This window comes from Hydrogenobaculum sp. 3684, assembly GCF_000213785.1.
Classification (GTDB): domain Bacteria; phylum Aquificota; class Aquificia; order Aquificales; family Aquificaceae; genus Hydrogenobaculum.
The window spans coordinates 170257-226792 of the sequence record NC_015557.1 but is presented as its reverse complement, the minus strand read 5'-3'; the positions used below and the strand labels follow the sequence as shown (position 1 = coordinate 226792).

General features: G+C 35.2%; 66 protein-coding genes and 5 tRNA genes (2 of these 71 running past the window's edge). 31 read left to right on the top strand and 40 right to left on the bottom strand.

The window, feature by feature from the left end:
* The 13 genes from HYD3684_RS01315 to HYD3684_RS01260 form a co-directional block, all read right to left on the bottom strand.
* Positions 1-2290 carry the 5' portion of a DNA-directed RNA polymerase subunit beta gene (locus tag HYD3684_RS01315; RefSeq protein ID WP_015418895.1) on the bottom strand. 2123 nt of this gene lie to the left of the window's left edge, so 2290 of the gene's 4413 nt are visible here — the first part of the coding sequence; its start codon is at positions 2288-2290; its stop codon lies beyond the left edge, outside the window.
* Positions 2291-2399: 109 nt separating this feature from the next.
* Positions 2400-2783 carry a 50S ribosomal protein L7/L12 gene (gene rplL, locus HYD3684_RS01310; RefSeq protein WP_015418894.1) on the bottom strand — a complete coding sequence of 128 codons (384 nt, stop codon included), beginning with the start codon at positions 2781-2783 and terminating at the stop codon, positions 2400-2402.
* Between the two features lie 26 nt (positions 2784-2809).
* On the bottom strand, positions 2810-3346 hold the full coding sequence (gene rplJ / locus HYD3684_RS01305; RefSeq protein WP_015418893.1) for a 50S ribosomal protein L10: 537 nt from the start codon (positions 3344-3346) through the stop codon (positions 2810-2812).
* A gap of 13 nt (positions 3347-3359) precedes the next feature.
* Positions 3360-4085 (bottom strand): 50S ribosomal protein L1, encoded by a 726-nt coding sequence (gene rplA, locus HYD3684_RS01300; protein ID WP_015418892.1) that lies wholly within the window; start codon positions 4083-4085, stop codon positions 3360-3362.
* A gap of 5 nt (positions 4086-4090) precedes the next feature.
* Positions 4091-4528 (bottom strand): 50S ribosomal protein L11, encoded by a 438-nt coding sequence (gene rplK, locus HYD3684_RS01295; protein ID WP_015418891.1) that lies wholly within the window; start codon positions 4526-4528, stop codon positions 4091-4093.
* 10 nt (positions 4529-4538) lie between these two features.
* Positions 4539-5276 carry a transcription termination/antitermination protein NusG gene (nusG, locus tag HYD3684_RS01290; RefSeq protein WP_015418890.1) on the bottom strand — a complete coding sequence of 246 codons (738 nt, stop codon included), beginning with the start codon at positions 5274-5276 and terminating at the stop codon, positions 4539-4541.
* A complete protein-coding gene (gene secE / locus HYD3684_RS01285) occupies positions 5273-5473 on the bottom strand; it encodes a preprotein translocase subunit SecE (RefSeq protein ID WP_015418889.1) in 201 nt (66 codons plus the stop codon). The genes nusG and secE overlap by 4 nt, the downstream gene beginning before the upstream one ends.
* Before the next feature lie 27 nt (positions 5474-5500).
* A tRNA-Trp gene (locus HYD3684_RS01280) sits at positions 5501-5573 on the bottom strand.
* Entirely contained in the window at positions 5573-5722 is a 150-nt protein-coding gene (gene rpmG, locus HYD3684_RS08250) for a 50S ribosomal protein L33 (RefSeq protein WP_012513298.1), read from the bottom strand. Before rpmG ends, HYD3684_RS01280 begins: the two co-directional genes overlap by 1 nt.
* Positions 5723-5732: 10 nt before the next feature.
* Positions 5733-6950: an elongation factor Tu gene (gene tuf / locus HYD3684_RS01275; protein WP_015418888.1), complete on the bottom strand. Its 1218-nt coding sequence runs from the start codon at positions 6948-6950 to the stop codon at positions 5733-5735.
* A 31-nt stretch (positions 6951-6981) separates the two neighbouring features.
* Positions 6982-7054: transfer RNA gene (locus tag HYD3684_RS01270), tRNA-Thr, on the bottom strand.
* Positions 7055-7076: 22 nt separating this feature from the next.
* Positions 7077-7148: transfer RNA gene (locus HYD3684_RS01265), tRNA-Gly, on the bottom strand.
* A gap of 5 nt (positions 7149-7153) precedes the next feature.
* Positions 7154-7240, bottom strand: a tRNA-Tyr gene (locus tag HYD3684_RS01260).
* Between the two features lie 136 nt (positions 7241-7376).
* Between HYD3684_RS01260 and hpt the strand changes: the two genes are divergently transcribed.
* Genes hpt through HYD3684_RS01240 form a run of 4 tightly spaced genes read left to right on the top strand, consistent with a single transcriptional unit; the run spans position 7377 to position 14174 of the window.
* Positions 7377-7880 carry a hypoxanthine phosphoribosyltransferase gene (hpt, locus tag HYD3684_RS01255; RefSeq protein WP_015418887.1) on the top strand — a complete coding sequence of 168 codons (504 nt, stop codon included), beginning with the start codon at positions 7377-7379 and terminating at the stop codon, positions 7878-7880.
* Complete coding sequence (rgy, locus tag HYD3684_RS01250) at positions 7881-11396, top strand: reverse gyrase (protein WP_015418886.1); 3516 nt, start codon at positions 7881-7883, stop codon at positions 11394-11396.
* Between the two features lie 3 nt (positions 11397-11399).
* Positions 11400-13079, top strand: coding sequence for a GspE/PulE family protein (locus tag HYD3684_RS01245; protein ID WP_015418885.1), 1680 nt, complete (start codon positions 11400-11402; stop codon positions 13077-13079).
* Between the two features lie 15 nt (positions 13080-13094).
* Positions 13095-14174, top strand: a complete 1080-nt coding sequence (locus HYD3684_RS01240; protein WP_015418884.1) for a type IV pilus twitching motility protein PilT — start codon at positions 13095-13097, stop codon at positions 14172-14174.
* A 308-nt stretch (positions 14175-14482) separates the two neighbouring features.
* On the opposite strand, the gene recR is transcribed toward HYD3684_RS01240, so the two are convergent.
* Together recR and HYD3684_RS01230 are read right to left on the bottom strand one after the other, a co-directional pair.
* Complete coding sequence (gene recR / locus HYD3684_RS01235; protein WP_015418883.1) at positions 14483-15082, bottom strand: recombination mediator RecR; 600 nt, start codon at positions 15080-15082, stop codon at positions 14483-14485.
* Positions 15072-15368, bottom strand: a complete 297-nt coding sequence (locus HYD3684_RS01230) for a hypothetical protein (protein ID WP_237698614.1) — start codon at positions 15366-15368, stop codon at positions 15072-15074. The genes recR and HYD3684_RS01230 overlap by 11 nt, the downstream gene beginning before the upstream one ends.
* 294 nt (positions 15369-15662) lie before the next feature.
* On the opposite strand from HYD3684_RS01230, the gene HYD3684_RS01225 reads away from it, so the two are divergent.
* From HYD3684_RS01225 to HYD3684_RS01210, 4 genes are read left to right on the top strand one after another with little or no spacing between them, the layout of a single operon-like run.
* Positions 15663-17585, top strand: coding sequence for a GGDEF domain-containing protein (locus tag HYD3684_RS01225; protein WP_015418880.1), 1923 nt, complete (start codon positions 15663-15665; stop codon positions 17583-17585).
* A 20-nt stretch (positions 17586-17605) separates the two neighbouring features.
* A complete protein-coding gene (locus tag HYD3684_RS01220; RefSeq protein WP_015418879.1) occupies positions 17606-18517 on the top strand; it encodes a MoxR family ATPase in 912 nt (303 codons plus the stop codon).
* Complete coding sequence (locus HYD3684_RS01215; RefSeq protein ID WP_015418878.1) at positions 18514-18729, top strand: hypothetical protein; 216 nt, start codon at positions 18514-18516, stop codon at positions 18727-18729. The genes HYD3684_RS01220 and HYD3684_RS01215 overlap by 4 nt, the downstream gene beginning before the upstream one ends.
* A gap of 2 nt (positions 18730-18731) precedes the next feature.
* Entirely contained in the window at positions 18732-19634 is a 903-nt protein-coding gene (locus HYD3684_RS01210; protein ID WP_015418877.1) for a Ppx/GppA phosphatase family protein, read from the top strand.
* A gap of 2 nt (positions 19635-19636) precedes the next feature.
* On the opposite strand, the gene HYD3684_RS01205 is transcribed toward HYD3684_RS01210, so the two are convergent.
* The 8 genes from HYD3684_RS01205 to rfaD all read right to left on the bottom strand — a co-directional run bounded on the left by HYD3684_RS01205 (position 19637) and on the right by rfaD (position 25204).
* Entirely contained in the window at positions 19637-20206 is a 570-nt protein-coding gene (locus HYD3684_RS01205) for a sulfite oxidase-like oxidoreductase (protein WP_015418876.1), read from the bottom strand.
* Between the two features lie 66 nt (positions 20207-20272).
* Entirely contained in the window at positions 20273-20686 is a 414-nt protein-coding gene (locus HYD3684_RS01200; RefSeq protein ID WP_015418875.1) for a hypothetical protein, read from the bottom strand.
* Between the two features lies 1 nt (position 20687).
* Complete coding sequence (locus HYD3684_RS01195) at positions 20688-21599, bottom strand: beta-ketoacyl-ACP synthase III (protein ID WP_015418874.1); 912 nt, start codon at positions 21597-21599, stop codon at positions 20688-20690.
* Positions 21599-22618, bottom strand: coding sequence for a phosphate acyltransferase PlsX (plsX, locus tag HYD3684_RS01190; protein ID WP_015418873.1), 1020 nt, complete (start codon positions 22616-22618; stop codon positions 21599-21601). The genes HYD3684_RS01195 and plsX overlap by 1 nt, the downstream gene beginning before the upstream one ends.
* An 11-nt stretch (positions 22619-22629) precedes the next feature.
* On the bottom strand, positions 22630-22812 hold the full coding sequence (gene rpmF, locus HYD3684_RS01185; protein ID WP_015418872.1) for a 50S ribosomal protein L32: 183 nt from the start codon (positions 22810-22812) through the stop codon (positions 22630-22632).
* Positions 22793-23308, bottom strand: a complete 516-nt coding sequence (locus HYD3684_RS01180; RefSeq protein WP_015418871.1) for a DUF177 domain-containing protein — start codon at positions 23306-23308, stop codon at positions 22793-22795. The genes rpmF and HYD3684_RS01180 overlap by 20 nt, the downstream gene beginning before the upstream one ends.
* Position 23309: 1 nt before the next feature.
* Positions 23310-24275: a cysteine synthase B gene (gene cysM, locus HYD3684_RS01175; protein WP_015418870.1), complete on the bottom strand. Its 966-nt coding sequence runs from the start codon at positions 24273-24275 to the stop codon at positions 23310-23312.
* Entirely contained in the window at positions 24272-25204 is a 933-nt protein-coding gene (rfaD, locus tag HYD3684_RS01170) for an ADP-glyceromanno-heptose 6-epimerase (protein ID WP_015418869.1), read from the bottom strand. Before rfaD ends, cysM begins: the two co-directional genes overlap by 4 nt.
* Before the next feature lie 294 nt (positions 25205-25498).
* On the opposite strand from rfaD, the gene HYD3684_RS01165 reads away from it, so the two are divergent.
* The 7 genes from HYD3684_RS01165 to HYD3684_RS01140 all read left to right on the top strand — a co-directional run bounded on the left by HYD3684_RS01165 (position 25499) and on the right by HYD3684_RS01140 (position 28930).
* A complete protein-coding gene (locus HYD3684_RS01165; protein WP_015418868.1) occupies positions 25499-26077 on the top strand; it encodes a hypothetical protein in 579 nt (192 codons plus the stop codon).
* A 45-nt stretch (positions 26078-26122) separates the two neighbouring features.
* A complete protein-coding gene (locus HYD3684_RS01160; RefSeq protein ID WP_015418867.1) occupies positions 26123-26317 on the top strand; it encodes a hypothetical protein in 195 nt (64 codons plus the stop codon).
* 11 nt (positions 26318-26328) lie between these two features.
* The gene (locus HYD3684_RS01155; RefSeq protein WP_015418866.1) at positions 26329-26949 is read left to right on the top strand and encodes a hypothetical protein; all 621 of its coding nucleotides are present in this window, start codon (positions 26329-26331) and stop codon (positions 26947-26949) included.
* Between the two features lie 113 nt (positions 26950-27062).
* Positions 27063-27197 (top strand): hypothetical protein, encoded by a 135-nt coding sequence (locus HYD3684_RS08480; protein WP_015418865.1) that lies wholly within the window; start codon positions 27063-27065, stop codon positions 27195-27197.
* A gap of 434 nt (positions 27198-27631) precedes the next feature.
* Positions 27632-27859, top strand: a complete 228-nt coding sequence (locus HYD3684_RS01150; protein WP_015418864.1) for a hypothetical protein — start codon at positions 27632-27634, stop codon at positions 27857-27859.
* Positions 27860-27945: 86 nt separating this feature from the next.
* Complete coding sequence (locus HYD3684_RS01145; protein ID WP_015418863.1) at positions 27946-28392, top strand: NifB/NifX family molybdenum-iron cluster-binding protein; 447 nt, start codon at positions 27946-27948, stop codon at positions 28390-28392.
* Between the two features lie 25 nt (positions 28393-28417).
* Positions 28418-28930, top strand: a complete 513-nt coding sequence (locus HYD3684_RS01140) for a gamma carbonic anhydrase family protein (protein WP_015418862.1) — start codon at positions 28418-28420, stop codon at positions 28928-28930.
* Position 28931: 1 nt separating this feature from the next.
* Here the strand turns inward: HYD3684_RS01140 and HYD3684_RS01135 are convergent.
* A tRNA-Arg gene (locus tag HYD3684_RS01135) sits at positions 28932-29004 on the bottom strand.
* 262 nt (positions 29005-29266) lie between these two features.
* Between HYD3684_RS01135 and aroC the strand changes: the two genes are divergently transcribed.
* Together aroC and aroD are read left to right on the top strand one after the other, a co-directional pair.
* Positions 29267-30424 carry a chorismate synthase gene (gene aroC / locus HYD3684_RS01130; RefSeq protein ID WP_015418861.1) on the top strand — a complete coding sequence of 386 codons (1158 nt, stop codon included), beginning with the start codon at positions 29267-29269 and terminating at the stop codon, positions 30422-30424.
* On the top strand, positions 30424-31077 hold the full coding sequence (gene aroD / locus HYD3684_RS01125) for a type I 3-dehydroquinate dehydratase (protein WP_015418860.1): 654 nt from the start codon (positions 30424-30426) through the stop codon (positions 31075-31077). The genes aroC and aroD overlap by 1 nt, the downstream gene beginning before the upstream one ends.
* A gap of 75 nt (positions 31078-31152) precedes the next feature.
* On the opposite strand, the gene HYD3684_RS01120 is transcribed toward aroD, so the two are convergent.
* From HYD3684_RS01120 to HYD3684_RS01075, 10 genes are read right to left on the bottom strand one after another with little or no spacing between them, the layout of a single operon-like run.
* Complete coding sequence (locus HYD3684_RS01120; RefSeq protein ID WP_015418859.1) at positions 31153-31608, bottom strand: hypothetical protein; 456 nt, start codon at positions 31606-31608, stop codon at positions 31153-31155.
* Positions 31609-31624: 16 nt separating this feature from the next.
* Positions 31625-32755: a tRNA guanosine(34) transglycosylase Tgt gene (gene tgt / locus HYD3684_RS01115; RefSeq protein ID WP_015418858.1), complete on the bottom strand. Its 1131-nt coding sequence runs from the start codon at positions 32753-32755 to the stop codon at positions 31625-31627.
* 9 nt (positions 32756-32764) lie between these two features.
* Positions 32765-34429, bottom strand: coding sequence for a dihydroxy-acid dehydratase (gene ilvD, locus HYD3684_RS01110; RefSeq protein ID WP_015418857.1), 1665 nt, complete (start codon positions 34427-34429; stop codon positions 32765-32767).
* A gap of 16 nt (positions 34430-34445) precedes the next feature.
* Positions 34446-35723 (bottom strand): NADH-quinone oxidoreductase subunit F, encoded by a 1278-nt coding sequence (locus HYD3684_RS01105; RefSeq protein ID WP_015418856.1) that lies wholly within the window; start codon positions 35721-35723, stop codon positions 34446-34448.
* Entirely contained in the window at positions 35698-36162 is a 465-nt protein-coding gene (nuoE, locus tag HYD3684_RS01100; protein WP_015418855.1) for an NADH-quinone oxidoreductase subunit NuoE, read from the bottom strand. The genes HYD3684_RS01105 and nuoE overlap by 26 nt, the downstream gene beginning before the upstream one ends.
* Positions 36163-36203: 41 nt before the next feature.
* The gene (locus HYD3684_RS01095) at positions 36204-37292 is read right to left on the bottom strand and encodes a GGDEF domain-containing protein (RefSeq protein ID WP_015418854.1); all 1089 of its coding nucleotides are present in this window, start codon (positions 37290-37292) and stop codon (positions 36204-36206) included.
* A complete protein-coding gene (gene murG / locus HYD3684_RS01090; RefSeq protein ID WP_015418853.1) occupies positions 37289-38356 on the bottom strand; it encodes an undecaprenyldiphospho-muramoylpentapeptide beta-N-acetylglucosaminyltransferase in 1068 nt (355 codons plus the stop codon). The genes HYD3684_RS01095 and murG overlap by 4 nt, the downstream gene beginning before the upstream one ends.
* Positions 38338-39462: an FtsW/RodA/SpoVE family cell cycle protein gene (locus tag HYD3684_RS01085; protein WP_015418852.1), complete on the bottom strand. Its 1125-nt coding sequence runs from the start codon at positions 39460-39462 to the stop codon at positions 38338-38340. The genes murG and HYD3684_RS01085 overlap by 19 nt, the downstream gene beginning before the upstream one ends.
* 10 nt (positions 39463-39472) lie before the next feature.
* Positions 39473-40027 carry a transglycosylase SLT domain-containing protein gene (locus HYD3684_RS01080; protein WP_015418851.1) on the bottom strand — a complete coding sequence of 185 codons (555 nt, stop codon included), beginning with the start codon at positions 40025-40027 and terminating at the stop codon, positions 39473-39475.
* Positions 39996-40229, bottom strand: coding sequence for a hypothetical protein (locus HYD3684_RS01075; RefSeq protein WP_012513259.1), 234 nt, complete (start codon positions 40227-40229; stop codon positions 39996-39998). Before HYD3684_RS01075 ends, HYD3684_RS01080 begins: the two co-directional genes overlap by 32 nt.
* A 128-nt stretch (positions 40230-40357) precedes the next feature.
* Between HYD3684_RS01075 and HYD3684_RS01070 the strand changes: the two genes are divergently transcribed.
* The 8 genes from HYD3684_RS01070 (at position 40358) to HYD3684_RS01040 (ending at position 49659) form a co-directional block, all read left to right on the top strand.
* The gene (locus HYD3684_RS01070; RefSeq protein ID WP_015418850.1) at positions 40358-42580 is read left to right on the top strand and encodes an EAL domain-containing protein; all 2223 of its coding nucleotides are present in this window, start codon (positions 40358-40360) and stop codon (positions 42578-42580) included.
* Between the two features lie 98 nt (positions 42581-42678).
* The gene (locus HYD3684_RS01065) at positions 42679-45534 is read left to right on the top strand and encodes an EAL domain-containing protein (protein WP_015418849.1); all 2856 of its coding nucleotides are present in this window, start codon (positions 42679-42681) and stop codon (positions 45532-45534) included.
* A 140-nt stretch (positions 45535-45674) separates the two neighbouring features.
* The gene (ruvX, locus tag HYD3684_RS01060) at positions 45675-46046 is read left to right on the top strand and encodes a Holliday junction resolvase RuvX (RefSeq protein WP_015418847.1); all 372 of its coding nucleotides are present in this window, start codon (positions 45675-45677) and stop codon (positions 46044-46046) included.
* Positions 46030-46503, top strand: coding sequence for an endolytic transglycosylase MltG (locus HYD3684_RS08200; protein WP_051048515.1), 474 nt, complete (start codon positions 46030-46032; stop codon positions 46501-46503). The genes ruvX and HYD3684_RS08200 overlap by 17 nt, the downstream gene beginning before the upstream one ends.
* 31 nt (positions 46504-46534) lie before the next feature.
* Positions 46535-46975, top strand: a complete 441-nt coding sequence (mltG, locus tag HYD3684_RS08195) for an endolytic transglycosylase MltG (protein ID WP_051048514.1) — start codon at positions 46535-46537, stop codon at positions 46973-46975.
* A 1-nt stretch (position 46976) separates the two neighbouring features.
* The gene (locus HYD3684_RS01050) at positions 46977-47717 is read left to right on the top strand and encodes a hypothetical protein (protein WP_015418846.1); all 741 of its coding nucleotides are present in this window, start codon (positions 46977-46979) and stop codon (positions 47715-47717) included.
* A gap of 29 nt (positions 47718-47746) precedes the next feature.
* A complete protein-coding gene (locus HYD3684_RS01045) occupies positions 47747-48598 on the top strand; it encodes an ATP-dependent Clp protease proteolytic subunit (protein WP_015418845.1) in 852 nt (283 codons plus the stop codon).
* On the top strand, positions 48598-49659 hold the full coding sequence (locus tag HYD3684_RS01040; protein ID WP_015418844.1) for an LptF/LptG family permease: 1062 nt from the start codon (positions 48598-48600) through the stop codon (positions 49657-49659). The genes HYD3684_RS01045 and HYD3684_RS01040 overlap by 1 nt, the downstream gene beginning before the upstream one ends.
* On the opposite strand, the gene lpxD is transcribed toward HYD3684_RS01040, so the two are convergent.
* Genes lpxD through HYD3684_RS01010 form a run of 6 tightly spaced genes read right to left on the bottom strand, consistent with a single transcriptional unit; the run spans position 49656 to position 52743 of the window.
* Positions 49656-50630: a UDP-3-O-(3-hydroxymyristoyl)glucosamine N-acyltransferase gene (gene lpxD, locus HYD3684_RS01035; protein ID WP_015418843.1), complete on the bottom strand. Its 975-nt coding sequence runs from the start codon at positions 50628-50630 to the stop codon at positions 49656-49658. The genes HYD3684_RS01040 and lpxD overlap by 4 nt on opposite strands.
* Positions 50627-51139: an OmpH family outer membrane protein gene (locus tag HYD3684_RS01030; protein WP_015418842.1), complete on the bottom strand. Its 513-nt coding sequence runs from the start codon at positions 51137-51139 to the stop codon at positions 50627-50629. The genes lpxD and HYD3684_RS01030 overlap by 4 nt, the downstream gene beginning before the upstream one ends.
* A gap of 30 nt (positions 51140-51169) precedes the next feature.
* Positions 51170-51883: a biotin--[acetyl-CoA-carboxylase] ligase gene (locus HYD3684_RS01025; protein WP_015418841.1), complete on the bottom strand. Its 714-nt coding sequence runs from the start codon at positions 51881-51883 to the stop codon at positions 51170-51172.
* 6 nt (positions 51884-51889) lie between these two features.
* Positions 51890-52255, bottom strand: coding sequence for an Hpt domain-containing protein (locus HYD3684_RS01020; protein WP_015418840.1), 366 nt, complete (start codon positions 52253-52255; stop codon positions 51890-51892).
* A gap of 51 nt (positions 52256-52306) precedes the next feature.
* The gene (locus tag HYD3684_RS01015; protein WP_012513240.1) at positions 52307-52495 is read right to left on the bottom strand and encodes a twin-arginine translocase TatA/TatE family subunit; all 189 of its coding nucleotides are present in this window, start codon (positions 52493-52495) and stop codon (positions 52307-52309) included.
* Between the two features lie 56 nt (positions 52496-52551).
* Entirely contained in the window at positions 52552-52743 is a 192-nt protein-coding gene (locus tag HYD3684_RS01010) for a twin-arginine translocase TatA/TatE family subunit (protein WP_015418839.1), read from the bottom strand.
* 99 nt (positions 52744-52842) lie between these two features.
* Between HYD3684_RS01010 and guaB the strand changes: the two genes are divergently transcribed.
* The 6 genes in view from guaB to HYD3684_RS00980 are tightly spaced (at most 42 nt apart) and all read left to right on the top strand, a layout consistent with a single transcriptional unit that may run on beyond the window.
* Positions 52843-54312 carry an IMP dehydrogenase gene (guaB, locus tag HYD3684_RS01005; protein ID WP_015418838.1) on the top strand — a complete coding sequence of 490 codons (1470 nt, stop codon included), beginning with the start codon at positions 52843-52845 and terminating at the stop codon, positions 54310-54312.
* A complete protein-coding gene (locus tag HYD3684_RS01000; RefSeq protein WP_015418837.1) occupies positions 54309-54989 on the top strand; it encodes a type III pantothenate kinase in 681 nt (226 codons plus the stop codon). The genes guaB and HYD3684_RS01000 overlap by 4 nt, the downstream gene beginning before the upstream one ends.
* Before the next feature lie 19 nt (positions 54990-55008).
* On the top strand, positions 55009-55386 hold the full coding sequence (locus HYD3684_RS00995; protein WP_015418836.1) for a helix-turn-helix domain-containing protein: 378 nt from the start codon (positions 55009-55011) through the stop codon (positions 55384-55386).
* A 42-nt stretch (positions 55387-55428) separates the two neighbouring features.
* Positions 55429-55665, top strand: a complete 237-nt coding sequence (locus tag HYD3684_RS00990; protein WP_255348082.1) for a helix-turn-helix domain-containing protein — start codon at positions 55429-55431, stop codon at positions 55663-55665.
* A complete protein-coding gene (locus HYD3684_RS00985; protein WP_015418834.1) occupies positions 55662-56360 on the top strand; it encodes a sulfite exporter TauE/SafE family protein in 699 nt (232 codons plus the stop codon). The genes HYD3684_RS00990 and HYD3684_RS00985 overlap by 4 nt, the downstream gene beginning before the upstream one ends.
* Positions 56357-56536, top strand: the beginning of a protein-coding gene (locus HYD3684_RS00980) for a sulfite exporter TauE/SafE family protein (protein ID WP_015418833.1). It continues 708 nt past the right edge of the window; only the first 180 of its 888 coding nucleotides appear in the window; the start codon lies at positions 56357-56359; its stop codon lies beyond the right edge, outside the window. The genes HYD3684_RS00985 and HYD3684_RS00980 overlap by 4 nt, the downstream gene beginning before the upstream one ends.

Below are 56536 nucleotides of genomic sequence, written 5' to 3'. Positions count from 1 at the left end.
AACCCATCAAAGCTCTATTCGCATCGTCATGTTCTAGAAACGGAATAAGAGAAGCTGATACCGATATTATTTGTCTTGGAGATACGTCTATATAGTTTACGTCAGATGGTTTAACAATCTGTATATCGTTTTTATATCTGGCTATTACCCTATCGCCCAGTATTTTACCTTTTTGGTCTGTAGGGGTACTTTGTGCTATTACAAAGTTTTCTTCTTCGTAAGCGGCTAAAAACTCTATTTGATCTGTTACAACACCGTTCACAACTTTCCTATAAGGAGTTACCAAGAATCCATACTCGTTGGTTTGAGCGTAAGTGGTCATAGAAGTCACAAGACCTATGTTCTGGCCTTCTGGAGTTTCTATAGGACAAAGCCTACCGTAGTGAGAAGGATGAACGTCTCTTATTTCAAATTTAGCGCTCTCTCTGGTTAAACCACCAGGACCCAAAGCAGACAATCTTCTTCTGTGTGTTAACGAAGATAAAGGATTGGTATTATCAAGATATTGAGAAAGCTGACCACCTTTTAAAAATTCAAACATAGAAGATACAAGATACCTAGAGTTTACCAAGTCTTGAGCTTTTATTGTAGGATCTTCTGGATTTATCGTAGCAACTTTATCCCTAAAGGATTTCAACATCCTGGCTATACCGATACGAGCTTGGTTTTCCAAGAGTTCACCTATTGGTCTTACTCTTCTGTTGCCAAGGTGGGCAATATCGTCTTTCTTTTCCTTACCAAACCTTACCTTTAACAAATATTTAATTGCATTTACCAAATCTTTATAATTTAAAAATCTTGCTTCTAAGCCAGTATAATCTCTTACCTCTACAGTTTTATGAGATTTTAAGATATCCTCAAAAATATCCTTTGTTAGGATAGTACCTTCTTTATAGTTATCATAATCTTTAGCCAACTCTAAAACCGGAAGCTCATCAAAAATTTCCAAGTCTTTTTCTGTAAGCTCTCTTTTGTGTATATAGATTTTGGCGTTTATTTTAACTCTACCTACTTTAGACAGATCAAACCTTGCAATATCCTGGAAGTAAGCTTCAAAGTAGGCTCTAGAACGCTGTATGATATCAGCCATTTCCTGAACAAGACCTTCCATAGATCTAAGCTTTACGTATATATCTCTTAAACCTATGTCTCTTAAAGTAAATTGAGAATTGGTTCTTACCAAGCTCTTGCCATGCTGATCCTTTGCTTTCGTATCGTTTATGAGAGTTTCAAGAATTATCTTTCCATAAAAGCTTTTGGTGGTTTTCTCTGATTGTACTGCAGTCAATAGCTCTATCTTTACCCTTTCATCTTTTATCAACCTATTTAGTACATTCAAATCTTCAATATACCTTTCTTCTATAAACTCCTCTTCTTTCTCAGTGCCTTCTATCTTGGCGGTATATCTTAAAACTGCAAAAAGATAGTGAGATTCTAAATCCTCTGGCTTGTATACTTCTCCGGTGTTTTTATCAATTATAAGACCATCTTTTACGTTAAAAGCCTTAACATCTTCATAAAATTGAGACAATATATCGTAGGCGGTTTCTAAACCGAAAGCCCTCAATATTGAGATAGCGCTTATACGCTTTTTATCTATCCTTGCAGATATTATATCTGAATTGGTGGACAATTCAAACTCTATTCGGGAGCCTTTATCTGGATGTATGCTAGCTGTAAAGATTGTTCTTGATACAGTGCCTTCTTTTTGCCTATCTTCCTTATCAGAATAGAATATACCAGGAGATCTTATAAGTTGATTGACAACAACTCTTTCGCTTCCATTTATGACAAAAGTGCCTATAGGTGTCATCATTGGCATTTCACCAAAGTATATTTTCTTTGGTGTGTCTACAAACTCCCCTGATTTTGTCTTTTTTCTAAGTCTTAACATTATCCTTAGGGGGGCACTGTAGGTTATTCCTTTTTCTTTACATTCTTCTGGTGTATATTTTTCTTTATAAGAAAGTATTGTTTTGCATTTTGGACATTCTGTATCAGCACCAGCTAAAAAATCCGTCTCTGGTTTATAGCCACACTTGTTGCATTCCCAATTTCCAATCTCATACCCTATATATTCCACCGTAATATTTTTGTTGGTATCTTGAAATGGAAACGAAGTTCTTAGTATATATTCAAGACCCTGCTCTTTCCTTTTGGTTGGTGGCACATTGAATTGAATGAAGTTTTCAAAGGATTCTGTGGGGACCTTAACTAAAAATGGTAAATCTAAAAGCTCACTACGTCTACCAAAAAATTTTCTTGGTATAGCATGCTTTAATTTAAGCATAACTTCACCACCTTATAAAAATTTTTAAACATATTAAAAAAAACAAAATGCACCCCTCCTCTGGGGTGCACCACTTTCTTTTAACAAAACCCTTAAAGTTGCCAAAGCTTTATTTTACTTCTACTTTAGCACCAGCTTCTTCTAGCTTTTTCTTGATGTTTTCTGCTTCTTCTTTAGATACACCTTGCTTAATTGGTTTTGGAGCTCCGTCCACCAAGTCCTTAGCTTCTTTGAGTCCTAAGCCTGTTAGCTCTCTAACAACCTTTATAACGTTGAGCTTATTAGCGCCAGCATCTTGTAATATCACGTCAAACTCGGTCTTTTCCTCAGCTGCTGGTGCTGCTGCAGCTCCTCCGGCTGCTGGTGCTGCTGCTACCATAGCGGCCGCTGAAACACCAAATTTTTCTTCGAGCTTTTTTACAAGCTCTGCAACTTCCAATACTGTCATGCCGCTTATAGCGTCCACGATTTCATCGATTGTAAGTGTAGCCATCTTTACAAACCTCCAAAATAAATTTTTTAAGAATTCTTAGTTTCTATAGCTTTTAAAGTAAGCACAAGCTTTTGGGGAACGGCTTTTAAAGCCATTATAAAGCCAACCACAGGGGCCTGCAATACACCCATAAGCTTAGATACAAGCACTTCCATGCTTGGTAAATTGGCAAGAGCTTCAACATCTTTAGGTGTAAGATATTTGTTACCTAACATACCAGCCTTTATAAATCTTAGTGGGTCATCTTTATCGATGCTTTTACATGTATCAAAAACAATCTTGGCAGTTTTAGCCGGGTCTTTGTATGAAAAGACAACAGCCGTTGGTCCCACAAAGACTTCTCTGTGATCATGCATTATCGTATTCTCAAAAGCCCTAAAAAATAGCGTAGTCCTACCCACCAACATCTCAGAATCTGCAGATTTAAGCTCTCTTCTTAAAGAAGTAGCCACATCCGCAGGCAATCCATTGAAGTTGAAAAACAATACAAAATTGCTCTTGGCAAGCTTTTTCTTATAGCCTTCTACCGTTTCTATCTTCTTCTGAAGCGTCTCTTTGTTCATAACTTCACCTCACTTAAGCTACAGCTTCTTGCAATTGTTTTAGCGTCGTTTGTATATCAAGTTCAACAGAAGGGCTCATTGTTAGAGATATTGCTATGTTCTTCACATATTGGCCCTTGGCGCCTGGAGGTTTAGCTCTTACCACAGCGTCTATAGCCGCATAAGCGTTTTTCATAATATCCTCTGGTTTAAAGCTTATCTTACCTATAGGCATATGAATATTACCGGTTTTATCTACTTTGAATTCTACTCTACCCTTTTTAGCTTCCTCTACAGCTGCTTTTACGTTAGGTGTCACGGTTCCGGTTTTAGGGTTTGGCATTAAACCTCTTGGCCCAAGTACCTTACCAAGCTTACCAACCTTTGGCATTATCTCTGGTGTAGCTATCACTACATCAAAATCTACCCAAGACTCTTTGAGGATTTTATTTATTATATCCTCACCGCCAGCATAATCAGCTCCGGCATTTTGAGCTTCTTTTATAGCATCGCCTTCGGCTAAAACCAACACTTTGAGCTCTCTTCCAAGACCAGCAGGCAATACTAAAGATCCTCTAACCATTTGGTCCGCATATTTAGGATCTACGCCCAACTTCATAGCGAGCTCGACAGTCTCATCAAACTTGCGTTTTAAGATATCCTCCATTTTTTTGAGAATATCTACCGCTTCAGGCAAAGTGTAAGTTTTACCTGGCATTACAATCTTAGAAGCCTCTATATACTTCTTTCCTCTTCTCATAGCGCTTACCCCTTATAACCTTCTATTTCTATACCCATGCTTCTGGCAGTACCGGCTATCGTTCTCATAACAGCATCTAGATCTTGAGTGTTCATATCTTTAGCTTTTAATTGAGCTATCTCTTTTAACTGATTTAAGGTAATCTTGCCAACCTTTTGACGTTTTGGATCAGATGAACCCTTTTGGACCTTTGCCGCCTTCTTCAGCAAGAAAGAAGTAGGCGGTGTTTTCATTATAAACGTAAAGCTTCTATCAGCATATATACTAATCACAACCGGTACAACAGTACCAGGTTCCATGTCTTTTGAAGCAGCATTAAACTGCTTCACAAATTCCATTATATTTATACCATGCTGACCTAAAGCAGGTCCAACAGGAGGAGCCGGTGTAGCTTGCCCCGCTGGAAGCATCAATTCAACTGTAGCTGTTAACTTTTTCGCCATACGCTACTCCTTATATCTTTTCTACCTGTGAAAAATCAAGCTCCACAGGTGTTAACCTTCCAAATATGCTAATAAGCACATTTAATTTTTCCCTTTCTAAGTTTACTTCCTCTATAGTACCGGTAAAACTCATAAAAGGACCTTCTATAATTCTCACTTGCTCACCTTTTTCAAATACAGCCTTCTTGGTTTTGAATCCTCTCTGAGCATGTGCCAATATTTTATTTACTTCTTCCTCTTTCAAAGGAGCTATCTTACCACCCACCAAAACTGGCTTGTAAACATGCGGTGCTTTTTCTATTGCTCTTAAAAGCCTATCGTCCATATGGGCTTTTAACAATATATAACCTGGAAACATTTTATTGTCCAAGACTATCTTTGCTTCGGTTTTATTTTCCTTGCAAGTAATTTTTTGCCCTGGTTTAGATATTTCTCCAGCCCTTATACAATCTTGGTTGCATTCTTCCCCATCTTCTGAGGGCACAACCTTTACAGTGCCTTCTTCTATTCTAAATACAGTTACACATTTCTTACCTAAAACACTTATATCTCTGTTGTTCCCTCTTAAAGATAATCTATATTTCTCTTTCCCTAGGGCTTTTATAACTACCTTTTCCTCTGCAGGCAGCACTATATCTTCTACTAAATCGTTTATCTTATCAAGTTCTATAACCTTCATAAGAGATTCTTTAGCGGTGGTCTCCTTTCCAGCTTCAACCTGCAGAGCATACCACTTCATATCAGTCATAAACTACCACCCCAAATACCAAATATAAACGATAAAATCTTCGTAAAGCTCAAATCCACAATCCATAAATAAATTCCAAAAAATAAAGAAAATATTATAACACTAACCGTCGCCCTTATGACGAGTTTTTTATCAGGCCAAGATACCTTACGTAACTCTTGCCTTACTTCTTTTAAAAAGCTTAAAATTTTATCCATCTAAAATCCCAAAACTCATCGTAAGAGCGGGGCACGGAGGAGTCGAACCCCCAACCGCGGAATTTGGAGTCCCGCGCTCTGCCAATTGAGCTAGTGCCCCTATTTTACCTCTCTATGAACTACGTGCTTGTTACACCAAGGACAATGCTTCCTTATTTCAACCCTTTGGGGATGTTTTTGCCTGTTTTTAGTAATAGAGTAATTTCTCCTCTTGCATTCAGTACAGGCCAACGTAATAATTTCTCTCATACTTTCTTCCTCACTCTATAATCTTGGTGACAACACCAGCACCTACTGTTCTACCACCTTCTCTTATGGCAAATCTAAGACCTTCTTCCATAGCCACTGGATGTATTAGCTCTACTTCAAGCTCTACGTTATCACCGGGCATTACCATTTCTTGACCTTCTGGAAGTTTTACCACTGTACCTGTTACGTCAGCGGTTCTTATGTAGAATTGTGGTCTGTAGTTTAGGAAGAATGGAGTGTGTCTACCACCTTCTTCTTTAGAGAGTACGTATACTTGAGCTTTAAATCTTTTGTGTGGGGTTATAGAACCTGGTTTTGCTAATACTTGACCTCTTTCTACTTGGTCTTTGCCTACACCTCTTAACAGCACACCTACGTTGTCACCTGGCAATGCTTCATCGAGGATTTTTCTAAACATTTCTATAGATGTGGCTGTGGTTTTTAGGGATTCTTCTTTTAGACCTACTATTTCTACTTCTTCACCTGGTTTTAGTACACCTCTTTCCACTCTACCTGTTACAACGGTACCTCTACCAGAGATGGTAAAGACGTCTTCTATTGGCATTAGGAATGGTTTATCGATTTCTCTTTGAGGAGATGGTATGTATTCATCTAGGGCTTTCATGAGATCTACTATTGCATTGCACCATTTGTCTGGTTTGCCTTTGTCTAGTTCTTCAAGGGCTCCTAAAGCAGAACCTCTTATAATTGGCACATCATCACCTGGAAATTCGTACTTGTTTAGTAGGTCTCTTACTTCTAACTCTACTAGATCTAATAGCTCTGGGTCATCTACCATGTCACATTTGTTCATAAATACCACTATGTAAGGAACGTTAACTTGTCTTGCTAACAAAACGTGTTCTCTGGTTTGGGGCATTGGACCATCTGCTGCTGATACAACAAGTATTGCACCATCCATTTGAGCGGCACCTGTAATCATGTTCTTTATGTAGTCTGCGTGTCCAGGACAGTCAACGTGAGCGTAGTGCCTTTTTGGTGTTTCGTATTCAACGTGAGTTATGTTGATGGTAATACCTCTTTCTTTCTCTTCAGGTGCTTTGTCTATTTCTTCATAACGGTAGCATTTTGCCTTACCACCTGGTAATACACCAGCAGCTAACACACAGGTTATAGCAGATGTTAAGGTAGATTTACCATGGTCAACGTGACCTATGGTACCTACGTTAATGTGCTCTTTCTCTCTAACAAACTTTTCCTTTGCCATAAAACGCTAAACCCCCAAAAAAATTTTTAAAAGCCCTAGACCGGACTTGAACCGGCGACCTCACCCTTACCAAGGGTGTGCTCTACCGACTGAGCTACCAGGGCTAAAAACAAAACTAAAAACAAAAGCGGACGACGGGACTCGAACCCGCAGCCTGCTGCTTGGAAGGCAGCTGCTCTACCATTGAGCTACATCCGCTAAAATGGTGGAGAGAGCAGGATTCGAACCTGCGAAGGGCGAAGCCCGAGGGATTTACAGTCCCTTGCCGTTGGCCGCTTGGCTATCTCTCCTACCTACTAAATATTACATTATAACATTTTTTAAAAAAAATTTCAAGTTTTGTAGCTTTTAAAAGCTCCAAAAAATGTAGTCTTATATTATATCACAAATTATGGTAAAATGTAAATATTGGAGAATAGTTAAAAGATGAGAGTAAGACCTATTATAAACAGCTTTGATTTACAAAAAAGGGTTATAGAACTATCAAAGGCTATAGAAAAAGACTACGAAGAGGTTTATATAGTGGGGCTTTTAAACGGCGCATTTATGTTTGTAAGTGATTTATCAAGACATATACAAAAAAATGTGTTTGTTGATTTTATGAAAGTAAGCTCATACGTAGGAGATAAATCCTCAAATCTTAACATATTGTGCGATATTAGTTTGGATATAAAAGACAAAGATGTAGTCTTAGTAGACGATATATTGGACACTGGTAAAACGTTAAGCAAGGTAAAAGAGCTAATCTTATCAAAACATCCCAAAAGCCTCAAAATATGCGTGCTTCTTGATAAACCTTCCAAAAGAGAAGTAGATGTAAAGGCAGATTACGTAGGCTTTGAAATAGAAGATAAGTTTGTGGTAGGATACGGCCTTGATTACAACGGCTTTGGAAGAAACTTAGACTTTATAGCTCAGATAGAAATATAGATGATAGAGGCTATATTTAAAAACCTATGCCCAAACTGTGGAGGCGATATATCCTCTTATAGACTCGCAAAAGGTCTTCCTTGCGAAAAATGTTTAGAAGAAGAAAGCGAAAACGTATGCGATGTGTTGAAAGAGGGTCTTTTAAAAGAGCGTTGCGATATAGAAAAAGAGTTAAACTCATGGGAAGAGTATTTCTATAAATATACCAATTTAAAACCGTGGGCCCTTCAAAAAACCTGGGCAAAAAGGGTATTTTTAAAGGAATCTTTTTCTCTTATAGCCCCCACCGGCATAGGAAAATCATCCTTTGGTATATCTTTAGCGGCTTTTTTATCCACAAGAAATAAAAAGTCCTACGTATTGGTGCCAACAAAGCTCTTATTAAAACAAACCTTTGATAGGCTTTTGTCTTTTGGGGTTAAAGAAGAAGACATATTAATTTTTGGACTAGATGCAAAAAAAGATAAATCTTTACTAAAAGCTCAAAATTACAAAATACTAATCACCACAAACATGTTTTTATACAAAAATGAGGAGCTTATACCAAGGGATTTTGATTTTATATTCGTAGATGATATAGACTCATTTTTAAAAACTGCAAAGAATATAGATAAACTTCTATACATAATGGGTTTTGAAAAAGATATCATCGATAAAACTTTTGAGCTTTTAAAGTTAAAGTCTTTTTTTAGGAAAAATGAAACAAAACTAAAAGCTATTTCCCAGGAGATAAACGACTATCTTAGCACCCAAGAACAAAAAACAGTATTGGTATTGGCTTCTGCTACATCTAAACCAAAATCAAAACGAGTGTTAGTCTTCAAAGAACTCCTGGGATTTGAACTATCCACCCCTACTTACTATCTTAGAAATATAACAGATACCTTTGATGAACCACCAAGCTACAAGCTTGATTATAAAACCCTCATAAAATACATAAATACCTTTGGCAAAGGTGGGCTTGTATTCGTATCTGCAGAAAAAGGAAAAGATACCATAAAAGAAATAATAGAAACCTTAAACAAAAACCACATAAAGGCAATATCCTACGAAGATATAAAAGAGGATGATATAAAAGCCTACGAGAACGGCGATATAGATGTTTTGGTAGGTATAGCATCTTATAGAAATCCGCTGGCAAGAGGGATAGATCTTCCGCATGTTATAAGGTATGCTGTATTTTACGGAGTTCCAAAAATTGAAATACCCCTTAGTCTTGATGCGAAAATAAACCATCTTGTGATGGCGCTTTTATCTATAAAAAATATTTTTATAAACACAGAACACTATCAAACAATATCAGAGCTTATAGAACAGCTAAACAGATACAGGTATGTTAAAGAAGAAAACGACGTTGTAAAAAACTTGAAACAAAAGGCTAAAGAGTTTTTCAGTCAAAGAGATATCATAGAAAAAATAGAAAATTCAAAAGATATAACCCTCAAAAAACAAAATGACAAATATTATATACTGATTCCAGACATAAATGGATATATTCAAGCAAGCGGTAGAACATCAAGGCTTTACGCTGGTGGAATAAGCAAAGGTCTTTCAGTGGTATTGGTAGATGATAAAGCGACTTTTGAATCTTTGAAGAAAAAACTTCTATGGCTTGGAGATATCAAATTTGAAAATATAAAAGATGTTGATATACAAAGCATATTAAAAGCTATAGACCAAGACAGAGAAAATTTAAGAGCTTTTATAAAAAAAGAAAAGGTACTAGATCAAAAAGATGTAATAAAGCCTACTTTGGTAATAGTGGAGTCCCCCACAAAAGCAAAAACAATATCTTCATTTTTTGGAAAGCCAGCTAGAAGAACCTTAAACAACGTAGCCTTTATGGAGTTTTCTACAGACAAAAACTATATAATAATAACAGCTTCCATAGGACACATTTTAGACGTTACTAAAAACGAAGGTTTTGACGGTGTTTTGGTAACAGATGATCACATAATACCAATATATGAAACCATAGAAGGTAAAGATAATATAGTTAAAAGCTTAAGACTAGCAGGTATCGAAATAGAAAAAATACTAATAGCCACCGACCCTGATACAGAAGGTGAAAAAATAGCTTGGGACTTGAAAGAGATATTATCGGCTTTTTGCAAAGATATAAAACGAATGGAATTTCACGAAGTTACAAAAAAAGCCATTGCAAACGCAATAGAAAACCCAAGAGATATAAAAGAGCCTCTTGTAAAAGCCCAAGTATTAAGAAGAGTAGCAGATAGATGGGTGGGTTTTGAATATTCAAAGCTGATACAAAAGCACTTTGGCAAAAATTGGCTTTCCGCCGGCAGAGTGCAAACCCCTGTGCTTGGATGGATCATAGAAAGATACAACTTGCATAAAGTAAAAATTTTTAGACTTTCTTTAAAAACTCAAGACATAAGAATAGATTTTGATATTGAAGACAAAACAAAGGCAAAAACCTATTACGAAAACGTGAGATATATAACTATAAAAACTATAAAAGAAGAAGAGCGTTTTCTAGAGCCATCTGCACCTTATACCACAGATACACTTTTAAAAGATGCTTCTGAGAAACTGAAACTCTCTGTAAAAGAAACAATGGAACTTGCTCAGGAACTTTTTGAAATGGGATATATAACATATCATAGAACCGACTCTACCCACGTATCAGAAGTAGGAATTTCAATAGCAAAAAGCTTTATAGAAGAAAAGCTTGGAAAGGAATATTTTAAACCAAGAACTTGGGGAAAAGAGGGAACCCACGAATGCATAAGACCTACCAAAAGTATGGCCCCAGAGGATATAGAAGCTTTTTCGATCAACCAAGATTACGGCTATCAAAGTTTCTTTACACAGCAGATTACAAAAAAGCACATAAGACTTTACCAACTTATATTCAACAGATTTATGGCGTCTCAAACAAGACAAGTAAAAGTACTACAAAAAACCCTATTAGTATCTGCAAATACAGATAAATCGTGGCAGACTTGTGAACCGTGGCAGACTTGTGATGCGTGGCATAATTGTGAACCGTGGCAGACTTGTGAACCGTGGTATACTTGTCTTGAAAAAAAATTGGAAATTGTTGACAAAATTTTAGAAGATGGTTGGAACATATTTATACCAATAAATACAACACAAATAAGAAAAAACAACGGCAATACTGCTAATACTTTTGAAATTGAAGAAAAAGAACTAAGAGCCATACCTAAAATGCCACTATACACACAAGGAGAACTAGTTAAAGAAATGAAAGAAAAGGGAATAGGAAGACCATCCACATACTCTATAATAATTTCTAGGCTTTTAGAAAGAAAGTACGTAATAGAGAAAAAATCAAGGCTTATACCCACTAAGCTAGGTATAGAAGTATATAACTTCCTAAAGCAAAGCAAAGAGCTTTCTTATTTGGTATCTGAAGAATTTACCAGAGAACTAGAACAAAAAATGGATATAATAAGCGAGAAAGAGGAAGAAGATTATGAAAAGGTGCTCAAAACACTATACGACCATCTTAAATTTAATATAATTTATTAATATATGCCGGATATAGAGAGGAACTTAAGGTTTTTAAAATTTTTACAAAATGAAGGGCTCATAGATGACAATACGGTAAAAGAGTTAAAAGACCTCGATATAGACATAGTAAGTTATCTTGTAGAAACTAAAAAAATAACTGAGCAAGATCTTCTTAACGCGTATTCAAAAATGTTTAAACTTGTAGATAAAGATGGTAGTGTAGTAAATATAGATAAAATAGATAAAAATCTTTTAAACTTATTTCCTCAAGATTTTATAGTAAAAAATAAAATAATACCTATTTCTATGTCTGATAATAGCGTTACAGTTGCTACATACATGCCATATATAGATGAAAATCAAATAAAGTACATTACCAAAAAGCCAAATGTAATAACCTGGTATACAACGCCGTCAAAAATAAAAAATATTATAGAGAATCTCTTTCATTCTGGATCTATAGACTTAAACGCAGAAGAAGTATATATAGAAGCACAACAAGAATACAATATCAATATAGAAAAATTAGTAGAACAATCAAGCGAAAGTGCAATTGTAAAGTTGGCTGATTCTATACTCTATAGAGCTGTTAAAGACGGTGCTTCTGATATACATATAGAGCCTCAGGAAAAAGAAATTGTTCTAAGATTTAGAATAGATGGAATGCTAAAAAAAATAGACACTTACCCAACAAATATAAAAGACCCGCTCGTATCTAGGTTTAAAATATTGGCAAACCTTGATATATCAGAAAGGAGAAAGCCCCAAGACGGAATCATAAAAATAAGGATATCAAACAAAAAGGTGCAACTAAGAGTATCAACGCTTCCTACAATATTTGGTGAAAAATTAGTCATGAGAGTGCAGTTTCCCGATGAGTTTTCAGCTTTAAAACTAGAAACGCTTGGATTTGAAGAAGATGAAGTGAAAAAACTAAAGCAAACTTACACTAAACCTTATGGGATAATACTAGTGGTAGGACCCACAGGTAGCGGAAAAACTACAACGCTTTATTCAATACTACAAGACTTAAACAAAGAAGATGTAAACATAGTAACCGCCGAAGACCCCGTAGAAATAAATATACCAGGGCTTAATCAAGTTCAAATAGATGAAAAAGTAGGAAGGACTTTTGAAGCGGTTTTAAGATCGTTTTTGAGGCAAGACCCAGATATTATGCTTGTAGGTGAAATAAGAGATGCCATAACAGCTGAAATAGCTATAAAATCCTCTCTTACTGGGCACTTAGTCTTATCAACGCTTCATGTAAACGATGCACCAAGCACAGTGGCGAGGCTTATAGATATGGGAATAGAACCATTTTTAATATCATCTTCACTTTTGGCAGTATCTGCTCAAAGGCTTGTTAGAAAGTTATGTCCACACTGCAAAATACCATATGAGCCCACAAAAGAAGAAAGAGAATATTATGGCATCACTGCTGATGTAATATATAAACCAAACAAACAAGGTTGTGAATACTGCAACCACTTAGGTTATAAAGGAAGAACTGTAATAGCAGAACTAATGTTTGCAGATAACGAAATAAGAGAGGCTATAAACCAAAGAAAAACCACAGAAGAAATAAGAGAAATAGCTATTAAAAAAGGTATGAAAACCTTGTTTCAGTCTGGTATAATAAAAGTAAACAAAGGAATTACATCTTTAGAAGAGGTGTTAAGAGTGTCTATACAAGATTAAGATAAGGAGGAGCTTATGCAGCTTGACATAGGAACGTTAACGGAGATACTTGTAAAAAATAGAGGAAGCGATATCCATATAGTAGCAGGCTCTAAACCTGCCATAAGAGTGGATGGCAAAATAAGGTTTTTAGAAGAATACGATACATTAACACCTGACGATACGCAAATGCTGGCATACGGCATTATGCTTGAAAAATATAAAAAAGTATTTGAAGAAAAAAATGCGGTAGATTTTTCTATCGGAATACACAGTTTAGGCAGATTTCGTGTAAACGTGTTTAGACAAAGAGACTCCATAAGCATGGTTTTAAGATACTTATCCAGCGATATAAAAGATATTACAAAATTAGGATTAGAAGCAAAGGTATTAGAGCTTACAAAAAGGAGTATGGGACTTGTTTTAGTAACAGGTCCAACCGGCAGTGGTAAATCAACGACCTTAGCATCGATGATACAATATATACTTGACAACGAACCAGCACATGTTATAACAGTGGAAGACCCCATAGAATACCTTTTCAAACACAGCAAAGGCATAGTAAACCAACGCGAGTTAGGGCAAGACGTGCCAAGTTTTTCCGATGCTTTAAGAAGCGCTTTAAGAGAAGACCCAGACGTAATATTAATAGGTGAAATGAGAGATAGAGAAACTATAGAAATGGCTTTAAGAGCAGCTGAAACCGGACACTTGGTATTTGGAACGCTTCATACAAATACAGCTATATCCACTATAAACAGAATTGTAGATGTATTTAGCGCTGAAGAAAAGGATCAAATAAGGACGCAGCTCTCTATCTCTTTACAAGGTATCATATCTCAAAGGCTTTTGCCTAAAATAGGCGGGGGCAGAGTGTTAGCTTACGAGCTTTTAATACCAAACGCAGGTATAAGAAACTTAATAAAAGAAAATAAGCTACCACAAATTTATGCATTGATGCAATCAGGTCAAGCTCAAACAGGTATGCAAACTATGAACCAACACTTAAGAAAACTATACGGTATGGGGCTTATAACAAAAGAAGATGCTCTAAAATACAGTCCAGATCCAAAAGAATTGGCAAGGTTAATGGGTGTAGCTTACGAAGAGATATAAAGCGGTAGAATCGCGTTTCAAAGCTAATGAATATGACAGGCGCTCAAAAGCTCAGAGAACGGCCGTTAGCACACTAGAGCGGTAGCGCCCGCATTTCAAAGCTAAAGAACAGGCAAAGGCGCTCAAAAGCTCAGAGAACGGCCTTTAGCACACTAGAGCGCTATTAGCACATTTCGACTCTAAGGAACATTCACAGCCTGTTAATAGTTCAGAGAACGGCCGTTGGCACACTAGAGCGATAGAATCGCATTTCAATTCTAAAGACCAGGCATAGCCACTTCCTTGCTCTGAGAACGGCTTACAGCACACTATTCCCTTTTTTCTATGCTTTCTTCCAAAGATAGATCGTCCACATACTCTATTAGAGTGCCAAATTGAATAGCTGTGGCTATGCGGGTTATCTTTACATTGTATTGTTTTAATACTTTTATAAGATAATTGGCGGTAGCTTCGCCTTCAGGGTTTGGATTTGTAGCTATTATTATCTCCTTCGGATTGTATTTTCTTATTCTTTCTTTTAAAAGCTCTATACTCAAATCTTCTGGTGCTATACCCTCCAGTGGACTTATACGACCACCTAAAATGTGATAAACACCTTTAAAACGCTCCAATTTTTCTATTTTGTAGGCATCTTGAGACTCTTCTACTACAGCTATATACTTTTTGCTTCTTTTTGGATTAGAACATATAGCACATATCTCTTGGTCTGTAAGTATGTTACACTCTTTACATGTAGTTATAGAAAAAAGATTTTCTAAGCTCTTTACAACATCTTCTTTTTTGATTTTATCAAGCTTTAAAAAGCCATATACAAACCTTGAAGCGTTTTTCTCACCATACCCAGGTATATGTTTTATGTCTTCCAAAGCTTTTAAGAGGCTTCTTGGTATAAAGTCTTCAAAGGCCAAAAGGAAGACTCCCTAACAATCTATCCTTCATAGCTTTAGTAAGGTTCTCTTTTACCATGTCCTGGTATTCTTCTATTAGGCTTTTAAGATCATCCTTAAATTCTGCTATAGGTTTTGAAGACACATCTTCTGATATACTAAAATCCTTTATATTGCCAAGACCGTCAAATTTTATGGTAATACCCGCTCTTTCTAACATATGCTCTTTAGAAGCAAGCTCAGTTTTTAGTTTTTCATACTCTAGCTCTAAGCTTTTAAGCTGTTTCATCATGCCTATTATATCCATAGGTAAAGATTATATCACAAAAATTTATAAAATTTGCACAATGCTTAGTTATAATAATACTAAGGAGGTGTACTCTTTATGGAAAGATTTAGCTTTTGGGCTTTTGTAATAGCTCCTATATTTATTCCAATAGTGTTTGGGTTTATATACGTATTTACTAAAATGGAATGATATATATAAAAGCTTTGATAGTCATATTGGCAATTATGTTTTTACTGGTAGGATTTTTTATCTTTAGCCTATATAAAGAAAAATAGCTTATCATCTTAAGTTGTCTTGTAGTATAATTAAGTCATGTATATGTTTTATAAAATAAAAAAGTTTATAGCTACCTCTATAACGCATAAACTTATATTTAGATTGCTCTTACTTATAATATCAATAGTTATTATAACGGAGGGAATATTTGCCATTTCTTTTAGAGAACAAGGAATAAGATATGCCTTGTCAAAAGCCAATACTGTGGCCGGTATTGTAAGAGACGGACTAACATCTTTGATGGTAATGGGCGTTATAAAAGATAGGGAGTCTTATATTAAAAGGCTTGAGCGAGTAAAAGGTGTAACAAACATACATATAGTAAGGGGAGAAGCTGTAGATAAACAGTTTGGTCCAGGGCTTCCGACAGAACAACCAATAGACAACTTAGAAAAACTTGTGCTTTTAACAGGAAAGCCTATTTACAAAATATATGAAACCCCATCAAAAGTGCTTGTTAGAGACATAATACCCTATAAAGCATCAAATAAAGGCATAGTAAATTGCCTTCAGTGCCACGAGGTCCAAAACGGCCAGGTATTAGGCGCAATAGATATAACACTTGACGTAACAGACATAAGGTATAAAGCATTTTTAGTAATGTTAACTACGCTGTTAATTTTTGTTGGGCTTTTTGGTGCGTTATCTTACTCTATATTTAGATTCTCAAAACCATATATAGATATGTTTAATAAACTTATAAAAAGCTTCGGCTTACTACAAGAAGGGAGATTTGAAGAAGCTAAAATAAGAGATAGCAGCGTATTAGAAAATAACGAAATGATAGACGAGGCTGGCAAAGTGGTTATATCTTTCAATAAGATGATCGATATACTGCATAACGCTTTAAACAGTATACATCAAAAAGCTTTCACTCTAATAGGATACGATGTTATGGATTCCGGCAACACCATAAAAGATACAGATAAAATAGTAACAGAACTAGAAAATATATATAAATTCAAAAAAACCATAGAAAAAGATGGCTCTAAAGAAGATATATACGAAAGACTACGCCTAATACTAGAACACTACATGTCTTTGGATAAGTTTAGCCTATACGAAATAAACTACGATAAAATGAAGCTAATATTTGTAAATGGCACCGACAAACTCTGGTGCAAGGATGATATTCTAAAGGACAACAGCTGTTGCAGAGCCTATAGAACCGGTGCAGATGTGGATAGCGATGAATTTCCAAACGTATGCAAATGCTTTATAAAAGAGTATAACGAATTTCAAAAACAAGAAGATTCTTTGGAATATTACTGTATCCCAATATATCTAAACGGACACGTGCACAACGTATTGCAAATTGTATACGAACACTATATGAAAGATTTTGTAAATATGATGATACCTTATATAAAAGGCTATCTAGATGAAGCTATACCTGTTATGGAGTCTAAGCTTTTAATGGAGAAACTAAAAGAGCAATCTATAAAAGATCAATTAACAGGATTCTACAATAGAAGATATATAGAAGAAGCCATAGACCCTATATTAAATAACGCCAAAAGAAAAGGAGAGACTATAGGTATATTAATATTAGACATTGATCATTTCAAAGAGGTAAACGATACATATGGTCATGATGCTGGAGATTTAGTATTAAAATCTGTTGCTCAAGCTATCAAAGAGTCCATAAGAGAATCGGATATACCCATAAGGTTTGGTGGTGAGGAGTTTTTAGTGCTTTTAACAAACATAAAACCAGGAGAGAGCGAAAACATTGCAGAAAAAATAAGAAAAAATGTAGAGAACAAAGTCATATCTTTACCAAATAAAACTACACTGAAAAAGACAATAAGCATAGGTGTTTCAGAGATACCAACGGATACTGATAGATTCTGGCAGGCTGTTAAGTTTGCAGACGTCGCTCTTTATAAGGCAAAAGAATCTGGCAGAAACAAAGTGGTTAGATATCAAAAAGATATGTGGCAAGAAGATGAATATTAAGATAAAATATAACAGTTTATATGGCTATAAACCCTAAAAAAGTAGAATTTGAAATATCAAGAATTATAAAAGGCAAAGAAAACGTTATAAGATATGTATTGGCTGCTTTCTTTGCTGGCGGGCATATTCTTATAGAAGATGTACCCGGTGTTGGTAAAACTACGTTGGCTATATCTATGGCAAAAGCTATGTCTTTGGCTTTTAATAGAATACAATTTACATCAGATTTGATGCCTTCGGATATATTGGGCATATACATATACGACGAAAAGAAAAAAGATTTTATATTTAGACCTGGTCCTATCTTTAGCAACATAATACTTGCGGATGAGATAAATAGGGCTCCACCAAAAACTCAAAGCGCTTTACTAGAAGCCATGGCAGAAAAAACCGTTAGCATAGAGGGTAAAACTCACAAGTTAGAAGACGTCTTTTGTGTAATAGCCACTCAAAATCCAATGGACAACTATGGCACGTTTGCATTGCCAGAATCAGAATTGGATAGGTTTATGATAAAAATATCTATGGGATATCCCTCCTACGATGTAGAAAAATTGATGATTTTGAACGGGGACCCTTCAGAAAGGTTAGTAGATATACAATCTGTACTTACAAAACAAGATGTTTTAGATATTATGAAACATGTAAAGCATATACACGTATCAGAGGATGTGGCAGACGTACTTATGTTTATAGTGCAAAAAACAAGAAAACACAAAGATGTATACGTAGGTGTGTCTCCAAGGGGTACTTTGCAAATGATAAATCTGGCCAAATCTTATGCCTTCTTGATGGATAGAGATTTTGTAACACCTTTTGATATAATAGAGTTAGCTCCAATAGCTCTTCCACATAGAATATTGACAGACGATACCACTCAAAAGAAAAATTCTATTATAATAGAAGAGATAGTAAAAGAGGTTAAGCTATGAAAATGTTTTATGGGGTATTGTTTTTTCTTATAGTAGCTTTGTTAGCCTACATCACGTGGTTAAATAAAGATAGCTTATTTTCTCTAAAGTTAAGCCCTGCAATAGATGGGTATTACTACCATACTATCTATTATCCTATTGGAGTGTGGCTTACTGGCGCTCTTGTGATAGGTTTTATAATAGGATATATTTTGGGGCTTTTAAAAAAATAGATATGAAAGACGTTGTAGCGGCAATAGACATAGGTTCATACAGTATAAGGCTTGGCATAGCCACCAAAGAACCTTTTGAAGTAATCTTTGAAAAAGGAAACATAGTAGAATTAGGCACCGGGGTAAAAGAAACTGGCTTTATAAAAGAAGAAAAAATCAAAGAAGCTTTGGAAACTTTAAAAGATTTTAAAAACATAACAGATAGCTACAATGCTTCAAACATCATTGCAGTAGGTACAGAAGCTCTGAGAAGAGCAAAAAACGCCGATGAGTTTATAAAAAAAGTAAAAGAAGAAGTTGGTATAGATGTAAATATTATTAGCGGTGAAGAAGAAGGAGAGCTTTCTTTTAAAGCAAGCATATTTTCCCTGGGGCTTAAAAAAGACGCAGTTGTGATAGATCAAGGTGGTGGTTCCACAGAGTTTGTTTACGGTAAAAACTCACATATATACTTTATAAACTCTTTTCCTTTTGGTATAGTAAATCTTACAGAAGACTTTTTTAAGCATGACCCACCTACCGATGAAGAAATAAAAGCTCTTTTTGATTTTCTTGAAAAAAACATAAAACAAGTGCTAAAACCAGTGGATAGTATAGTGGCAATAGGAGGCACCATTACAACTATAGCAGCTCTTCACTATAGAGTATACCCATACAACGGCAGAATAATACACGGCAAAATCCTTTCTTTCGATGCTTTAGAAAAATGGTTCTGGAAGCTTGCAAAAATACCCATAGAAGAAAGAAAGAAATACAAAGAAATAGAAGACAAAAGAGCAAAGGCTATAGTATCTGGTATAGCCATATTTTATAAGGTTTTGGAGCTTTTCGAAAAAGATTACCTTATAATAAGCGACTTTGGATTAAAACATGCTCTTCTTTTAAAAGCAGCAGGGCTTATATAAAGCTAATCTTCACTAAAACGTTCTTCCTTCCAAGGGTCTCCTATATCGTGATAGCCTCTAAGCTCCCAAAATCCCTTTACGTTTTTATCCATAAACTCAAGAGCTTCCAAATATTTTGCACTTTTCCACGCATACAAAGAAGGGATCACAAGCCTTATAGGAAAACCGTGCCTTTTTGGGATAATTTCGCCGTTCATTTTATAAGCCAATATAGAGTTTTCATCGTAAAGATACTCTATAGGAAAGTTTGTGGTATATCCTTCAAGGCAATGAGCCATAACAAACTTGGCTTCTTTCTTTGGTTTTACCATCTCAAGGAGCTTTTTTGTTTTAATACCTTCCCAAACGATATCTTTTACGCTCCAAGTGGTAACGCAGTGAAAGTCCGCCACCACTTTGTCTTTTGCCATAGAAACAAACTCATCGTAAGTCATTTCTATAGGATTTTCTAAAAATCCAAAAAACTTCAACCTATACTTCGATAAATCAACATCTTTTATATCTTTTACTATATCGTAAACAACAGGTTTTGAAATCCATTTTTGTCCTTTTGGCAATCTATCTTTTTCCATAAGAAAAAATTTACATTCTTAGATTTTATAAGCTATGACCAAGCTACCTTTATTTTTAGCAGTGTTTTAAGTTAGCTTTTTTAGCTCTTCATCAAGATGTTTGTAAATCTCATCTATTTTTATACCCAAGTTTTCAATGTCTGTTTTTAACACCGTAGGATCAAAATAGTGATTCTTTGCGTTTAAAAAAGAAAACCTCTTGTCTTGATTTCTAAACATAGCTATCAAAGGTGTGGTATAATAGCTTCCCTTTTTATCTTGCCATGCAACATATCCCACAAATACATAAGGGTTGTCGTTCTTGATAAAACCGCTAAAACCAAGTATATCGCTTATAGTATTAGGGTAATATCCAAGTATATATTCTCTTAATTCTTGTAGAAACTGAGGCATTTCAACTGGTTGCTGGTCTATAGGAAGTTGTTCTTGTTCTATTTTTTCACTATCGTCATCAGAGTTAAATCTTATAACCTTACCCATCTTAAAACTCCAAAACGCTAGCTCCCCACGTAAGTCCTCCGCCCATAGCCGTTAATAGAATTTTATCTTTTCTTTTTAATAACCCTTTTTCAAAAGCCTCATACATGGCTATAGGTATGGAAGCAGCACTGGTGTTTGCATACTCTTGTATGTTTACATAAACTTTTGAACTTGGAACACCAAGTTTTTGCGCCAACGAGTTTATTATACGTATGTTTGCCTGATGAGGTATCACAAGAGATATTTCATCTATACTAACGCCTGCCTTTTCAATAGCCATTCTACAAGCAGCTTCCATGTTTCTTACAGCGTATTTAAACACCTCTTTTCCATTCATCTTTAGAAAACCGCATTTCTCAGCATAAAGAAGATCCTTGTACTTACCATCGGAAAACATAACGCTTGATAGTATATCCCCTTCTCCTTTTGTAATTACAGCAGCACCAGCCCCATCTCCAAAAAGCACACAGGTGCTCCTATCGGTCCAATCCACTATAGAAGAAAGTTTTTCTGCCCCTATAAGAAGTATTGAATTTACATTTGAGCTTTCTATGTAAGATTTTGCTATATCAAGCCCATACAAAAACCCACTACAAGCAGCCGATATATCAAAAGCAAATCTTGATTTTATATGCTGCTGGACTACACAAGCTACTGCTGGAAAAAGCATCTCTGGGCTTAAAGTGGCTACTATTATAAGATCTACTTCTTCTAAACCGGCTTTTTCAAGAGCCATCTTACCAGCTTTCACAGCCATATCGTATATAGACTCATCTTTTGCTATGTGTCTTCTTTTTATACCAGTTCTTGTAGTAATCCATTCATCGGAAGTATCAATGTTTTTTTCCAAATCCTCGTTGGTAACAACATGAGAAGGCACATAAATGCCTATAGACTTTATAGATACACCCATTATTGCTCCTTTAAAACTGGTTCTATATATTTTACAAAGTTTTCTTTCATCCTTTCGTTGAAGTGGTGAGATAAAAATGCCCTAGCTATCTTTATAGCGTTTTTTATGGCTTTCGCGTTGGCTCTACCATGTGTTATTATAACAGGTTTTTTTGCTCCTAAAAGCGGTGTACCACCGTATTCTTCAAAATCTACTTTTCTCTTAAAAGCGTTGATAGCTGGTTTCATCAAAAGTGCCCCAAGCTTACTTATTTTTCTTTTCATAACCTCTTCTTTTATCATATCTATAAGAGCCATACCAAGACTTTCAGATGCTTTTAAAACTATATTTCCTACAAACCCATCGCATACTATGACGTCAAAAGTGCCGTTGTATATATCTCTACCTTCAGCGTTTCCTTTGAAGTTTAACTTTGTTTCTTTTAAAAGCGGAAACGTTTCTTTTACAAGCTCATTGCCTTTCCCTTCTTCTTCTCCTATACTTAAAATACCTATGGTGGGGTTCTTTACACCCAGTATCTCTTCTGCGTAAGTATGCCCTATGATGGCAAAATCCAAAAGATGTCTTGGTCTACTATCAACGTTTGCTCCCACATCCACAAGCACCGTCTTCTTACCAAGCTTGTTTGGAAGAGCTACCGCTATAGCTGGTCTTTCTAAAAACTCCGACGATCCCACTACAAATTTACCTATCGCCAGCACAGCACCGGTGTTGCCAGCAGACACAAGAGCATCGGCTTGATTTTCCTTTAAAAGTTTACCAGCTATATATAAAGACGAGTTTTTTCTTTTTAACACAGAAGAAGGAGATGAGTTCATCTCAATCGAATCTTCAGAATTTATAATCTTTATATCCTCTCTTAATTTATACTTTTTCAATACTTGTCTTATAAGCTCTTCTTTCCCTACAAATAAAACTTCACAGTTTAGTTCATCTAAAGCTAGTATACCACCTTTTACTATCTCATCGGGGGCATAATCACCCCCCATACAGTCAAGCGCTATACGAAAGCTTTCCATTTATAGATAAATTACACTTCTAGTACTTGCTTATCTCTGTAATAACCGCAGTAAGGACAAGCCCTGTGTGGCATTGCAAATTCTCCACAATTTGGACATTTTACCACATTAAAAGATTTTAGCTTCGCAAAAAAAGCTTGCGCCCTTCTTTGGTTTCTTCTCCAACGAGAAGTCCTACGCTTTGGTACCGCCATTTTTTTCCTCCTTAGTTAGTAACTCTTTAAGTATAGCAAAACTTTTGTTTCCTTGCTCAACTTTTGACGGCAAACTGCAAGACTCTTCACATAAAAATTTTATAGGGATAGCACCTATAAGAGCATCCAAAACAACCTCAGAAGGATCAAACTCCTCCTGATCTATGTAGTAAGTGTAGAATTCTTCTTCTTTTAACATGTGTGATTTTGAATATGTTTCTAAACCTTTATCTAAAAGCTCAAAAACCTCGTCCAAAACTATATCAAATCCAAACTCCTTAAGGCAAACAGAACAAAAAGCCCTTACCTTAGCCTCTAACTTCAAAGATAACTCATATCTCATATAACCTTTTGGTGATATATTGATCTTCACATTGGCCTCAACGCTTTCTATATCCTCAGGTAAAAAATCTTTCCAAAAATCCTTTTTTATATCCTCTTCAAAAGAGTAAGTTTTTTGGCTTTTAAAAATATCTACAAGGTTTAAAATCTCCATATCACTTACCCCACACTCTAGTGGATAGATATCTATCCCCGCCATCTGGAAACACCGTCACAATGAGCCCACTTTCAAGCTCTTTGGCAAGTTTTATAGCACCAGCCAAGGCAGCTCCAGAAGATTGTCCTACGAAAAGTCCTTCTTCCTTGGCAAGTCTTCTTGTAAGTTCGTAAGCTTCTTCCGTATCTACAAAGATTGTTCTATCTAAAAACGTTTCATCAAAAATACCTGGTTTTATAGAAGATTCTATATGCTTTAGGCCTTCTATGCCATGAAATGGATAGGCTGGTTGGATGCCTATAACTTCTATGTTGGGATTATAAACCTTTAACCTTCTACCAGTACCCATTATAGTCCCACCGGTACCAATCCCTGCTACAAAATGAGTAATCTGACCTTTAGTTTGATTGTATATCTCTATACCTGTAGAGTAAAAATGAGCTTGCCAGTTGGCTTGGTTGTTGTATTGATCTAGATACACATACCTATCTGGATATTTTTTTACAAGGTCCCTTACGTAGAGTATCGCTCCGTCTGTGCCTTCCAAAGGATCAGTATAATGGGTTATAGCCCCATAAGCCTCCAGTATCTTTTTACGCTCTTCGCTTACGTTTGATGGCATAGCAAGCTCTACTTTTATACCAAGTGAAGCTCCCACCATAGCAAGCGCTATACCCGTATTGCCAGAGGTGGCGTCTATCACAGCCTTATCTTTTTGTATAATACCTTTTTTTATAGCGTTTAAAAACATAGAAAGAGCAGCCCTATCTTTTACAGAGCCACCTGGGTTTGTAGATTCAAGCTTTGCATATATTTTCACATTTGGGTTTATATCAAAAGCCTCTAAAACTTTTTTTATTCTTACCAAAGGTGTGTTGCCCACAAGCTCCAAAGAGCTTTCCCTTGGTTTTAAATAAGGCTCGTCGTGCTCTCCTAATACCCAAAAAATACCCTTTAAATTCATATCAGTTTCAAGCTTTTAAGATAATGCTCTATACCAGACTCCAAATCGTATTTAGGCTCGTAGCCAAGCTTTTCTTTGATAGCACTGATATCGGCTTCTGTATAATTTTGGTAAAACTCGTATGGACAGTCAAAATACTCTATTTCGTAGTTTGTACCCATAAGACGGTTTAAAACCTCTACTATATCGTTGAAACTTCTTGCTTTGCCATATCCTACGTTAAATATACCACTAGCATCGTATCTCTCCAAAGCTTTTATATTGGCCTGTAACACATCTTCTATATAAACAAAATCTCTTTTTTGCTCACCGTATTTAAAAAGCCTTGGGTTTTTGCCAGATTTCATCTGCATGGCCAGTTGATAAATCATGCTGGCGGTTTTGCCTTTGTATTGCTCTCCCATGCCGTATACGTTGAAGTATCTAAAACCCACTACCCTAAAAGAAGGATATTCTTCCATCTTATTTTTAACCATATTATCAGCCATTAGCTTTGAAAAGCCGTATACGTTTTCTGGTATAAGACCTCTATCTTCTTTCATAGGTGCTTCTGTATTGCCATACACTCCAGCAGAAGAAGCGTATATAAGCTTTGCATCCCATTTTATACAAGCATCTATTATATATTTCATGCTATTTGTGTTTACATCCATCATAAGCTTCTGATCCAGGATTGTGGTATCTGTAATAGCTCCGTTGTGAAATACCGCTTCAAAAGAGGCGTATTCTTTTTTAAGATATTCCCATAGATCTTTATCTTCTATAGCCCCTTCTATAACATCACCTTTAAACCCATAAAGGTTTTTGAAGTGTCCTGAAAAAAAGTTATCCACCACAAGGATATAAGCTTTTGGGTAAAGCTCTTGAAGTCTAAGGGCTATCCTTGAGCCTATAAAACCTGCTCCGCCTGTTATTAAAAATCTTCTCACAAAAATATTTTAACTTAAATAACGTATTTGTAAAGCCTCAATTATTATTTTATTAACAAAATATATTTATACACTAGAGCGATAACATCGCATTTTACTATTGCGTGGCAGACTTGTGGTGCGTGGCAGACTTGTCTGGGGTTGACAAGGGAACAGGCACTGGTAGTGTAAGAAATGCTACCAGCACACTATGATATATATCAAATCTTCCGATAGACATCTTTGGACAAACTTCTCTTAGTTTTTTGGCTTTTAAAAGAAATTTAACATATCACTTTTAGGAGGTAAAGCCCTATGCTTAAAACGTTTGTAATGCCACATGTAGCACCCATCACGGAAACCTTTGACCTTGAGAGGTCAAAAAGTGCTGTTCAAAACCTCATAAAGCTTGGTGGATACGAGCTTTTATCAAGATTTGTGGCTGTAGTAGATATGGGAAGCTCAAGCTCATTGCCCCAATCTGCAGACAACTACTACTTTGTCTTTGGCGATGTGATAAACGGCCAAGCTCTTATAATAGCCGATGCTTTGAAGTTTTGGACAAAAGAGCTAAGAGTATCTACTCATAAGAAAACTTCCATAAAAAGCTCAAAAACTGCCGAAGAGATAGCCATATTAGAAGACATATTAAAAGAGTTAAAAGACCAAAACCAAGAGGCTACAATCCAAAACATCATAAACTCTTTAGAAAAAAGGAAAAAGACAAGCTCCAAAACCCCAACCTTAGGAACGGTACTATCTAACTCTGGCAAACAGGACATAGTAAGCGTTGGAAGATGTGTTATAAGAAAGCTTGAATCTGAGATAAGAAGCAAAAAAGATAGAAAAACCGGCCAAGTGGTCTTGTATCGCTCCTGCGATCAACTAACCTAAACTAATTACCCCCCTTTTGTGGGGGATTTAAAAGGAGGTAGTTTTATGGATTTTAAAATAATAAGCTTGTTGATAGAAGATATACCAAAATTTGTAAAGCTCATAGAAGATGTTGAGGTTCTTGTAGAAAATACAAAGGATCCTCATCAAAAAAATTTGCTTTTGGAGATTGTGGATATACTGGAAGAGATAGCGCCAAGACTTCAAAGCGTGTTAAAAGATTTAGAAGAGATAGGATAAAGGAGAATGCTATGAAAGAAAAGGCTATTCTAGAAAAGATATTTGTATCCCAAGACAACCAAGATATCAGGTCAAAGATAAAAGCTTTAATCGGCAATGATATACCAAGCATAATAGAAGCTTGGGCAAATTATATAGGATACCAAACGCTATACAATAATGACATAATAGAGCTTTTATTAAAAGCAAATATACTAGATGATGAATTTGCAAAATTTCTCCAAAGCTTACAGGCCATAAAATCTACCAAAAACAGAATGTCTAAACAAGAGTTTTTAAGCTTGTTCAAAGAACTCATATCTAATACAGGTTATATGTATAGCGCCCTACCCTATATAGAGGATATAATAACTTACTTAGGACAAGCTTTATATCTTATCATGTTAAGTGGTCTTGATGTAAAACCTTTTAGTTTCGTGCTTTTAAAAGCAAAGCACCAACAAACTCTTTATAAAAACCCTCAAAATCAATCCGAATCCATAAAGCAAATAGAATACACAGCACACGCAAAGATCAAAAGCCTAAAGGTAAAGCAAACCATAAAGCCACCGCCTCCAGAACAACCAGCACAACAACAGGCACAACAAACACAACAAATTCCACCACCTCCACAAACAGGCTCATATCTTTAAGATGGAATGGTAAAGCATAGGTTCCGGGCTGATGCATTTGATAGATTTTAATACTTGGAGGGCTTTTGCCCTCTTTTTATATTTATTTTATATTGATGTTGTAAAATAATACCATGAACACATGGAAAGCAATAGCGAAACAGCAAATGGCATTTTCTCATTACTCAAGCACAGTGGTAATAATACTTTCTATCATATTTGCCATAGGTATACTAGCTATACTTGTGGTAGCTTTAAAAAGTGAATAGAGCGGTAACGCCCGCATTTTACTTCGTAGATTGACTAAAGAGCAGGCAAAATAGCTAAAGCTAAAAAGTAAATAGAGCGGTAACGTCCGCATTTCACTTGGTGGGTTAGCGAGGGAACAGGTACTGGTAGTGTAAGAAATGCTTCCAGCACACTAGAGCGTTATCAACGCGTTTTACATCGTAGGTTGATGAAAGAGCAGGCAAAAGAGCTAAAGCTAAAAATAGATAGAGCGATGGAATCGCATTTCACTTCGTGGGTTGACGAGGGAACAGGTACTGGTAGTGTAAGAAATGCTACAAGTCTACCACGGCTTAGCACACTAGAGCGGTAACGTCCGCATTTTACTATTGCGTGGCATACTTGTCGTGGGTTAGCGAGGGAACAGGTACACACGCGTAAGACATGCTACACACACTAGAGTTATAATAAACTAATGGACATTTGGCATAGCATAATGAATTTTATACATATGTTGGAAGGCACACCCTATCAAGGACATACGCATTGTTACAATTGTATGTTTCAAACAGGACAAATACCAAACGTATTTAAGATGTACGCCCAAAGGCTTGTAGAAACCGTTGTGATAGGTGCGGTTTTAATATTTATTTTTTCTAAAATCGTAAAACACGAAGAAGATAGGATAAACAAAGAAGACTAATTATGATAAAACTTCTACTACAATCTAAATTTCTTACTAATTTAATAGTTAGTATTTATTAACCACGCATTTTTAGGAGGTGTTCTATGAAAACGCTTAAAACGGTAGAAAGATTTACATTGCCAGAAGGCTTTGAATCTTTTGAAAACCATGTGGCTATACCAATAAAAGCCCCAAAGGAAAATAGCCCTATAAAAATATCACCACTTTTTGGAGAAGTGAAGTTTTTTGCTTTTTACGATAAAAACTCAAAAACCATTAAAACCCTAAGAAACCCGGTAGAAAGGGGCGGTATGGTGATAAGGTTTTTGCTATCTCTTGGTGTAAGAGAACTTATAGTCCTACATATGGGACAAGGAGCTTACAATCTCGCTATAGCAAACGGTATGAAGGTGTATTTTGCCGAAGATGACAAAATAAGTTTTGATGAGCTTTTAAGAAAATATGAATCTAACGAACTTACCCTCGTAACCCCTGATAAGTTTGAGCTTCTTATAAGATTTAGCTGCAGTAATCATCACCATCATCATTAAAAGATAATTTGCTATAATACTTTTCATGTTAAAAGCTTACAAAAACTTTTATCCAAAAATAGGTAGCGGTGTATATATAGCAGATAACGCTTTTGTAATAGGAGATGTTGAGCTTGGAGATGATGTTAGCGTATGGTTTGGCACTGTCATAAGAGGAGATGTAAATTATATAAAAATTGGCGATAGAACAAACATTCAAGATAACTCCGTAATCCATGTAACCCACAACACGCATCCAACCATCATAGGACACGATGTCACTATAGGGCACGGGGCTATAATACACGGATGCACTATAAAAAATTTTGTATTGGTGGGAATGGGAGCTACCATCATGGACGGAGCTACAATAGAAGATTTTGTCTTGGTAGGGGCAAGAGCCCTCATAACCCCAAACAAACATATACCAAGCGGTGTTTTGGTGGCAGGAAGCCCAGCTAAAATAGTAAGGGACTTAAAACCAGAAGAGATAGAGCTTATAAAAGAATCAGCTTCAAACTATGTAAGATATAAAAATAATTATTTAGCAAATCCTTAAACGTGTCTGGCGGGATTCGAACCCGCAATCTCAGGTTCCGGAGACCTGCGCTTTATCCGTTAAGCTACAGACACTTTATCCTTTGATATTTATTTTAACCTATAAAAAAACCAAAACAGCATATTTTGTATAGGTCCAAATAGATTATAAACACAGAGTGTTGAAAACATGTTTCAAATAAGCATGTTCTTAAAAGACTCTAAATCCACGATGTAAGAAATGCCCGTTGGTACACAGAGTGTTGAAAACATGTTTCAAATAAGCATGTTCTTAACAAACACTTATCTCACAATGTAAGAAATGCCCGTTAGCACACTTTGATGTATAATTAATACTATGGGTTTAAGATTTTTAAGTGCTGGTGAGTCTCATGGACAAGCTCTTATATCTATATTAGAAGGGTTGCCATCAAACCTTGAAGTGGATATAGATTTTATAAACAACGAACTAAGAAGAAGACAAGGCGGATACGGAAGGGGCGGGCGTATGGCTATAGAGCAAGACAAAGCCAATATCTTATCTGGGGTTAGGTTTGGAAAAACCACCGGTGCTCCTATAGCCATAGAGATAAAAAACAAAGATTGGGAAAACTGGCAAAACAAAATGGCTCCTTTTGGTCAAAAACCAGAAGATTTTAAAGATTTTACAAGGCCAAGACCTGGACATGCTGATTTGATAGGTGGTATAAAATACAATCAAAAAGACTTAAGAAACGTCTTAGAAAGGGCTTCTGCCAGAGAAACCGCTTCAAGAGTAGCGATAGGGGCTTTTTGTAAGCTTTTATTAAAAGCTTTAAACATAGAAGTTTATAGTTATGTCTTAAGCGTTGGGAAAATATCTGCAACACCACCATCTGACGATCCTTCTATCAATGCCAAAGAAGCTGAAAAGTCTGTCGTAAGATTTGTAGACCCAGCCAAAGACCAAGAGGTAATAGAGTATATTGACAAAGCTAAAGAACAAGGGGAAAGTCTTGGTGGAATATTTGAGGTAGTGGCTGTAAATGTACCACCTGGGCTTGGATCTTATATACAATGGGACAAAAGGATAGACGGGGATATAGCAAAAGCTATGATGAGCATTCAAGCTATAAAGGGAGTGGAGATAGGACTTGGTTTTAAGGGGGCTACGCTTTTTGGATCAAAAGTGATGGATGAGATAGGATACGAAAACGGTTATACTAGGTATTCAAACAATCTCGGTGGCACCGAAGGTGGTATGACAAATGGAATGCCTATAGTAGTAAGAGCTGCCATGAAACCCATACCTACTCTTATGAACCCTTTAAGAAGCGTAGATATTATCTCAAAAGAACCGATAAAAGCCAGCAAAGAAAGAAGCGATGTAACAGCCATAGCAGCTGCTTCAGTTGTAGGAGAAGCCATGCTTAGTTTTGTAATAGCTCATCATATATTAGAAAAATTTGGCGCAGATTCCATGGAAGAGCTTATAATAAATTATAACCAATACCTTGAATACGTGAGGTCATTTTAATGAAAATAGCTATACCAATAACCGATGAAAATTTTGATGAGGTTTTAGTAAAAGCCAGAAATGCGGATATTTTAGAATTTAGAGTAGATTACTTTTCCAACAAAGATATAAGCTTTGTATCTGGGCTTTTAAAAAAAGCAAAAGAAAATGGTTTTGAAACGATACTAACTATAAGAAGTGAAAAAGAAGGCGGAGCTTATGTAGAAAACAGAGTAGAAATGTTTGAAAAGCTTATGCCTTTATCTGATTATACAGATATAGAGCTTTCTTCCACAGATATAATAACCTATATATCAAGACTCTCAAAAGAGTACAACAAAAAACTTATCGTCTCTTATCACAACTTTGAAATGACACCGGCAAACTTTGTTATAAAAGAAACCATAAGAGAAGCCCTAAGATATGGAGATATTCCAAAAATCGCTTTAAAAGCAAACTCCTACGAAGATGTGGCAAGGCTTATGTGTAGTGCTAGCGATATAAAAACACCAAAAATACTCATATCTATGGGAGAGTTTGGCAAAATCTCAAGAATAGCTGGGTTTATCTTCGGTTCTTTCATAAGCTACGCATATTTGGAAAAACCAAACGCCCCAGGACAGCTTTCTTTAGAAGAGATGCTTAAACTAAAAGAGATGTTTTATTTAAGATAATTTACCATAACTTTAGAGCGGTGGAATCGCATTTTACTATTGCGTGGCATACTTGTCGTAGGTTGATGAAGACAGCTACATAGGAGGTAAGAAATGTTTAACCACACTATCAAAAACCTCTCGCAAGGTTTCTATCGGAGGGATACCAACATCTATAACTGGTTCTATTTTGCTTGGTTCAAAATCTTTAAAAGATTGTTCTAATAAAATCCTAAAAACTTGTTCTAATCCTTCATGAAAGTTAACATTTTCGTTAAATATATATAGATCTGTAGCCTTATCGTAAGCGTTTAGGTTGTAATCGCTAAGGTTTTTTATATCTATGTCTGTGCCTATGGCGTAAGCTTTGCCGTAAGCTATGGCAAACTCTTGAGGTATGTAATTCTGAGCATAGCATTCCATCTCTACAGCCTTTAGTACATCATCAGTAATGGGAAGACCTACTATGTAAAGAGCAGAATCCTCTTTTACATTACCAGATTCGTCGTAAGCTCTTAGCTGTATATAATAACTCCAAGATTTTAAATTCATAGTTTAAAATTTAGATTTAGTTTGCATTTATGCTATGATTTTTCATATTAAACTTTTCTAACATCTCGTTTTTAAAATCCAAAAACCTACCTTGGATTATAGCTTCTCTGGCTTTTTTGGTAAGATTTAAGAAAAAGTGAAGATTGTGAATAGTATTTAAAATATAAGAAGATATTTCCTCCATCATAAAAAGATGTCTCAAATAAGCCCTTGAAAAGTTTTTACATGTATAGCATTCACATTCTTCATCCACAGGTCTTGGGTCTTCTTTGTAGCGCTCATGTCTTAAAACAAGTTCACCTTTTGATGTGTATAAAAGCCCAGTACGAGCGTTTCTTGTAGGTATTACACAATCAAACATATCAACACCAAGAGAAATGGCTTCCAATATATCCTCTGGTTTTCCAACGCCCATAAGATAATGGGGTTTATCAAACGGCAGTTCTTCTACAACGTAATAGGTCATAGAATACATGATATCTTTTGACTCCCCCACAGACAACCCGCCAATAGAATAACCATCCATATCAAATTCTACAGTGAGTCTTGCAGAAAGCTTTCTCAAATCTTTGTATTCACCACCTTGAACAATGCCAAAAAGCATTTGGTCTTTTCGTTTTTTGGCTTTTTTAGAACGCTCTAACCATCTTATAGTCCTATAAAGAGCTTCTTTTGTATATTCGTAAGAAGCCGGAAGTGATATACACTCATCTATTGGCATCATGATATCTGAGCCAAATATCTCTTGAATTTCTATCACTCTCTCAGGGCTAAAAAGATGTTTGTCCCCTTGAAGGTGGTCTTTAAAATAAACTCCATCATCTGTTATCTTAACGTTTGAGCTGTTTTTCTTAGACAAAGAAAACACTTGAAAACCACCACTATCTGTAAGAATAGGCTTATTCCAGTTGATAAATTTATGAAGACCTCCAAACTTTTCTATAAGCTCAGGTCCTGGCCTTAGGTAAAGATGATAAGTATTTCCAAGGATGATTTGAGTACCAAGCTCTTCTAACAAACGGTGGGTCATGGCTTTTACAGTACCCTTTGTACCCACCGGCATAAAAACAGGTGTTAATATATCACCATGTGAAGTAGATAAAACTCCAGCCCTTGCTAAACCATCGGTTTTTTCTATCTTAAACATCAACTAATATCAATCCGCAGATAAAATAGCCCCCTCTGAAGCATCTTTTACGAGTTTTCTATAACGCTTAAGCCATGAGCTTTTGATAGGTTTTTCCTTTGGTTTAAAAGCTTTTAAACGAGCATCAAACTCTTCTTGAGATATTAAAAGCTCAAGTTTTCTATTGGGTATATCTATAAGTATTTCATCACCATCTTGAACAATACCGATAGGACCACCAGCTGCTGCTTCTGGGGAAACATGACCTACGCAAGCTCCCCTTGTGCCACCAGAAAATCTTCCATCTGTAATAAGAGCCACAGAACTTCCAAGTCCCATGCCCATTATGGTGGAAGTAGGACTTAGCATCTCTCTCATACCAGGCCCGCCTTTTGGACCTTCGTATCTTATGACCACCACATGGCCTGGTTTTACCTTTCCACCTCTTATGCCATCTATAGCTTCTTCTTCAGAATCGAAACAAATAGCTTTGCCTTTGAATTGTAGCATTTCTTTGGCAACACCGGCAGTTTTTACCACGCTTCCTTTTGGTGCCAAATTACCAAATAGTATAGCAAGACCGCCATCTTTTGAATAAGCGTTGTCTATACGTCTTATTACGTTTTCATCCATTATTTCTACATCTTTTACAATTTCTTCTATAGTTTTTGTAGTAACTGTTCTTTGTTTGCCGTCAAGTAAACCATTTCTAAGAAGCTCTTTCATGATAGCACTTATTCCGCCAGCCCTATCCAAATCCTCCATGTGATAATCTGAAGAAGGGGATATTTTGCAAAGAGTAGGTGTTTCTCTTGAGATTTTATCTATATCTTCCATTTTGTACTCTATACCTGCTTCTCTTGCAATAGCCAAAAGATGAAGCACAGTGTTGGAAGATCCACCCATAGCTATATCCACTCTAAAAGCATTGTCAAAAGATGCCTTTGTAACTATATCCCTTGGTTTTAAATCTATCTTCACAAGTTCTACTATTTGTCTTGCAGCAGCCCTTGCAAGCATTTCTCTTCTTGGGTCTATGGCTAAGATAGTACCGTTTCCTGGGAGTCCAAGACCAAGCACTTCAGTAAGGCAGTTCATAGAGTTTGCCGTAAAAAGCCCAGAACAAGAACCACAAGAAGGACAAGCGTTTTGCTCTATAACAAGAAGATCTTTTTCTGTTATCTCGCCTTTGTTTAGCTTGCCAACCCCTTCAAAAACAGATATAAGATCTACTTTTTTATCTCCTATTTTACCAGCAGCCATGGGACCGCCGCTTATAAACACCGTAGGCACGTTTACTCTAAGAGCACCCATTAGCATACCGGGGACTATTTTATCGCAGTTTGGTATGCAGATAAGACCATCGAGCTGATGAGCTTCTACAACGGTTTCTATAGCATCTGCTATAAGCTCTCTACTTGGCAAAGAGTAGTGCATACCGTAATGTCCCATTGCTATACCGTCATCTACACCTATGGTGTTAAACTCTACTGGTATAGCACCTGCTTTTCTAATCTCTTCTTTTATAGGCTCTACAAATTCTCTAAGATGTACATGCCCAGGCACAATATCTATATAAGAATTAGCAACACCTATGATAGGTTTTCCAAAATCCTCATCTTTAAAACCACAAGCCCTCAGTAAAGATCTATGCGGGGCTTTGTCATAACCTTTTTGTATTATATCGCTTCTCATAAAAAACCTCCAAACTTTAAATATTTACAAAAGACATTTGTTCTTTTTTGGCAAAATCCTCTGGAAACTTTTCCATGGCTTGTTTGATAAGCCTACTGGCCACAGCGCCAAGACCACAAACAGAAGTGGGTTGAATATACTTTGTCACAAACCTAAGACCTTCCCACGTTTGGGGTGTAGCCTCATCTTTTACTATCTTCTCAAGTAAATATGCTTGTTCGTGACATCCTATACGGCAAGGTGTACAAAAACCACAAGTCTCATGTTCATAAAACTCAGCTATCTTATAACAAGCTTCTACTATATCGTCTTCTTCAGTTAGGACTATCACGGTACCAGTACCGCCAAAGCCAAACTGTGAGTAATCCATAGGAGTATCTAGTTCATTTACGCTAAGACAATCAAGAGCTCCAGAGAAAACAGCCTTTATAGGAACATTTCTAATAGTCCCACCAGCGTATTTAAATATAACCTCTCTTAGGGTTGTATTCATGGGAAGCTCATAAACACCTGGTTTTTTCACCTTACCGCTCACTGGAAAAAGCTTAGGACCAGGATAATCCATAGGGCCTATCTCTTTATAGCCTTCAGAACCTAAATTTATAATAATGGGGATATTTGACAACGTTTCTACATTGTTTACAACTGTAGGCCTACCCCATAAGCCCACCTGCACTGGAAAAGGTGGTTTTAACCTTGGGTGTCCTCTTTTACCTTCTATAGAGTTAAGAAGAGCCGTCTCTTCACCGCAGATATAAGCACCTGCTCCTCTTGAAACAAGTATTTCAAGATCAAAACCAGAGTTTAATATATTTTTACCTAAAAGCCCTTCTTTTTTAGCTTCTTCTATGGCGTTTCTTAATATATAATAACCGGCTGGATATTCACCTCTTATGTATATGTAAGCTCTATTGACCCCAAGAGCGTAAGCGGATATAATCATGCCCTCTAAAAGCAGATGAGGATCTCTTTCTAATATAAGCCTGTCTTTAAAAGTGCCTGGCTCTGATTCATCGGCGTTGCACACTAAGTATCTAGGGGCTTTGTTTTGAAGACAAAATTTCCACTTTCTACCAGTAGGAAAACCAGCTCCACCTCTTCCTCTTAAATTGCTGTTATCCACTTCTTCTACTATGTCTTCAGGCTTCATGCTTAGGGCTTTTTCTAAGGCAAGATAGCCACCATCTTTTAAATATTCTTTTATATCGGCGGTTCGCTTACGTTTGGCTCTTTTAAGAAGAAGGTTTAGCTCTGTTTCAGCGTGTATATTAGCTATATTTGGCAAGTATTTCATGAAGCTTCTCCTTTGATTCGTATCTATAGATATCGTTGTCTACCATGAAAACTGGCGCTTCTGAGCAAGCACCTAGGCATTGGACTTCCACAAGCTTAAACATACCATCTCTTGTCACCTGGCCTGGCTCTATACCAAGAAGTTCTTTTACAGCGCTAAAAACTCTGTGGCTTTTAAGAAGATAGCAAACTATGCTGTTACATACGTATATACGGTGCTTGGCTTTTTCGCCTGTATCAAACATCTCATAAAACGCCACAACACCTTTTATATGATGAAGCGGCATATCTAAAATCTCCGAGAGCTCTTCCAAAGCCTCTTCTGGTATGTGGCCAAGATGCTCTTGAATAGAGTGAAGAGAAAGCAACAAAGCCTCCTCTTTAGACCCGAAATACTTTATATGACCTTCTATAGCCTCTTTTATCTCTTGAGTTAGCATATATACATTTTAAGCTTTTATAGTTATTTTTGCAACTTAATTTATATCAAAATCTCAATACGGTTTTTACCGTTCTTTTTTGCCATGTAAAGAGCTTTATCAGTCCTATCAATTGCTTTTTCAATACTATCGTCTTCTTCTTTTAACTCCGTTAGACCCATGCTTACGGTAAACTTAACAATATTATCACCTTCTTTTATTTCAATATTTCTTATCCTGTTAAGCAGCTTTTCACAGGCTAACTTAGCTTCGTTTAAATTAGTATGGGTAAACAATATTAAAAATTCTTCACCACCCAATCTAAACGGTATATCGGACTTTCTAACATTATCCAAAACAACCTTGCCAAGCTCTTTTATCACCTTATCACCCACAAGATGGCCAAACGTATCGTTTATTTTCTTAAAATCATCTATATCAAACATGCATAGAGATAGCGGTATTTTATACCGTCTTGACCTGACAAATTCATAATTTTTGATATCGTTAAACTTTGTCCTATTGTAAAGGTTAGAAAGTTGATCTTTTGTAGATTTTTCATAAACCTCATATACTTTGTCTGTAAGAAGCTTTTCATAGTAAGATAAAGAAACTACTTCTGAAACAAAATGGGAAAACTTTACAAAAGAAGCGGTAAGGCCAAAGATATCAATGGATTCATCTTGATGCTCTTCTTTATACTTTCTTATAGCGTCTATAGTATAGGAAGATAAGATATTTTGAGCCCTATAAAAATCAAAGATATTTTCACTTTCTTCTTCCAAAGTAAAGCCAAGTTCTATACAATCTAAAATAAAGTCGTAAATAGCATCTTCGGTAAAATTGCAAAGCAAATCCAAAAACTTGTATATAAAATCCTTTAGATAATCAAACATTATACTTATACGTTTTTTAAAACATTCGTCGGTGTTTAAAAGTATCTGTTTAATTTTAGGGAAATTCTTAATATCTTTATCAATTATTCCAAAACGTTTCAAAACATTTAAACTATCATAAGTTTGCTGGTTAAGATTTTCAAAAATCCCAGTGTTATTTTGCCTTTCAAATAGCTCCAAAAATATATTAGCAGTATCTTTTTTAATATGATACCTCTTTAAAAGTTCAAGCAACCTAGTTTTATAGTCTATCATAATATACCTCGTATTTTTTCAAGCATAAGCTCTTGTGGTAATATTATATCATTTCCTTCGGTTTTTATACAAAAAGAAGATATATTTTTTGAATAGCTTTCTAAATCATTTAGAATATTTTCTAAGGCTTTTATAAGACTATCATAATCTAATTTAGATTGTTCTATAAGCTCAGCACCGCCTAAATCTTTTATCTCCAAAGCGTTGTAATACTGATGATTGTATGCAGCATACGGATATGGTACAAGCACAGCCGGAAGGCCCACTACAGCCATCTCATACACAGTACTTGCCCCAGCACGAGACATAGCTACATCGCAAGCTCTCATAAGCTTATACATCTTTTTAAAAAAAGGAAAAACCTTCACCCGTTTTAGGCTTTTAAGAGCGTTTGAAACCTCTTCATAGTTTTTTTCACCTGTTAGGATGATACCGTTAAAGTTTGTTTTCTTAAAAAGCTCTACGGCAACATCGTTTAGAGCTTTTGCCCCTTGAGACCCACCCATTACCAAAACACAAGGGCTTTCTATACTAAACTCCTTTTGAAGTTCTTTTTTATCGTAAAAGCTCAAAAACTCTTTTCTAATAGGCATACCTACTCTAAAAGCATTTTTAAAAAACTTAGAGGTATAGTTAAACGTTGTAAAGCAAACATCTGCTTTTTTAGAAAGAAGCTTATTGGTAAGGCTTGGAATAGAGTTTTGCTCATGTAGAAAAAGAGGTTTTCTTTTTAATATACTCAAAAGCCCTACGGGTAAAGAGGCATAACCTCCGAACACAACTCCCATAAAATCATCTTTAATATTTTTATTTAAAAAGTATACGGATTTTCCCATAAGATAAAGAGATTTTAACTTATCAAGATATCCTTTACCAACAAAGCCTTTTGTATCAAGAAAAATATTTTTAGAGGGTATATCTTCTTGAAGTTTTTTCTCTATACCATAAGAAGAGCCCACATAGAAAGAATTTATATTCTTTTCTTTTAAAAGCTCTAAAAAACTAACAGCAGGGAAAAAATGTCCACCGGTTCCACCGCCTGATACTAAAAAAGTTTTTTCCATGGTTTCTTTTCTTTTCTATAAACAGACATCACAAGACCTATAGCAAGGAGGTTAGCAAGCAAATTTGAGCTTCCATAACTTATAAATGGTAGAGCTATACCTTTTGAGGGTATTACATTCATAGCCATCATCATATTCCATATGGACTCCGTAGCTATATACATACCTATGCCAAACGCAATAAGCTTGCCGAAGCTATTTTCAGCAAAATCAGATATTTTAAATATCCTATAAACCAGTCCAGCATATAAAAAAACCACAAAAGAAACCCCCAAAAATCCCCATTCTTCACCTATTAGAGCAAGAGCATAATCGGTATCTATTTCTGGTAGATAACCCTCTTTCTGAATGCCCTCCCCAATACCAACCCCAAAAAACCTACCGTGGGCAAAAGCAAAAAGAGATTGTATAATTTGATAGCCTTTTGTGTTTGCCTTGGCAAAAGGGTTTAACCACGCCGCAAAACGACCTTCCACATAGTTTCCGCCAGTTTTTAAAAGTAAAAAAAGAATCCCCAGCACACCAAACATAAACGTTGCCGGATATAAAACCCTAGGAGGAGCGTTGCCTATCCAAAGCATTATAAAAGCAATAAAAAGTAAAAAAATAGCACTTCCCCTATCTGGTTCTAAAAATATCAGAAAAGACTGGAAGGCTACCAAAAAGGAAGCAAACAAAAGCTCCTTCGTAGCACTAACCTCACCTTTTCTACTTATATAGTAAGCTAAAAAAACAATGTTTATAATCTTTGAAAATTCTGACACTTGTAAACTTTCACCAAAAAGCCATCTATTTACAGGCATATGTTTGGCATACTTTATTACAAGCACCACTATGAGTAAAAAAATATTTAAAGATATAATACTATATATGGCCTTTGGGTTTTTAAGCTTTTCGTAATCAAATTTAGTAATCAAAGCAGCCATAAAAAAGCCTACAATACCAACACCAAGCTGAAATATAAGTTTTTTATAAGTAGAAAAACTAAATTTTATAAATACACTGCCCACCAAACTTGCACTCGCTATGTTTACAAGACCTATTATGTATAAAAGCAATACACTTACAAGTATGATTTCATCCCATTCTTTAATGTAAAACCTCATTTATCACATATTATACAGCAATTTCTCGAAGGCTACGCCATATGTTAAAGATGGATATTGGGTAGTTTAGAATTTCAAAAATTTTATTTTCATCGGGGTATGTGCTTTTGTGAGAATTTCTATAATCTCTTAAAGCTATTACAGAAACAACACCGTGATATTCTAAGCACCACTCCACCACGCCAAGACCACCGTTGTAAGCCATCAAAGAATAAGCTAGTATTTCCTGCCTTGGTAACATGGTTTCTTTCTTGGAAACGGCGTTTATAAGGTATTTCATGTAAGTATGTTGGGCTATTATTTGAGCTTTTATGTCCCATATACTTGGTATTTCTTCATGTTTTAGGAGCTTTTTCCAAACAAATTTCCAAGTGGATAGTTCAAACTGAGCAAAGCCTTTACAACCTGTTTTAGAAACGCTTTCTTCATTCCACCCAGATTCTTGATAAGACTGCGCCATCAAAAACGCCACGTAGTCATCTTTGTTTTTAAAAATAGCCGGTATCTGCAGCACTTCCTCCTTGTAGAGGTTTTTAACGCTTTTTAGCTTGGTTTTGTCCCACATAGTAAGCCTCCAATCTGTCAAGTCTTCTAAACACTTCTTTGAAAAACCTATCAAGCTCCCTGTGATAGTCTTCTTTTATCACAGATTTCTGCCTTAGGTTTTCTATCTCCTTTTCAAGAGTTTCAAGCTTATTCTTGAAAAAGAACAAAAACAGCCCCACAAACACGTTGATAATTACCGCCGTTAAACTTAAATCTCTCATAAATTTTAATATCGTTAAAAGCCAAAAACTAAAAGTCTCATTTGTCCAAAGAAGTCCAAATAAAAATACTAATACATATTATGGAAAAAAATTAATAATTTATGTTATATTTAAAATGGAGGCGTCTTATGATTGCAGAAAAAGAGAAGTTTTCATCTATATCTCATAAGATATTCAGCGAGTTTTACTCACACTTTTTACAAGATTACCATGCATCAGCGTTTTTAAACTCACCTTTTACAATTGAAAAACTAATAAAAGCCCAATCTGAAGTGCTTTACAATATAATAAAACTTATCCAAGAAAAAGATGAAGTGTGCCAACGGCATTTCTCAGAGCAAGAAAGTAACTGTGAACGTTCCTTAGATCAGAAATGCGATGATACCGCTCTAAAAACCGCTGAGATTGAACTTGAAACTGTAGCCAAAAGACATTACCAGCTTGGTATAAGCAGAGATACCATGTTTGATTCCATAGATTATTACATAGATCTTTTAAAACTTCATCAAGAAGAGCTTGGGTTAGAAAGTACTACCATAATGAGGTTAAAAGAGATGCTTGATAAAACCACTGCCGATGCTTATATAGAAGGTATTATAGATCACGCTATCGGCTTTATAATAAATGGTGACAACATACATACTTATTCAAAATACGACTCATTTTTTAAAGAAGGTATAAAAAATAAATTAGAAGCTTTACAAAAAGCTTTTAAAGAAGCTTCTGAAGAGCATCTCAAAGCCGAGATACAAAGCCACATTGATTGCAAAGTAGGGCAGATTCTTCATGGGCTTGGTTTTGACATAATGAGTTTTGGTGCAGAAGCTATTAGGGTAAAAACCATAGAAGTACACAAAGATATTCACAATTACATAAACCAGTTTATAGGTTATTATCTTTCAAAAGATTACAGGCATGCTGTTTCTATATCAAACTACGCTATAAACGCTGTATATGAGCTTATATACAACTATGAACTTATCTCAAGTCGTTGGAATCAAGACAAAGGAATACTTATACCACAGATATTAAACAACAAAAAGTATAAGGACAAACTGTCTCTTTTAGTGGTTAACTTTTTTGGATCCAGGACGGATAGACAGTTTGGTAAAGAATGTGAAACAATTTTAGAAATGCTAAAAAACACTGTTGTCAAACATATGGAAAATTTCAACCAACTGTTTTTCACTAGAGTTAAAAATGAGTTCTATGTATTTTTAAACAACGATCTAACTTACAATTTTATTAGCTTTTACAACGATCTAATGAAAGATATAGAATTGTTGGCAGAAGACTTAAGAGCATCAAGTATTGTGATTGGCAACCACCCAGTATTTTATATATATAAGTTTGATATAAATAGATTTCTTGAAGTATCTTCAGAAGAACTGAGTGAAATTATAAATATAATAAAAGAAGAGTCAAAAACAAAATTTAAAGAACTTGCACCACCTTTAGTGGTAGTAGATGTAAGTGATAGAAAGTTAGAGCTCTTGGAAAAAGCAAAGGCAAACTTAGAGCTAAAAGATATCGTTTTAAAGAAAGTGAAAAATAAAGATGTAGATATTTTTATTCAATGGATATACGATAAAAATTTAAAAAACAGATTTTTTGAAGTGCTTGTAAGGATAAAACAAGGTGATGATTATATACCAGCTTATAAATTTATAAACATTCTCCAAAGAGAAAATGCGATGACGCTACTTGATATAGCGGTTATTAGTAAATTATTGGAAAATGTAGATAAGATAAAAGCTATAACCAACGAGCTTTATCTAAACATATATCCACCTTCTCTTGAAAACGATGAAGCAGTAGGGCTTTTAAAAGAACTCATAAAAACACTATCACAAAATGAGGTTATGCTAAACTTAGAGCTTACCGAATACGCTATCACCACCAACAAAGAATTGTTTGAAAACGATATGAAAGATCATTTATTTTACCTTGCCTTAGACGATTTTGGCACAGGATACACCAATTACGAGCTTATAGGAGAGCTTTCGGAGTCGGGTCTTATAAAAACCATAAAAATAGACGGTGCTATAGTAAAGAAAATATTGGATTCACAGGTTTATATGTCTATGGTGGAAACTATCACCATGTTTTGTAAAAGAAACAAGCTTAGGGTGATATACGAGTTTGTAGACAGCAACCAAATATTGGAAGCTCTAACAAACATTGCTTCGTCTATTCATTTTCCAAAAGAGTTTATGTTTTTCCAAGGGTTTTACCTTCATAAACCAAACGCTTTGGAAGAAGAATATAAAAAGCTTACTGCAAGTCTGCCACGGGATACCAGTATGCCAAGCTCTCAACAAAACCCAAAAGACGGAAGCGTAAAGGTGTAAGCTATCATTGTAAACTTATCAAATTATAAAAAATAAATATAATAATAACAATATAATAAAATATCAAATATCCTTATGTTAATAAGTGAGGTATTGTTATGATTGATTTTAGAGTTTGTCCACACGATACAAAAAAAGGGCTTGATAAATGGCTAAACATAGCTAAAAAGATAAAAGAAATCTTTGGCCAACATGTGGAGCTTAAGCCTTTTAAAAACTTTGACGAAGAATACGCTTATTTTTCTAAGGATGATTTTAAACCAGATATTTATTATGCAAGCTTTGATATAACGTTGTTGCTTTTAAATAAGGGCTATAAGATCATAGGCAAATTTAAAAATGAAAATGATGTTTTTTTACTGATAAGCCGAAAAAAGTTTAACGATGAAAAACCAAGCAATATAACAATTGTAGATAAGATAGATTCTTTTTATGTCTTATACGATATGGACTTTTACGACAAAAACATAGTCTTGTCAGAGTCCTATGATGATGTTGTGAAAAAGGTGATAAGCGGTGGAGTAGATTTAGGGCTAATATTTAAAGAATACTACGATCAATTAGACCAAGAAGCCAAAGACAGCATAAACATCATAAAGGAAATATCTTTGGATGCAGGTCATCACTTTTTGGTATCAAAAGAATTTTATGAAACACATCAAAATAGTATAAAGGCTTTTATAAAAGCCTTGGGCTTGGGAGAAATCTCTGAAGAAAACACAAATAAACTCACGAATAAACTAAAGATATATTACAAATCTGGAAATGTTGTCAGAACATCTGTAATCCGTAGCATACTTTTAGAAAGCTTAAAAGATATAAACAAGGTGATAATATCTGCTGACACGGAAAAAGAGCTTTTTGAGCGAATATGCCAAGATCTTGTGGATAAAAGCCGTTTTAAATTTGTATGGATTGGTAAAAAAGAAGGAGAGTTCATAAAACCAGTGCATAAATGTGGTGAAGACGATGGATATGTGGATAGTCTTAAAATAAGTGTAAGAAAAGATGTACCAGAAGGGAGAGGACCAGCTGGCATAGCTTACAGGGAAAATAGGATTGTTGTAAACGAAAACACATTAACATCAGAGGTTATGAAATTTTGGAAAGATGAGCTTTTAAAAAGAGATATATATACATCGTTAGCTATCCCTATAGAAAAAAATGGAGAAGTTTATGCGGTAATAAGCGTTTATTCTAATATAACGTTTTCTTTTAAAAAAGAATTTATGACAATATTTGAAGAGCTTAAAAAAGATGTATCTTTTGCTTTGGAGAAGATTGATAAAGATAAAGAAAGTATCGTTTTAAGAAAAGCCGCAGACGATGCAAAAATGTGGCTTCTTATAACAAACAAAGAAGGTTTGATTGAGTACGTCAATCAATATGTTTTAGATCTGACAGGTTATAAAAAAGAAGAACTGATAGGTAAAAAACCAAGCATATTTAAATCTGGATATCAGGATGAAAAGTTTTATGAAGATCTTTGGGATAGCATATTGTCAAACAAACCTTTTTCTGCTATCTTTGTAAATAAGACAAAAAATGGAAATGTTATATACATAGATCAGACTATATATCCAGTGGTGCTTAAAGACGGGACCATGAAATTTTTATTCGTTGGCAAAGACATAACCCATGAAAAAGTATTGAGCCAAGAGCTTTATAAATATAGATTTTACGATACTCTTACCGAACTGCCAAACTTTTTAGCTTTTAAGTTTTATGTTTCAGATGTCGTTGAAAACAAAAGATACAAAGATTTTGCTTTGATACTTATAGATATTTACAACATGTCTTTTATTAACTCCACCTATGGGTTTGATGTGGGCAACGAAGTGCTAAAAGAAGTAGCAAATATCTTAAAGCAAGAATTTCAAGAGGGGTTTGTGGCAAGGGTCGGAAACGATGAATTTGGCATATTTGTCCCAAATATAGAAAGTGAATCTATTTTGATATATAAGATTAGAAGTATTTTAGATAGAAAAATAAAAACCACCAAAAACTATATTAGCATCTCTTACAACGTTTCTATTGTATTATCTGATGTCGCTGCTACTGAGTTTGAAGAAGTTTACAGCAACGCCGTTGTCACCCTAAACCTTTCCAAGAAAGAGGGTGAAAACGTTATAAAGTTTTATGAATCTGAGGTAAACACAAGATTACAAGAGTATATAATATTAGAAAAGCTTGTGGAAAGAGCTTTTGACGAGGGTTTGTTTAGGTTTTATTTTCAACCTTATCTTGGTTCAAAAGATTTGAAAATCGTAGGTTTTGAATCTCTTATAAGAATAGTAGATAAAGATGGTACTGTCTATGCACCATATAAATTTATAGATTACCTTGAAAATAGTAAGTATATCATGCATTTTGAAGAATGGGCTTTAAAAGAGATATCTAATAAGATAAGAATATTTAAATCTTTAGACAAAGATATATCTATATCTTTGAACTTATCGGCAAAAGGGATCTTAAGCTTACCCGATGACAGTTTTATTGAAGAGTTAGCTTCTGTGCCTGTGGATGTTCAAGATAATTTAGTTTTAGAAATCACAGAAAGAAACATTATAAAAAATATAGAAAAATCCAAAAAGATATTTAAAAGTATAAAAGAATTAAATAAACATATTAAAATATCTATAGATGATTTTGGCACTGGTTATTCATCACTGGCTTATCTAAAGCATCTTCCAGTGGATATACTTAAAATAGACATATCTTTTGTAAGAGGTATTACAACCGATAGGCACGATTTTTCCATAGTAAAGTTTATAACCGGCTTATCCAAAGATTTTGGTTTTAAGACCTTAGCAGAAGGCGTAGAAACAAAAGAACAAATAGATATGCTTTCATCGATGGGAGTGGATTATTTTCAAGGGTTTTATTTTGCTAAACCTATGCTAGAAAATGAGGCTATAAAGTTTGTCTTGGAGGATATGAAAAGAAGCAAATGAGTATGCTAAACTGCACATACGAAAATACTATAAAAGCCCTTTGGGAAGATTACCTAAAAACAGGTACAATAGACCAAGAGCTGCTGAAGAATATAGTTAGTTTTGAGTGGGAGAAGGTATAACAAAGAAGAGATATCACGATGATGCTTGGCATAGATTACGGAACAAAGAGAATAGGGCTTGCCTTAGGAGATAAGCATCTAAAGATATATAAACCCTTTAAGATAATAAAAAACGATAAAAATCTAATACAAACGCTAAAGCATATAGTAAAAGCCTACAAAATAGAGCTAATAGTGCTTGGATACCCACTAACGCCTTCTGGAAAGGAAGGCCAAAGGGCGAAAAAGGTAAAAAAGTTTTACGAGCTTTTAAAAAAAGAGTTAAACATAGAAATAGTATTACAAGATGAAAGATACACAACCTTTGAAGCCAAAAGCTTAAGCGATGAAAAAGAGATTGACCACATAAGTGCATATATAATATTAAAAGAGTATGCAGAAAACCTTTAAACAGATATCTTTTATAATCCTTGGCACCGTGCTTATGCTTGGTTTTTGGCTTTTAAGACCACATATAGTAAATAAAACAATAGATATATACGGATTAAACAAAGAAAAGGCTATAAACAAACTCTCAAGAAACGGCATAGTAAACAAATACATATTGGAAGCTCTTCTTTATATTACAAACGCCCATATAAAATATGGAGAGTATAGATTTAAAGGCATCGTAAGCCCTTTTGAAGTGTATAGAAAGCTAACAAGGGGAGAGTTTTTGCTTCATAAAATTACAATACCAGAAGGTTTTGATATATACGATATAGCAAATAGACTTCAAGAAAACGGTATATGTTCTAAAAAAGCTTTTTTAAAGTACGCCAAAGACAAATCTTACGCCAAAGCGCTTGGTATAAACTCAAATGGTTTTGAAGGGTATTTGTTTCCAGATACATATTTTTTTCTATAAGCATGAGAATCCAAAATATATAATATATTCTATGTATAAAGCTTTTAAAGAAACGATGAAGAAAAACCATCTAAACCCCACAAAAGATCAGATTATAATAGCCTCTATAGTGGAAAAGGAAGCAAAGTATTTAAAAGATAAACCGCTTGTGGCATCTATTATATACAACAGGCTTAAAAAAGATATGCCACTTCAAATGGATTCTACTGTAATTTACGCTTTAAAAACAAAAGGAAAATGGAACGGCACTATCACCAAAAAAGACCTTTCTATAAAAAGCCCCTACAACACGTATCTTGTAAAAGGGCTTCCACCAACCCCTATCTGCAACCCAGGTATCAACTCTATAAAGAGCGCCATAGACCCTGCGAAATCCAATTACCTTTACTTTGTAAGCGATAAATCTGGCAACATCTATTTTAATAAAAGCCTGAAAAACCATATAAAAGCTATAAAAAAAGTGGAAGGATAACATGAACGCAAAAGAATTTTTAGAAAAAGCCCAGCTAAACCAAAGAATACCTACCTCTACCCTTATTGTATCTATAGAAAAAGATGTAGAAAAACTAGCCCTCTCTTATGCAAAGGGGATTCTCTGTGAAAACAAGCAACCATGGGGATGCAAAGAGTGTTATAGTTGCAAGATATTTTATGAAAAGCATCCAGATTTTATATGGATAGGAAAAGAAAACTCTATAAAGATAGACGATGTAAGAGAAATATCAAATTTTGCCAACCTAAAACCAAACTATAGTACAAACAAAGTATGTCTTATAACAAACGCCCAAAACATGTTAAAAGAAGCCTCAAACGCCCTTTTGAAAACCTTAGAAGAACCGCCTTCTTACCTAAAATTTATCATCACAGCGGACTCTTTATCAAACATAATACCTACGATAGTATCAAGATCCGTCGTTTTAGAGCTTTTTGAAAGAAAAACTTCAAAACATCCTCTATGTGAGAAGCTTATCTCAAAACGCTTTTACGAAACAATCCCCCAGATAGACAACATAAAAGATATTAAAGAAAAGGAAGAGCTTATAGACTGTCTAGTAGAAAAACTAGAGCAACACATGTTAAAAATTGGCTTCAACGAAGATATAGACAAAGCTATTAAAAGCCTAAACACCACCAAAAGAGCACTTTCAAGAGGCATAAGACTAAGCCTTTGGATTAGTGCTATATTAAGCCCTATAATAGATGAGCAATTATAAATTAATTTTAAATATGGTATAATTTACATATGAATCAAGATATAGGTGGGCTTTTTAATCTATTTTGGTTTTTGTTTTTATTTTTCTTTGTAGTTTGGCCTTTTTGGAGAAGAAGCCTTTTAAATAGAGAAAGGGAGGCAATGATAAAGCTTATAGAAAAAAAATATAACGCCAGAGTCATAACGATGATTCATAGACAAGAGGGGTTGTCATTTTTTGGGTTTGCCTTTATGAAGTTTATAAACATAGAAGACTCTGAACAGGTGTTAAGAGCTATAAGGATGACTCCAGAAGATATGCCTATTGTTATGATACTTCATACCCCTGGGGGATTAGCGTTGGCTGCCTCTCAAATAGCTAGTGCTTTGGCAAGACATAAGTCAAAAGTTATAGTCATAGTTCCTCACTACGCCATGAGCGGTGGCACACTAATAGCCTTATCCGCCGACGAGATAACAATGGATCACAACGCCGTATTAGGACCCGTTGATCCACAGATAGGGCAAATGCCGGCTGCTTCTATACTAAAAGTGCTTGATGTAAAAAAACCAGAGGATATAGACGATGAAACTATGATAATGGCCGATGTATCCAAAAAAGCAATAGAGCAGATGAAAAGCTATGTATACGAGCTTTTAAAGAAAAAAGGACATCCTGATGATGTTGCAAAAAAGATAGCAGAAGAGTTATCCACAGGTAAATTTACACATGATTATCCCCTTGATGTAGACCAGCTAAAAGCCATGGGCTTAAATATAAACACCGATGTACCAGAAGAAGTTTATGAACTCATGGAGCTTTACGACCAACCCACGAATTCTCAAGTACCCTCTGTCCAATACATACCTATTCCTTATAAAACCACTCAAAACAAAAAATAATGCTTCTAAGATTTATAACGAAGCGCTTTTTGTTTGCTATATTTTTGGTTTATCTATCTATTTTAGCATTATTTTTTATATATCAAATTTCAAATTTTTTTATCACTTATCATATGAAAAGCCCAAAAATACTTTTTCAAACAATATTAAACTTTTTACCGATAGTACTTTTTTACACTGCTACAATAAATGTGTCTATATCAGTTTTTGTATTAAGCCACTACTTAAAAAGGATAAAGATGTTTTTGGTACCTCAAAGCTTTGGAATACCAATAAGCCATATATTTAAGCCCTTTATCATAGTAAGTCTTTTAATATCTTTTGGAAATTTGATGCTAAACGAATTTTTCATACCAAACGCTACAAAAGAACTAAAATACATAGAGCACGTCTATAAAAAAAATCAAAAATACGAGCTTGGAATAGCTAGAAACCTCTGGATAGCAAAAGAAAAAAACAACGAAAAAACTTTCATAGGAACATCTTTAGCCACATCAAACGGTTTATTTTACAACATAAAGATAATAAATGTAAAAAACAACAAATTTAACTATATCATAAAAGCTAAAAAAGCCACAGTGAAAAATGGTTATATGGATTTAGAACAAGGGATAGAAACATCCTTTAGCCCGTTTAGAGAAATACATTTCCAGACATTACACCTTAAAACAAATATAAATCCAAAAGATTTGAACCTTTGGATAAAAACCCCAGACGAACAATCTCTTACAGAACTTGTTAAAACCGCTATCGTAATGAGAAAAGAAGGATTAAACACGTTTCCATATATATCAACGTTTATATTTAAGCTAGAGTTTTCCTTTTTGCCTTTTTTGATGGTATGCATAGCATCTTTTTATATAGCTAAAAGCCAAAATACGATAGATTGGTATAAAGCGTTTTTATGGCATGCTTTTTTATTTGTTATAGGTATAGTAATACCTTACAGCTTATCTTCCAAAATAAATATGAATCCCTTATTTTTTGTAGTGATATACATATTTATGAGCTTTTACGCTTTAAAAAGAGTTTTTGATACACAAAGAGCAAACTGGTTTTAAAGTTTGTTTAGCTTCTTTAAGGCATCTGGAAGTTTTAACAAAGATACGTAAATTCTTTTCCACTTGTTCCATTCTATAGATGGTAGGTTTGCACCGTACGTGTTGTTAGAAGGAAGATCGTAGGCAACGCCCGATTTGGCTGCTACTTGTACGTTTGAGCCTATGTTTACGTGATCTGCCACTCCCACTTGTCCAGCAAGTATTGAATTATCCCCTATATTGACGCTACCCGAAAGCCCCACTTGAGATACCAAAAAGCAGTTTTGCCCTATCTTACAATTGTGTCCTACCATTACAAGGTTGTCTATCTTTGTAGATTTACCTATGATTGTGCTATCAAGAAGCGCCCTATCTATAGTGGTGTTTGCCCCTATCTCTACATTATCTTCTATGATAACGTTTCCTATATGATTTAGCTTTTTTATACCTTCTGGTCCTATAGCGTATCCAAATCCATCCGCCCCTATCACAGCCCCTGAATGTATTATTACATTTTTACCTATAACGGTATTTTTGTATATATGAACTCCGCTATGCAAAATGCTGTCGTTTCCTATAATGGTGTTGTCTCCCACGTAAGTAAAAGGATATATTAGCACTCCTTCTCCTAAGCTTACGTTTTTGCCTATATAGGAGAATGGTCCTATATAAACGTCTTTACCAATATGTACACCCTCTTCTATAAAAGCTTTGTCCGATATACCTTTTGGTTTTTCACTTTTATAAAAAGTATCAAGGACTATAGCCATCGCATACTTTAAATTTTGCACCTTTATAAAGTTTGGCGCTTGTAAATCTATATCAGATACGTAAGCTATGTCTTGTTTAAAATCTATATCTTTATATTGTTCATCTACAAATACTATAGTATTTGGCTTTTGAGATAAAACAGAACTAACACCAACAACATCTATATCAACTATATAGTTTGAAATGCCCCCAAGCAAGGAGGCTATTTCAGATAATTTCATTTGTGTGCACTATCTATGGTTTTTATAATAGATGGTGTTATATCAAGATTACCAGTGTAAAGCATTTGGTTGCAATCAAAGACACCTTCTAAGTTATGAGATTTTGCATAAGATGTAACTGCATTTTTAAGGGCTTCGGTAAACTCTTTACCTGCTTTTTCTTGCATAGCTTGAAGTTCTTTTTGAGCGTCTTGCTGATACTCCAAAGCTTTTAGTCTTAAGTCTTCGTATTCTTTAATCTTTTGTTTTTTGGCTTGTTTGGAGATGGCTTTGCTCTCTATCTCCTTTTGAAGGTTTTGAAGTTCAGTTTCATAGCTTTTGAGCTTTTGCCTTATCTCACTAACTTTATCATTTAAAGATTTGCCAAGGGATTCGGCAAAAGTAGATTTTTGCATTACCTCTTGAGTATCCACACATGCAAAACCACCAGCGTAAGAAGAAGCCGACAAAACAGACAATAGCCCTACAGCTAATGCTGAAGCCTTTAACATCTTTTTAAGATTTTTCATTTTTGCCTCCTTTTAAAAGTTATAAATATTTTACCACGTTTCTTTAGGCATCATAGACTCTATTTCACCAGCGTTTAAACTAATAAGCCTACTGTCTTTCTCAATCACTATAGAGCCATCTTTATCTACCTCTTTTAAAATCCCAGACACCTTCCCATCGTTTGCCGTTATAAGTTTGTTTTTATAAAGAAGGTTGTCGTTTATAATATTTCTAAAATCTTCAAAACCATGAGAGTTAAAATAGTCTATATCTTGATAGAAAAAATCAAAAAACGTTGTTAAAAAGTGTTGCTTTGATATATATATACCAGTGAAAAGCTTTAAGGATATAGCCCTGTCTGATATATCTTGTGGGAAATCCTCTTGGTTTAAATTTACGCCTATACCTATTATGGTATTTTCCTTTATTTTTTCTACCAAAATACCTGCAACTTTTCTTGGCTTTTCCAATAAAACGTATATATCGTTTGGCCATTTTATAAAAGCTCTTATGCCGTATAAAGTCTTGATAGTTTTAAAAAGAGAAACACCAACCACGAGAGAAAATGGTTCTATATGCAAATTCTTTTTAAGTATACTAAAGTAAAGCCCTTCTTCTAAAGAAGAAAACCAAACATGCCCATACCTACCCCTGCCTTTGGTTTGTACGTTCGCTAAAACACAGGTATCATCCATCAGCTCTTTTATATGGCTTTTAATATAATCTTGCGTAGAATCTATGCTATTAAACCATATAAGTTTCATAGTGTATCAACGGCATTTTTCAGAGCTATTGAGTACCTTTGAAACCGTGGCAGACTTGTGGTGCGTGGCAGACTTGTTAATCGTGGTATACTTGTGGTGCGTGGTATACTTGTCAGAGTATTTATTTGGGTTTTTCAAAACATCTTCTAACTGAGTCAAAAGCTCGTTATCAGGCTCCAACTCTTCCTGATTTTCAGCTTTCTCCAAATATTCTCTTATTTTATCTGCAGCTTTTAAAAGTAAATCGTTTATAGCAGGAGATATAACAAATTCAGCATTTCTTAGCTTACCAAGAATATCTTCTGCTTTATGAGCAGTTTCTACTATAGGTTCAAGTCCAAGAAAACCAGCCACTCCTTTTATAGTATGCATTACAAAAGGCTCATGACTTTATGATATCGTTCAAATCGTTTACCCCCATCTTTATTTCACCTCTTCTGCTTTTACCTCTTTTTCTCTTGATTTATCATCTTCCCCAGAAAGTGCTTTTTTGAAGTTTCTAATGCCTTCTCCTAAACCTTTTCCAGCCTCTGGTAGTTTATTTGCACCAAAAAGAAGAAAAACTACAAACAATATAACAATAAGCTCAGTAATGTTTGGCATATGAAACATAATACAACCTCCTAACAAATTATATCATAATTATGAAGATAAAAATTTACACAAAATTAATTGGCTTCTTTTGGCTTTTCCTCTTCTTTCTTTTCTTCAGTTTCTCCAGAAAGTGCCTTTTTGAAGTTTCTAATACCTTCTCCTAAACCTTTGCCCATTTCTGGAAGTCTGTTTGCTCCAAAAAGCACCAAAACTATTGCAAATATAAGCACAAGCTTCAAGGGATTGTCAAACAAATCTCCAAACATAAATACCTCCTATACTATTAATATAATCCAAATTTTGCTTTTAGGCTTTTAAAAAAAGAAAACTTTACTCTGAAAAGGTATTTAGTATATAATAAGATTATGTTAGAGCATAACCTTAGAGAATATTATTCGTTTGATGATGTTTTGTTGGAGCCAGCTTACGCTGATTTTTTACCTTATGAAGCAGATGTATCTACTTATCTTACCAAGAAGATAAAGCTAAATATACCAATAGTATCTGCCGCTATGGACACTGTCACAGAGTACAAAATGGCTATAGCCATGGCAAGAAAGGGTGGTATTGGTATTATCCACAGAAACATGACCCCGGAAGAGCAAGCCAAAGAAGTAGAACTTGTAAAAAAATCAGAAAGCGGTATGATACTAAAACCAATCACTATAAAAAGCACAGATACAGTCCAAGAAGCAAAAAAGCTCATGGATAAGTACAAAATATCTGGTCTTCCAGTGGTGGACGACGAAGGAAAACTCATAGGTATTCTTACAAACAGAGATTTAAGATTTGTAAAACATCAGGATTTTTCCAAACCTATCTCTATGTTTATGACCTCTAAAAACCTCATCACAGCAAAAGAGGGAATATCGCTAGAAGATGCCACTGAGATATTAAGAGCCCACAAGATAGAAAAACTACCCATAGTAGACGACGAAGGTAAAGTGAAAGGGCTAATCACCATAAAGGATATAATGAAACGTATCCAATATCCAGAAGCTGTAAAAGACAAATATGGAAGGCTTATGGTGGGGGCTGCCATAGGCACAGGTCCAGATACAATGTACCGTCTTGAGCTTTTAGTAAATGCTGGAGTAGATGTAATAGCAGTAGACACAGCCCATGGGCATTCTAAAAGAGTTTTGGAAGTAATAGAACAAGTAAAATCAAAATACCCAGATTTACAGGTTATAGGTGGTAACATAGCTACTCCAAAAGCTGTAGAAGACCTTGTTAAAGCTGGAGCCGATGCGGTAAAAGTAGGTATAGGCCCAGGTTCCATATGCACTACTCGTATAGTGAGTGGTGTAGGGGTGCCTCAATTAAGCGCAGTGGCAAACTGTTATGAAGTGGCCAAAAAATACGATATACCGATTATAGCCGATGGTGGCATAAGACACTCAGGGGATATAGTAAAAGCTATTGCAGCAGGTGCTAGTTCTGTAATGCTTGGGAATTTGTTGGCTGGTACCGATGAGGCACCTGGAGAGCATATATTCTATCAGGGCAGAGCTTACAAAGTGTATAGAGGTATGGGATCATTAGGGGCTATGATGTCAAGACGTTCAGCGGACAGATACTCCCAAGAAAATTTAGAAAAATTTGTACCAGAGGGTATAGAAGGAAGAGTACCTTACAAGGGCAGTGTTATAGATGTTTTGTATCAGCTTGTAGGTGGGCTTAAATCTGGTATGGGATACACCGGAAGTCCAAACATAAAAGCTTTACAAGAAAACACGAGGTTTATAAAGATAACCCAAGCAGGTTATAGAGAATCTCACGTTCACGATGTAGTAATCACAAAAGAAGCACCAAACTACTCTTTAGAACCTTGAAGATATTGGATATAGGTAACACTAGGATAAAGTGCTATGAGGTAAAGTCTATAGACAGCATAGATGTTGTATTTGACATATCTGCAAAAAGGCAGACGCTGGAGTGTTATATTGAAAACTATAAAAACTATAAAGAAGAAATTTACGCCATATCCACCAACAAGGAGTTTGAAGATTTTATAATAATAAACAAATTAAGAAAAATAGACACATCTTTATTTGAAAAGCTTACAGACTTCAAAAGCCCATACGAGGGATACGGTATAGATAGGCTCATAAACTCCTACGCAGCTTCAAAGCTATATTCGAGCAACGTTTTAGTAGTTAGCATGGGAAGTGCTATCACATACGATATAGTGAAAAATTCCAAAATAGAGTATGGATATATAACACCTGGTTTAATCCAAAGAAAAGAATGTCTAATTATAAGCGTACCGCATTTACAGATGCCCACAAACGAATTAGAAAAAGCAAGAAATTTCCAAAAACCGTCAAACACACAAGAAGCCATAGCATACGGCATAGCAAAAGAGCTTCTTAGTACTATAAACACAATAAAAAGCGAGGAAAACGTGGAAGTTGTTATCACAGGAGGGGATGCAAATTTCTTTGAGGACATATTTACTATAGACAAATTTCTTACGCCAAAAGGCATATTTTTAGCTTTTAAAAAATAAATGTGTTATAATAATATCTATGATGACAAAAAAAGAGTTAGAACAGTATTTGGCTAAGCTTGAAGATTTTGTGCCGAAGGTGTCGGCTAAAAAAAGCAAAAGACCTGGTAGACCAAAAAAATACGACGATAGGCTGGTATTGTTTTTGATAGCCCTTAGAGAAAAATACGGCTGGTCTTTGAGAGATCTGGAGAAGAAGGCAAAAGATATAGTACCAAAAGGTATAGAAGTACCAGACTTTTCGTCTATTCACTACCGCATAAGGAGTATGAGAGAATACATAGAAGAGATAAAACCAAAGCTCCTTAAGATTATTCCCGATATAGAAGACCAAAAGGCAGATTCAAACACCAAGAAAAGCCGAAGACCTAAGAGCACGAAAACTACAAGAAAGTAAGTTGTTGATTTAGCTACATTTTTAAGGCTTGCCTTACTAACCATATTTGATTATACTAATACTAAATGGTTAGTAGGAGGTAAAGCCGTGAATACTAAAAAGAAGTACCTTAGCGTTAAAGAACTGGCGGAGCTACTTGGCTGTAGTACAAAAACAGTCTATCGCATGATACAATGCGGTAGGTTTTGGACAGAAGATGGAGATAGGATAGTGAAGTTAAATGGAGCCTATAGAATACCGCTTTCAGCTATAAAAAGGCTGGAAGCTGAAGAAATATGATAACAAGTACATTAGATTTGACCACAAACTATGTGCTTATATTTATCTCAGGGTTGCTATCGTTTGTGCACTGCTACGGCATGTGCGGAGTATTTCCTGCAAGTGTATCAAAGTTAAGCGAAGAAGATAATGTAAAAAATATCATTTATCTTTTTCTTTACAACTTAGGTAGAATACTATCCTATGTGTTTCTTGGGTTCTTGGTAAGCTTCGGAAGTATAAAGTTTGGGGCTTTTATAAGCAATATAAAGTATATTTCCGGAATATTTTCGGTAGCTATAGCCATATTAATGGCTTTTATAGGTCTAAAACTTATTTTCGGTAAAGCCATAGGTAGCATAGGCTTTTTAAACCCTCTTTACGAAGGTATCATATATATAATAAATGTTTTATCAAGCACAAAAAGCATTTTTTCACCATTTTTAATAGGGGTTTTTAACGGGTTTTTACCATGCCCTATGGTTTATGGGTTTTTACTTTTGGCAGCTCTTTCTAAAAGCCAGATACAAGGCATCCTTATAATGTTTAGTTTTGGATTGGGAACCATGGTTACGATGTTTAGTTTTGGATTCTTATCAAAATATCTTATAAAACTAAAGCATCAGGCTGTGTATAAATTAATAGGTGTGATACTCATATACTTTTCTTACGAATCCATAGCGAGAGTTTATATGAGTATATACAATTGCAGATGATAGACTTATACAACGTAACAGCATCTTCTAACATATGGGTAACACTACTAACAGCTTACTTGTTGGGGATAATACACGGCATAACACCGGATGAACATACTTGGCCTATAACATTTAGCTATTCCGTTGGAAGCTACTCAGCGAAAAAAGGATTTTTAGTGGGTTTATCTTTTTCG

Coding starts and splice junctions, on each gene's coding strand:
- HYD3684_RS01120 (WP_015418859.1), bottom strand. CDS start 31,608: ATGAATTTAAAATCTTGGAGTTATTATATACAGCTAAGAGCTTACGAC.
- HYD3684_RS01040 (WP_015418844.1), top strand. CDS start 48,598: ATGCTTCTAAGATTTATAACGAAGCGCTTTTTGTTTGCTATATTTTTG.
- HYD3684_RS01160 (WP_015418867.1), top strand. CDS start 26,123: ATGGATTTTAAAATAATAAGCTTGTTGATAGAAGATATACCAAAATTT.
- HYD3684_RS01105 (WP_015418856.1), bottom strand. CDS start 35,723: ATGAAATACTTGCCAAATATAGCTAATATACACGCTGAAACAGAGCTA.
- HYD3684_RS01085 (WP_015418852.1), bottom strand. CDS start 39,462: ATGAGGTTTTACATTAAAGAATGGGATGAAATCATACTTGTAAGTGTA.
- ilvD (WP_015418857.1), bottom strand. CDS start 34,429: ATGAGAAGCGATATAATACAAAAAGGTTATGACAAAGCCCCGCATAGA.
- secE (WP_015418889.1), bottom strand. CDS start 5,473: ATGGATAAAATTTTAAGCTTTTTAAAAGAAGTAAGGCAAGAGTTACGT.
- rpmG (WP_012513298.1), bottom strand. CDS start 5,722: ATGAGAGAAATTATTACGTTGGCCTGTACTGAATGCAAGAGGAGAAAT.
- HYD3684_RS01065 (WP_015418849.1), top strand. CDS start 42,679: ATGATTGATTTTAGAGTTTGTCCACACGATACAAAAAAAGGGCTTGAT.
- HYD3684_RS01015 (WP_012513240.1), bottom strand. CDS start 52,495: ATGTTTCATATGCCAAACATTACTGAGCTTATTGTTATATTGTTTGTA.
- ruvX (WP_015418847.1), top strand. CDS start 45,675: ATGATGCTTGGCATAGATTACGGAACAAAGAGAATAGGGCTTGCCTTA.
- rplA (WP_015418892.1), bottom strand. CDS start 4,085: ATGAGAAGAGGAAAGAAGTATATAGAGGCTTCTAAGATTGTAATGCCA.
- HYD3684_RS01030 (WP_015418842.1), bottom strand. CDS start 51,139: ATGAAAAATCTTAAAAAGATGTTAAAGGCTTCAGCATTAGCTGTAGGG.
- murG (WP_015418853.1), bottom strand. CDS start 38,356: ATGGAAAAAACTTTTTTAGTATCAGGCGGTGGAACCGGTGGACATTTT.
- HYD3684_RS00995 (WP_015418836.1), top strand. CDS start 55,009: ATGATGACAAAAAAAGAGTTAGAACAGTATTTGGCTAAGCTTGAAGAT.
- HYD3684_RS01025 (WP_015418841.1), bottom strand. CDS start 51,883: ATGAAACTTATATGGTTTAATAGCATAGATTCTACGCAAGATTATATT.
- HYD3684_RS01215 (WP_015418878.1), top strand. CDS start 18,514: ATGAAAATGTTTTATGGGGTATTGTTTTTTCTTATAGTAGCTTTGTTA.
- HYD3684_RS01180 (WP_015418871.1), bottom strand. CDS start 23,308: ATGGAGATTTTAAACCTTGTAGATATTTTTAAAAGCCAAAAAACTTAC.
- HYD3684_RS01140 (WP_015418862.1), top strand. CDS start 28,418: ATGTTAAAAGCTTACAAAAACTTTTATCCAAAAATAGGTAGCGGTGTA.
- HYD3684_RS01050 (WP_015418846.1), top strand. CDS start 46,977: ATGAACGCAAAAGAATTTTTAGAAAAAGCCCAGCTAAACCAAAGAATA.
- HYD3684_RS01150 (WP_015418864.1), top strand. CDS start 27,632: ATGGACATTTGGCATAGCATAATGAATTTTATACATATGTTGGAAGGC.
- aroC (WP_015418861.1), top strand. CDS start 29,267: ATGGGTTTAAGATTTTTAAGTGCTGGTGAGTCTCATGGACAAGCTCTT.
- HYD3684_RS01225 (WP_015418880.1), top strand. CDS start 15,663: ATGTATATGTTTTATAAAATAAAAAAGTTTATAGCTACCTCTATAACG.
- nuoE (WP_015418855.1), bottom strand. CDS start 36,162: ATGCTAACTCAAGAGATAAAAGAGGCTATAGAAGGTCATATAAAGTAT.
- HYD3684_RS01230 (WP_237698614.1), bottom strand. CDS start 15,368: ATGGATATAATAGGCATGATGAAACAGCTTAAAAGCTTAGAGCTAGAG.
- HYD3684_RS01045 (WP_015418845.1), top strand. CDS start 47,747: ATGAATCAAGATATAGGTGGGCTTTTTAATCTATTTTGGTTTTTGTTT.
- HYD3684_RS01020 (WP_015418840.1), bottom strand. CDS start 52,255: ATGCATACTATAAAAGGAGTGGCTGGTTTTCTTGGACTTGAACCTATA.
- HYD3684_RS01095 (WP_015418854.1), bottom strand. CDS start 37,292: ATGATAGACTATAAAACTAGGTTGCTTGAACTTTTAAAGAGGTATCAT.
- tuf (WP_015418888.1), bottom strand. CDS start 6,950: ATGGCAAAGGAAAAGTTTGTTAGAGAGAAAGAGCACATTAACGTAGGT.
- HYD3684_RS01245 (WP_015418885.1), top strand. CDS start 11,400: ATGCCGGATATAGAGAGGAACTTAAGGTTTTTAAAATTTTTACAAAAT.
- HYD3684_RS01145 (WP_015418863.1), top strand. CDS start 27,946: ATGAAAACGCTTAAAACGGTAGAAAGATTTACATTGCCAGAAGGCTTT.
- HYD3684_RS01010 (WP_015418839.1), bottom strand. CDS start 52,743: ATGTTTGGAGATTTGTTTGACAATCCCTTGAAGCTTGTGCTTATATTT.
- rplK (WP_015418891.1), bottom strand. CDS start 4,528: ATGGCGAAAAAGTTAACAGCTACAGTTGAATTGATGCTTCCAGCGGGG.
- HYD3684_RS01210 (WP_015418877.1), top strand. CDS start 18,732: ATGAAAGACGTTGTAGCGGCAATAGACATAGGTTCATACAGTATAAGG.
- HYD3684_RS01165 (WP_015418868.1), top strand. CDS start 25,499: ATGCTTAAAACGTTTGTAATGCCACATGTAGCACCCATCACGGAAACC.
- lpxD (WP_015418843.1), bottom strand. CDS start 50,630: ATGAAATTATCTGAAATAGCCTCCTTGCTTGGGGGCATTTCAAACTAT.
- HYD3684_RS01075 (WP_012513259.1), bottom strand. CDS start 40,229: ATGAGAGATTTAAGTTTAACGGCGGTAATTATCAACGTGTTTGTGGGG.
- HYD3684_RS01155 (WP_015418866.1), top strand. CDS start 26,329: ATGAAAGAAAAGGCTATTCTAGAAAAGATATTTGTATCCCAAGACAAC.
- HYD3684_RS01220 (WP_015418879.1), top strand. CDS start 17,606: ATGGCTATAAACCCTAAAAAAGTAGAATTTGAAATATCAAGAATTATA.
- HYD3684_RS01240 (WP_015418884.1), top strand. CDS start 13,095: ATGCAGCTTGACATAGGAACGTTAACGGAGATACTTGTAAAAAATAGA.
- HYD3684_RS01205 (WP_015418876.1), bottom strand. CDS start 20,206: ATGGAAAAAGATAGATTGCCAAAAGGACAAAAATGGATTTCAAAACCT.
- HYD3684_RS01080 (WP_015418851.1), bottom strand. CDS start 40,027: ATGTGGGACAAAACCAAGCTAAAAAGCGTTAAAAACCTCTACAAGGAG.
- mltG (WP_051048514.1), top strand. CDS start 46,535: ATGTATAAAGCTTTTAAAGAAACGATGAAGAAAAACCATCTAAACCCC.
- rgy (WP_015418886.1), top strand. CDS start 7,881: ATGATAGAGGCTATATTTAAAAACCTATGCCCAAACTGTGGAGGCGAT.
- HYD3684_RS01200 (WP_015418875.1), bottom strand. CDS start 20,686: ATGGGTAAGGTTATAAGATTTAACTCTGATGACGATAGTGAAAAAATA.
- aroD (WP_015418860.1), top strand. CDS start 30,424: ATGAAAATAGCTATACCAATAACCGATGAAAATTTTGATGAGGTTTTA.
- plsX (WP_015418873.1), bottom strand. CDS start 22,618: ATGGAAAGCTTTCGTATAGCGCTTGACTGTATGGGGGGTGATTATGCC.
- tgt (WP_015418858.1), bottom strand. CDS start 32,755: ATGTTTAAGATAGAAAAAACCGATGGTTTAGCAAGGGCTGGAGTTTTA.
- HYD3684_RS00985 (WP_015418834.1), top strand. CDS start 55,662: ATGATAACAAGTACATTAGATTTGACCACAAACTATGTGCTTATATTT.
- rpmF (WP_015418872.1), bottom strand. CDS start 22,812: ATGGCGGTACCAAAGCGTAGGACTTCTCGTTGGAGAAGAAACCAAAGA.
- rplJ (WP_015418893.1), bottom strand. CDS start 3,346: ATGAACAAAGAGACGCTTCAGAAGAAGATAGAAACGGTAGAAGGCTAT.
- nusG (WP_015418890.1), bottom strand. CDS start 5,276: ATGACTGATATGAAGTGGTATGCTCTGCAGGTTGAAGCTGGAAAGGAG.
- HYD3684_RS01195 (WP_015418874.1), bottom strand. CDS start 21,599: ATGGGTGTATCTATAAAGTCTATAGGCATTTATGTGCCTTCTCATGTT.
- HYD3684_RS08480 (WP_015418865.1), top strand. CDS start 27,063: ATGAACACATGGAAAGCAATAGCGAAACAGCAAATGGCATTTTCTCAT.
- rplL (WP_015418894.1), bottom strand. CDS start 2,783: ATGGCTACACTTACAATCGATGAAATCGTGGACGCTATAAGCGGCATG.
- hpt (WP_015418887.1), top strand. CDS start 7,377: ATGAGAGTAAGACCTATTATAAACAGCTTTGATTTACAAAAAAGGGTT.
- HYD3684_RS08200 (WP_051048515.1), top strand. CDS start 46,030: ATGCAGAAAACCTTTAAACAGATATCTTTTATAATCCTTGGCACCGTG.
- cysM (WP_015418870.1), bottom strand. CDS start 24,275: ATGAATTTAAAGGGTATTTTTTGGGTATTAGGAGAGCACGACGAGCCT.
- HYD3684_RS01070 (WP_015418850.1), top strand. CDS start 40,358: ATGATTGCAGAAAAAGAGAAGTTTTCATCTATATCTCATAAGATATTC.
- guaB (WP_015418838.1), top strand. CDS start 52,843: ATGTTAGAGCATAACCTTAGAGAATATTATTCGTTTGATGATGTTTTG.